Origin of the sequence: Bacillus sp. HNG (genome assembly GCF_003400205.1) — a bacterium.
Classification (GTDB): Bacteria; Bacillota; Bacilli; order Bacillales; family Bacillaceae_L; genus Ferdinandcohnia.
The window spans coordinates 115,344-173,014 of the sequence record NZ_QUQV01000007.1 but is presented as its reverse complement, the minus strand read 5'-3'; the positions used below and the strand labels follow the sequence as shown (position 1 = coordinate 173,014).

The 57,671-nt window shown below is 36.6% G+C and carries 55 protein-coding genes, 3 pseudogenes and 3 riboswitches (2 of these 61 cut by a window edge); of the genes and pseudogenes, 9 read left to right on the top strand and 49 right to left on the bottom strand.

The features are described from left to right. Positions 1-398, top strand: the 3' end of a protein-coding gene (locus DZB84_RS14450; protein WP_116352974.1) for an NAD(P)/FAD-dependent oxidoreductase. It extends 670 nt beyond the left edge of the window; the window shows 398 of its 1,068 coding nt (coding positions 671-1,068); its start codon lies off the left edge, out of view; its stop codon occupies positions 396-398. Positions 399-1,022: 624 nt separating this feature from the next. On the opposite strand, the gene DZB84_RS14445 is transcribed toward DZB84_RS14450, so the two are convergent. Further along, a complete protein-coding gene (locus DZB84_RS14445) occupies positions 1,023-1,352 on the bottom strand; it encodes a YuzD family protein (protein WP_116352973.1) in 330 nt (109 codons plus the stop codon). Between the two features lie 216 nt (positions 1,353-1,568). Between DZB84_RS14445 and DZB84_RS14440 the strand changes: the two are divergent. Next, positions 1,569-1,790 (top strand): annotated as a pseudogene (locus DZB84_RS14440) (NifU family protein); the annotation flags it as partial. A 107-nt stretch (positions 1,791-1,897) separates the two neighbouring features. Here the strand turns inward: DZB84_RS14440 and thrB are convergent. The 5 genes from thrB to yutH form a co-directional block, all read right to left on the bottom strand. Further along, entirely contained in the window at positions 1,898-2,815 is a 918-nt protein-coding gene (thrB, locus tag DZB84_RS14435) for a homoserine kinase (protein WP_116352971.1), read from the bottom strand. Beyond that, positions 2,805-3,872 carry a threonine synthase gene (gene thrC, locus DZB84_RS14430; RefSeq protein WP_116352970.1) on the bottom strand — a complete coding sequence of 356 codons (1,068 nt, stop codon included), beginning with the start codon at positions 3,870-3,872 and terminating at the stop codon, positions 2,805-2,807. Before thrC ends, thrB begins: the two co-directional genes overlap by 11 nt. Further along, entirely contained in the window at positions 3,869-5,167 is a 1,299-nt protein-coding gene (locus DZB84_RS14425; RefSeq protein WP_116352969.1) for a homoserine dehydrogenase, read from the bottom strand. The genes thrC and DZB84_RS14425 overlap by 4 nt, the downstream gene beginning before the upstream one ends. Before the next feature lie 226 nt (positions 5,168-5,393). Further along, positions 5,394-6,383 carry a 2-hydroxyacid dehydrogenase gene (locus tag DZB84_RS14420; protein WP_116352968.1) on the bottom strand — a complete coding sequence of 330 codons (990 nt, stop codon included), beginning with the start codon at positions 6,381-6,383 and terminating at the stop codon, positions 5,394-5,396. 44 nt (positions 6,384-6,427) lie between these two features. Then, complete coding sequence (gene yutH, locus DZB84_RS14415; protein WP_116352967.1) at positions 6,428-7,441, bottom strand: spore coat putative kinase YutH; 1,014 nt, start codon at positions 7,439-7,441, stop codon at positions 6,428-6,430. A 140-nt stretch (positions 7,442-7,581) separates the two neighbouring features. Here yutH and DZB84_RS14410 point away from each other — a divergent pair, with 140 nt between their 5' ends. Beyond that, complete coding sequence (locus DZB84_RS14410) at positions 7,582-8,082, top strand: phosphatidylglycerophosphatase A family protein (RefSeq protein WP_116352966.1); 501 nt, start codon at positions 7,582-7,584, stop codon at positions 8,080-8,082. 94 nt (positions 8,083-8,176) lie between these two features. Continuing rightward, positions 8,177-8,386: a hypothetical protein gene (locus tag DZB84_RS14405; RefSeq protein ID WP_116352965.1), complete on the top strand. Its 210-nt coding sequence runs from the start codon at positions 8,177-8,179 to the stop codon at positions 8,384-8,386. A gap of 183 nt (positions 8,387-8,569) precedes the next feature. Here the strand turns inward: DZB84_RS14405 and DZB84_RS14400 are convergent, their stop codons facing one another. After that, on the bottom strand, positions 8,570-9,340 hold the full coding sequence (locus tag DZB84_RS14400) for a TIGR01457 family HAD-type hydrolase (protein ID WP_116352964.1): 771 nt from the start codon (positions 9,338-9,340) through the stop codon (positions 8,570-8,572). An 18-nt stretch (positions 9,341-9,358) separates the two neighbouring features. Further along, positions 9,359-9,796 carry a type VII toxin-antitoxin system HepT family RNase toxin gene (gene hepT / locus DZB84_RS14395; RefSeq protein WP_116352963.1) on the bottom strand — a complete coding sequence of 146 codons (438 nt, stop codon included), beginning with the start codon at positions 9,794-9,796 and terminating at the stop codon, positions 9,359-9,361. A gap of 157 nt (positions 9,797-9,953) precedes the next feature. On the opposite strand from hepT, the gene DZB84_RS14390 reads away from it, so the two are divergent. After that, positions 9,954-10,220, top strand: coding sequence for a DUF3055 domain-containing protein (locus DZB84_RS14390; RefSeq protein ID WP_116352962.1), 267 nt, complete (start codon positions 9,954-9,956; stop codon positions 10,218-10,220). A gap of 111 nt (positions 10,221-10,331) precedes the next feature. Then, positions 10,332-10,562 (top strand): cytosolic protein, encoded by a 231-nt coding sequence (locus DZB84_RS14385; RefSeq protein WP_116353042.1) that lies wholly within the window; start codon positions 10,332-10,334, stop codon positions 10,560-10,562. 25 nt (positions 10,563-10,587) lie between these two features. On the opposite strand, the gene DZB84_RS14380 is transcribed toward DZB84_RS14385, so the two are convergent. Beyond that, a complete protein-coding gene (locus tag DZB84_RS14380; protein WP_116352961.1) occupies positions 10,588-10,875 on the bottom strand; it encodes a YutD family protein in 288 nt (95 codons plus the stop codon). Between the two features lie 107 nt (positions 10,876-10,982). On the opposite strand from DZB84_RS14380, the pseudogene DZB84_RS14375 reads away from it, so the two are divergent. Next, positions 10,983-11,627: pseudogene (locus DZB84_RS14375) on the top strand (YhcN/YlaJ family sporulation lipoprotein); the annotation flags it as partial. A 228-nt stretch (positions 11,628-11,855) separates the two neighbouring features. On the opposite strand, the gene lipA reads toward DZB84_RS14375, so the two are convergent. Further along, complete coding sequence (lipA, locus tag DZB84_RS14370) at positions 11,856-12,758, bottom strand: lipoyl synthase (RefSeq protein ID WP_116352959.1); 903 nt, start codon at positions 12,756-12,758, stop codon at positions 11,856-11,858. A gap of 296 nt (positions 12,759-13,054) precedes the next feature. Between lipA and DZB84_RS14365 the strand changes: the two genes are divergently transcribed. Continuing rightward, positions 13,055-13,990 (top strand): M23 family metallopeptidase, encoded by a 936-nt coding sequence (locus DZB84_RS14365; RefSeq protein WP_116353041.1) that lies wholly within the window; start codon positions 13,055-13,057, stop codon positions 13,988-13,990. A gap of 181 nt (positions 13,991-14,171) precedes the next feature. Here DZB84_RS14365 and DZB84_RS14360 read toward each other — a convergent pair whose 3' ends face one another. The 17 genes and pseudogenes from DZB84_RS14360 to DZB84_RS14275 form a co-directional block, all read right to left on the bottom strand. After that, on the bottom strand, positions 14,172-14,288 hold the full coding sequence (locus DZB84_RS14360; RefSeq protein WP_116352958.1) for a MetS family NSS transporter small subunit: 117 nt from the start codon (positions 14,286-14,288) through the stop codon (positions 14,172-14,174). Next, on the bottom strand, positions 14,285-15,826 hold the full coding sequence (locus DZB84_RS14355) for a sodium-dependent transporter (RefSeq protein ID WP_116352957.1): 1,542 nt from the start codon (positions 15,824-15,826) through the stop codon (positions 14,285-14,287). Before DZB84_RS14355 ends, DZB84_RS14360 begins: the two co-directional genes overlap by 4 nt. A 249-nt stretch (positions 15,827-16,075) precedes the next feature. Then, positions 16,076-17,659, bottom strand: a complete 1,584-nt coding sequence (locus DZB84_RS14350; RefSeq protein WP_116352956.1) for a Na+/H+ antiporter NhaC family protein — start codon at positions 17,657-17,659, stop codon at positions 16,076-16,078. Positions 17,660-17,795: 136 nt separating this feature from the next. Continuing rightward, positions 17,796-17,979: riboswitch (Lysine riboswitch) on the bottom strand. Positions 17,980-18,071: 92 nt separating this feature from the next. After that, positions 18,072-18,830: a sporulation protein YunB gene (gene yunB / locus DZB84_RS14345; protein ID WP_116352955.1), complete on the bottom strand. Its 759-nt coding sequence runs from the start codon at positions 18,828-18,830 to the stop codon at positions 18,072-18,074. Between the two features lie 126 nt (positions 18,831-18,956). Then, positions 18,957-19,259 carry a YunC family protein gene (locus tag DZB84_RS14340; protein ID WP_116352954.1) on the bottom strand — a complete coding sequence of 101 codons (303 nt, stop codon included), beginning with the start codon at positions 19,257-19,259 and terminating at the stop codon, positions 18,957-18,959. Between the two features lie 110 nt (positions 19,260-19,369). Further along, the gene (locus DZB84_RS14335; protein WP_116352953.1) at positions 19,370-20,773 is read right to left on the bottom strand and encodes a bifunctional metallophosphatase/5'-nucleotidase; all 1,404 of its coding nucleotides are present in this window, start codon (positions 20,771-20,773) and stop codon (positions 19,370-19,372) included. Positions 20,774-20,806: 33 nt separating this feature from the next. Further along, on the bottom strand, positions 20,807-21,583 hold the full coding sequence (locus DZB84_RS14330; RefSeq protein ID WP_116352952.1) for a DUF72 domain-containing protein: 777 nt from the start codon (positions 21,581-21,583) through the stop codon (positions 20,807-20,809). Between the two features lie 201 nt (positions 21,584-21,784). Continuing rightward, a complete protein-coding gene (locus DZB84_RS14325; RefSeq protein WP_116352951.1) occupies positions 21,785-24,217 on the bottom strand; it encodes a hypothetical protein in 2,433 nt (810 codons plus the stop codon). A gap of 7 nt (positions 24,218-24,224) precedes the next feature. Then, complete coding sequence (locus DZB84_RS14320) at positions 24,225-24,890, bottom strand: ABC transporter ATP-binding protein (protein ID WP_116352950.1); 666 nt, start codon at positions 24,888-24,890, stop codon at positions 24,225-24,227. 254 nt (positions 24,891-25,144) lie between these two features. Next, positions 25,145-25,531 carry a hypothetical protein gene (locus tag DZB84_RS14315; RefSeq protein WP_116352949.1) on the bottom strand — a complete coding sequence of 129 codons (387 nt, stop codon included), beginning with the start codon at positions 25,529-25,531 and terminating at the stop codon, positions 25,145-25,147. 853 nt (positions 25,532-26,384) lie between these two features. After that, positions 26,385-27,143: a hypothetical protein gene (locus DZB84_RS14305; RefSeq protein ID WP_116352947.1), complete on the bottom strand. Its 759-nt coding sequence runs from the start codon at positions 27,141-27,143 to the stop codon at positions 26,385-26,387. Then, entirely contained in the window at positions 27,136-28,881 is a 1,746-nt protein-coding gene (locus DZB84_RS14300; RefSeq protein ID WP_116352946.1) for a site-specific integrase, read from the bottom strand. The genes DZB84_RS14305 and DZB84_RS14300 overlap by 8 nt, the downstream gene beginning before the upstream one ends. A gap of 12 nt (positions 28,882-28,893) precedes the next feature. Then, entirely contained in the window at positions 28,894-31,662 is a 2,769-nt protein-coding gene (locus DZB84_RS14295; RefSeq protein WP_116352945.1) for a hypothetical protein, read from the bottom strand. Continuing rightward, positions 31,659-32,957 carry a hypothetical protein gene (locus DZB84_RS14290; RefSeq protein ID WP_116352944.1) on the bottom strand — a complete coding sequence of 433 codons (1,299 nt, stop codon included), beginning with the start codon at positions 32,955-32,957 and terminating at the stop codon, positions 31,659-31,661. The genes DZB84_RS14295 and DZB84_RS14290 overlap by 4 nt, the downstream gene beginning before the upstream one ends. A 322-nt stretch (positions 32,958-33,279) precedes the next feature. Beyond that, a pseudogene (locus DZB84_RS14285) lies at positions 33,280-33,414 on the bottom strand (DUF72 domain-containing protein); the annotation flags it as partial. Between the two features lie 295 nt (positions 33,415-33,709). Then, the gene (locus DZB84_RS14280; RefSeq protein ID WP_116352943.1) at positions 33,710-34,726 is read right to left on the bottom strand and encodes an amidohydrolase family protein; all 1,017 of its coding nucleotides are present in this window, start codon (positions 34,724-34,726) and stop codon (positions 33,710-33,712) included. A 42-nt stretch (positions 34,727-34,768) separates the two neighbouring features. Further along, a complete protein-coding gene (locus DZB84_RS14275; RefSeq protein ID WP_116352942.1) occupies positions 34,769-35,767 on the bottom strand; it encodes a VOC family protein in 999 nt (332 codons plus the stop codon). Positions 35,768-36,297: 530 nt separating this feature from the next. Between DZB84_RS14275 and DZB84_RS14270 the strand changes: the two genes are divergently transcribed. After that, positions 36,298-37,092 (top strand): IclR family transcriptional regulator, encoded by a 795-nt coding sequence (locus DZB84_RS14270; protein WP_116352941.1) that lies wholly within the window; start codon positions 36,298-36,300, stop codon positions 37,090-37,092. 265 nt (positions 37,093-37,357) lie between these two features. On the opposite strand, the gene DZB84_RS14265 is transcribed toward DZB84_RS14270, so the two are convergent. From DZB84_RS14265 to DZB84_RS14165, 22 genes are all read right to left on the bottom strand, one after another. Next, the gene (locus DZB84_RS14265; protein WP_116352940.1) at positions 37,358-38,068 is read right to left on the bottom strand and encodes an ABC transporter ATP-binding protein; all 711 of its coding nucleotides are present in this window, start codon (positions 38,066-38,068) and stop codon (positions 37,358-37,360) included. Then, positions 38,061-38,816, bottom strand: a complete 756-nt coding sequence (locus DZB84_RS14260) for an ABC transporter ATP-binding protein (RefSeq protein ID WP_116352939.1) — start codon at positions 38,814-38,816, stop codon at positions 38,061-38,063. Before DZB84_RS14260 ends, DZB84_RS14265 begins: the two co-directional genes overlap by 8 nt. Further along, positions 38,813-39,805, bottom strand: a complete 993-nt coding sequence (locus DZB84_RS14255) for a branched-chain amino acid ABC transporter permease (protein ID WP_116352938.1) — start codon at positions 39,803-39,805, stop codon at positions 38,813-38,815. Before DZB84_RS14255 ends, DZB84_RS14260 begins: the two co-directional genes overlap by 4 nt. Further along, entirely contained in the window at positions 39,806-40,666 is an 861-nt protein-coding gene (locus tag DZB84_RS14250) for a branched-chain amino acid ABC transporter permease (RefSeq protein WP_116352937.1), read from the bottom strand. A gap of 119 nt (positions 40,667-40,785) precedes the next feature. After that, complete coding sequence (locus DZB84_RS14245) at positions 40,786-42,021, bottom strand: ABC transporter substrate-binding protein (protein WP_116352936.1); 1,236 nt, start codon at positions 42,019-42,021, stop codon at positions 40,786-40,788. A 587-nt stretch (positions 42,022-42,608) separates the two neighbouring features. Next, complete coding sequence (gene sufB / locus DZB84_RS14240) at positions 42,609-44,006, bottom strand: Fe-S cluster assembly protein SufB (RefSeq protein WP_116352935.1); 1,398 nt, start codon at positions 44,004-44,006, stop codon at positions 42,609-42,611. 57 nt (positions 44,007-44,063) lie between these two features. Next, positions 44,064-44,510 (bottom strand): Fe-S cluster assembly sulfur transfer protein SufU, encoded by a 447-nt coding sequence (sufU, locus tag DZB84_RS14235; protein WP_116352934.1) that lies wholly within the window; start codon positions 44,508-44,510, stop codon positions 44,064-44,066. Then, the gene (locus tag DZB84_RS14230; RefSeq protein WP_116352933.1) at positions 44,500-45,720 is read right to left on the bottom strand and encodes a cysteine desulfurase; all 1,221 of its coding nucleotides are present in this window, start codon (positions 45,718-45,720) and stop codon (positions 44,500-44,502) included. Before DZB84_RS14230 ends, sufU begins: the two co-directional genes overlap by 11 nt. Further along, complete coding sequence (gene sufD, locus DZB84_RS14225) at positions 45,720-47,027, bottom strand: Fe-S cluster assembly protein SufD (RefSeq protein WP_116352932.1); 1,308 nt, start codon at positions 47,025-47,027, stop codon at positions 45,720-45,722. The genes DZB84_RS14230 and sufD overlap by 1 nt, the downstream gene beginning before the upstream one ends. 17 nt (positions 47,028-47,044) lie before the next feature. Further along, entirely contained in the window at positions 47,045-47,830 is a 786-nt protein-coding gene (gene sufC / locus DZB84_RS14220; protein WP_116352931.1) for a Fe-S cluster assembly ATPase SufC, read from the bottom strand. Between the two features lie 396 nt (positions 47,831-48,226). After that, positions 48,227-48,379 (bottom strand): YuzK family famiily protein, encoded by a 153-nt coding sequence (locus DZB84_RS24945; RefSeq protein WP_189655252.1) that lies wholly within the window; start codon positions 48,377-48,379, stop codon positions 48,227-48,229. A gap of 267 nt (positions 48,380-48,646) precedes the next feature. Further along, positions 48,647-49,486, bottom strand: a complete 840-nt coding sequence (locus DZB84_RS14215) for a MetQ/NlpA family ABC transporter substrate-binding protein (RefSeq protein WP_116352930.1) — start codon at positions 49,484-49,486, stop codon at positions 48,647-48,649. Between the two features lie 14 nt (positions 49,487-49,500). Then, positions 49,501-50,205 (bottom strand): methionine ABC transporter permease, encoded by a 705-nt coding sequence (locus DZB84_RS14210; RefSeq protein ID WP_116352929.1) that lies wholly within the window; start codon positions 50,203-50,205, stop codon positions 49,501-49,503. Further along, on the bottom strand, positions 50,198-51,223 hold the full coding sequence (locus DZB84_RS14205; RefSeq protein WP_116352928.1) for a methionine ABC transporter ATP-binding protein: 1,026 nt from the start codon (positions 51,221-51,223) through the stop codon (positions 50,198-50,200). Before DZB84_RS14205 ends, DZB84_RS14210 begins: the two co-directional genes overlap by 8 nt. Before the next feature lie 126 nt (positions 51,224-51,349). Beyond that, a riboswitch (SAM riboswitch) is annotated at positions 51,350-51,456 on the bottom strand. A gap of 109 nt (positions 51,457-51,565) precedes the next feature. After that, complete coding sequence (locus DZB84_RS14200; RefSeq protein WP_116352927.1) at positions 51,566-52,888, bottom strand: O-acetylhomoserine aminocarboxypropyltransferase/cysteine synthase family protein; 1,323 nt, start codon at positions 52,886-52,888, stop codon at positions 51,566-51,568. A gap of 292 nt (positions 52,889-53,180) precedes the next feature. Further along, positions 53,181-53,282: riboswitch (SAM riboswitch) on the bottom strand. Positions 53,283-53,467: 185 nt separating this feature from the next. Beyond that, positions 53,468-54,745 (bottom strand): MFS transporter, encoded by a 1,278-nt coding sequence (locus DZB84_RS14195; RefSeq protein WP_116352926.1) that lies wholly within the window; start codon positions 54,743-54,745, stop codon positions 53,468-53,470. 95 nt (positions 54,746-54,840) lie between these two features. Beyond that, positions 54,841-55,146 (bottom strand): thioredoxin family protein, encoded by a 306-nt coding sequence (locus DZB84_RS14190; RefSeq protein WP_116352925.1) that lies wholly within the window; start codon positions 55,144-55,146, stop codon positions 54,841-54,843. Positions 55,147-55,230: 84 nt separating this feature from the next. Then, the gene (locus DZB84_RS14185) at positions 55,231-55,584 is read right to left on the bottom strand and encodes a toprim domain-containing protein (protein WP_223254457.1); all 354 of its coding nucleotides are present in this window, start codon (positions 55,582-55,584) and stop codon (positions 55,231-55,233) included. A 150-nt stretch (positions 55,585-55,734) separates the two neighbouring features. Then, a complete protein-coding gene (locus tag DZB84_RS14180) occupies positions 55,735-55,983 on the bottom strand; it encodes a YusG family protein (RefSeq protein WP_189655251.1) in 249 nt (82 codons plus the stop codon). Positions 55,984-56,125: 142 nt separating this feature from the next. Beyond that, on the bottom strand, positions 56,126-56,509 hold the full coding sequence (gcvH, locus tag DZB84_RS14175; RefSeq protein WP_116352922.1) for a glycine cleavage system protein GcvH: 384 nt from the start codon (positions 56,507-56,509) through the stop codon (positions 56,126-56,128). A gap of 107 nt (positions 56,510-56,616) precedes the next feature. Further along, on the bottom strand, positions 56,617-56,976 hold the full coding sequence (locus DZB84_RS14170) for an arsenate reductase family protein (protein WP_116352921.1): 360 nt from the start codon (positions 56,974-56,976) through the stop codon (positions 56,617-56,619). Positions 56,977-57,153: 177 nt separating this feature from the next. After that, a protein-coding gene (locus tag DZB84_RS14165) for an acyl-CoA dehydrogenase family protein (RefSeq protein WP_116352920.1) crosses the window boundary here: on the bottom strand, positions 57,154-57,671 show its end. 1,267 nt of this gene lie beyond the right edge of the window; 518 of the gene's 1,785 nt are visible here — the last part of the coding sequence; its start codon lies beyond the right edge, outside the window; it ends in the stop codon at positions 57,154-57,156.

Here is a 57,671-nt window from a genome sequence, read left to right as displayed (position 1 = left end):
GTGATGTTGTTGTTTGGACCGCTGGTATTCAGCCAAATAAAGTTGTTCGTGACTTAGATGTTGAAAAAGACGGCAGTGGTCGTGTGGTTTTAACTCCACAACATAACCTGCCGAATGATGAACATGTCTATGTCGTTGGGGACTGTGCAAGTCTACCTCACGCACCAAGTGCCCAGCTTGCTGAAGGCCAGGCAGAGCAAATTGTTCAGGTTCTTTTAAAGCTCTGGAAAGGGGAGGCCCCACCAACGGAGTTTCCTAGAATCAAGCTAAAAGGTGTACTAGGTTCCTTAGGTAAAAAAGAAGGATTCGGTTTAGTAGCAGAACGTGCACTCACAGGACGTGTGCCACGTATGTTGAAATCCGGAGTATTATGGATGTATAAGTATCATAATGGATAATTAATTGTAAAATCGCGGTACCAAATGGTACCGCGATTTTTTGTTTTATTAAACAAAATGTGGTTCTGGGGGTATTTTTTCATTTGAGTTTTGTCTTCGAGAGTACACCTCTGAAACATCTGGGTGTTTTCTTTTCTGTGTTTTGTCTTCGAGAGTACGCTTCAGAGACATTTCAGTACTTTCACTTCAGTATTTTGTCTTCGAGAGTACGCCTCAGAGACATATCAGGTCTTTCGCTTCAATGTTTTGTCTTTGAGAGTACGCCTCAGAGACATTTCAGGTCTTTTGGTTCTGTGTTTTGTCTTCGAGAGTTCGCTTCAGAGACATTTCAGGTCTTTTGCTTCAGTGATTTGTCTTCGAGAGTACACCTCAGAGACATTTCAGGTCTTTTGTTTCAGTGATTTGACTTTAAGAAATCGCCTCAAAGACATTTAGGTGTTTTTGCTTCAATGTTTTGTCTTTGACTACCTGCTTCAGAGACATTTTGGCACTTTCACATCAGTTTTTTGTCTTTGACACCCCGCCTCGGAACAAGTTCTACTCATTGAGCAGTAATTTGTTCTTCAATCATTTTCTACCCTACAAAAAAAGCAAGGAAGATCACTCTCCCTTCCTTTCATTCATCTATTCAGCTGCTTTATACCCGTATTTCTCCATCTCAGCATAAATCGTTTTTAGTTTGGGACTGCCTTCTCCGACAATAGCACCTTCTAAGACAACGACAGGATAAAACATATCCTCCTCAATCACTCGAGTGGCAAATGTTTTTTTCTCTTCGTCCCCTGGTGGATCAAAAATATCTATATGTGTAATGTCGAAGGGTTGGTTTGGAAACTTTCTACTCAATGCTGCTTCGAGCCATTCATACGTCTCCTTCGAAGAAGGAAGATTTACACAGCTAGGGCAAAGTACTTCTGCACCATATACACAGATTTCGACTTTTTGCTTTTCCATCACTTTCACCCTTTCCCGAATCGTATCTTTTTTCATTGTACTAAAAATCTGGTAAAATGGACATAGAAAGTAATTAAGAATTCATCATGGATTTTCTCAATATACGTATGTAATTAAATATTGGAAAAAAAGCATTACTTGGTTTTAATAGATTTTTTCCAGTAAACAGATTATAATAATTATAAAGGTATGAGGAAAGGAGTCAATCAAATGGATATCAAAGAGCAAGTACAAGAAGTATTAGATAAACTTCGTCCTTTTTTACTTCGTGATGGCGGAGACTGCGATTTAGTTGATGTAGAAGACGGTGTTGTTAAGCTTCGTTTATTAGGTGCTTGTGGAAGCTGCCCAAGCTCTACAATTACACTAAAAGCTGGAATTGAACGTGCCTTATTAGAAGAAGTTCCAGGTGTAGTCGAAGTTGAACAAGTTTTTTAATAAATAATTCAATGCGATGCCTCAAATTTTTGAGGCGTTTTTTTATGCTATTAAAGGTTAGCGGTAATAATAATTAAAGAAGCGAAAACCTAGTTAGTTTCGCTTCTTTATTCATGTAGCGACAGTGAAGTTAATTTACTGCCGTTTTTCTCAATCGATACTTCCTCTACCTGATATCCTTCAAATACAAGCGATAGGTCTGCTTTCAACTGCTTTCCTCGTCCACTTTCGGTAAAACAAATCACAGTTGGTCCTGCTCCACTAATGGCAACACCAAATGCCCCTGCTCTCTTAGCAACTCGATGAATGCTGTTGAATTCGGGAATCAGCTTTGCCCGATATGCTTGATGGAATAAATCCAGATCCATCATTTTCCCTATTAACTCAAGGTTCTTTGTTAAAAGGGCTGCGACCATCACATTGCTGATAGAGCTAGCTTTTACGGCATCTTGATAAGATAATTCTGTTGGTAGCACACTACGAGCATCCTTCGTTTTCAACTCATATGGAGGAATGACAACGACCATATCAAAAGATAGATCACTCACATGAATAAGATCGGTGTCCTCGCTTCCACGATGACTTCCAATGACTAATCCCCCATATAGGGAAGCCCCTACATTATCAGGATGTCCTTCAAAATCACAAGCTAATTCAAGCTTTTGTTGATTGGTTAATTGAAGTTGACCAAGCTCATTTACAAGCTCAATTGCCGCGATAATGGCAGCTGCGCTACTCCCAAGGCCTCTTGCTAACGGAATATTGCTGTGTACATGAACCTTGCAGGGAGGTAGCTCACATGAGAAAATGGTAGCCACCTTCGCTGCTATTTGATAAATAAAATTTTCTTTATTTATTGGTGTGTCAGCAATTTCTTCTGTTTGCGGAACAAACTCCCACTGATTGCTTGGTTCGACCTGAAGAGTTAAATAACGATTGACCGCCAATCCTAATGAATCAAATCCAGGTCCGAGATTTGCTGTGCTTGCTGGTACTTTAATTTGAAAGGCTTGATCAAACTTCATGTAAAACGGCTCCTCGTATATGATCATAAACAGCCTTTTCATCATTAGGTAATACAACAGGCTTGATTGAAGTTGCTTCAATGGCGATATTTGGATCCTTTAATCCATTACCTGTTAAGATAGCAACTACCCGGCTACCTTTTTTAATTTCACCACTGCGAACCTGCTTGATGACGCCTGCAATGGATGCACAAGAGCCTGGTTCTGCAAACACGCCTTCTTTTCGTGCTAATAATTGGTAGGCTTCCAGGATTTCTGCATCTGACACTTCATCAATTTTTCCATTCGACTCACTTGCAGCTACAACGGCTTTATCCCAGCTTGCAGGGTTTCCTATTCGAATCGCAGTTGCAACTGTCTCAGGCTCTTCAATGACTTTATTTTTTACAATTGCTGCTGCACCTTCTGCTTCAAAACCTCGCATCTCAGGAAGTCCTGTATTATGACGCTCATGGTATTCTTTAAACCCTTTCCAGTATGCTGTAATATTCCCAGCGTTTCCAACCGGTATTGCCAATACGTCAGGAGCTCCGTCCAACTGTACACAAATTTCAAACGCAGCTGTTTTTTGACCTTCAATTCGATATGGGTTTACAGAGTTTACAAGAGTAATAGGTGCAGTTTCACTGATATTACGAACCATCTTTAAGGCATGGTCGAAATTTCCTTCGATTGAAATAATCTCTGCACCATACATAACTGCCTGGGCTAATTTCCCCATTGCAATTTTCCCTTCAGGAATAACAACGATACAGCGAAGACCAGCACGTGCTGCATATGCCGCCGCTGCTGCCGATGTATTTCCAGTTGATGCACAGATAATGGTATCACTGCCTTCTTCAATCGCTTTTGCAACAGCCATAACCATTCCACGGTCCTTAAAAGAGCCAGTCGGGTTAGCCCCTTCTACTTTTACATATAATTCAACACCAAGCTCTTCTGAAATAGAATGAAGTGGAATTAATGGTGTATTTCCTTCATTTAATGAAAGCATTGGAGTATTTGTATTTACCGGTAAATATTCACGAAATTGTTGTAATAGCCCCTGCCATCTCATGCCTGGTTTCCTCCCTCAACTCGATAAGAGCTTTTCACTTCTTGGATAATTTGTAAATCTCTAAGCTGTACTAAAATTTCCTCGTAGTCTCTTAATGATGCTTCATGAGTAACAAGAACAATTTCAGCTACATTTTTATTCTTTAACGGTAATTGAAGAATTTTCTCAAAGCTTACCCCACGTTCAGAGAATAGGGATGTAATTTTTGCAAATGCTCCAACTTGATCCTTTACGTGAATACGTAAGAAATATTTAGAGAAAATCTCAGAGTCCTCTTTTAATTTTTTCTCATATTGAGGTGATACAGCACTGCGACCATTTACCCCAAGTCGCATATTTTTCATAACCCCTACTAAATCAGAAACAATGGATGTTGCAGTTGGTAAACTACCTGCTCCTGGTCCATAGAACATTGTTTCACCGACTGCTTCTCCATACACATATACCGCATTATATTCATCATTCACTCCAGCAAGTGGGTGTGATTCTGGAAGTAGTGTTGGTTGTACACTTACCTCAACCTTCTCTCCCTTACGATGGGCCGTACCAATTAACTTAAGCACATAGCCTAAACGTTTACTATATTCAATATCCTCGCTTGTTACAGACGAAATTCCTTGAACGCGGACATCTTTAAGTTCAATATTCATTGAGTATCCTAAGGACGCCAGAATTGCCATCTTTCTTGCTGCATCAAGTCCTTCCACATCTGATGTTGGGTCGGCTTCCGCATAGCCAAGTTCCTGTGCTTCTTTCAATACCTCTTCATAGGCACTGCCAAACTTGCTCATCTTTGTTAATATGAAGTTCGTTGTTCCGTTCACGATTCCCATCATTTTAATAATTCGATCAGACGCAAAGCCATCAACTAAACCTCGGAGGATTGGAATCCCACCTGCAACACTAGCTTCATAGAACAAGTCACAACCATTTTCAGTTGCAACCTTTAAAAGTTCTGGGCCATATAACGCCATTAGGTCCTTATTAGCCGTAACAACATGTTTTTTATTACGTAGCGATTGAAGCACTAATTGTCTTGTGTCCTCCACTCCACCCATTACCTCTATAACTACATCAATTTCAGGATCTTCAATCACGTCATTTGGATTTGTAGTCAAAAATGATGGATCAATTTCTACTGATCGGTGTTTATGAAGATCTTGAACTAATACCTTCTTTACTTCTATTGGGCAACCAACTTGGTGCATTAATTTATCTTGATGATTTTTTAAAATCGTTACAACCCCACTACCAACCGTACCTAATCCTAATAGTCCAACCGAAATACTTTTCATTTACTTACCGCCTCACTTGTATTTCCCAGAAATACATTTGTCTTCCTATAAAAGACATTATAGTAGTGATACTTTGTTTTTACAAGTACTTTTTTTCAAGTATTCATTATGAAAACGCTTAACAGACTGATATAAAAGGATATTTTTTTATAATAAAGATTCTTTTCAAAACATTCCATCTATAAAAAAGAACACCTTCATCGCGAAGGTGCCCTTGAAAATCTTTTCATTTTACAGACAGTCCCCACTCTTTGTTAACAAGAGTCTTTGGTTGTTTATTGGATAGAACAAGTTCAATATTCTTACAGCAGAGCACCATCATGGCTACTCGAGTTTCCGTACTTGAAGAGCCAATATGAGGCAATGCTACGACATTTGGTAAAGTCAATAATGGATGACAAGCATCCACAGGTTCCTTTGCGAACACATCTAAACCAGCTGCTGCAATCTCACCATCAACCAATGCTTGATACAGTGCTTCTTCATCAACGACTGGTCCTCTTGAAACGTTTATGAACACAGCAGACTTTTTCATTTTCTTAAAGCTTTCTTGATTAAATAGGCCTCTAGTTTCCTCCGTGAGTGGTGTTAAACATACGATAAAATCCGAGTTCTCAATCACCTCATCAAAGGTTGCATAGGAACAACCAATACGTTCCTCCGCCATTACATTCCTAGAACGATTATGATAAAGTATATCCATCTCAAAACCAGTCGCCCGCTTTGCTACTGCCTCGCCTATTTTGCCCATTCCAACAATCCCAATTGTTTTATGGTGAACATCATGACCAGCAAGTAATAATGGACTCCAGCTTTTCCACTCACCATTTTTTACAAACTCTGCTGCTTCAACGATTCTTCTTGCAGTTGCGAGCAACAAAGCAAAGGTTAAATCAGCTGTTGTGTCGGTTAAAACATCTGGAGTGTTGCATACAGCGATACCCTTTTGATTCGCATATTCTACGTCAATATTGTCAAAACCAACAGCAAGATTTGCAATTACTTTTAACTTTGGTGCTGCATCTAGAAGTTCTTTGTCGATTTTTTCTGATAACATGGTTAACAGAGCATCAGCCTTTTTTACTTCTTCAAGAAGTACCTCTCTTGGAACGGCCTTTTCTTCCTCGTTCCACATATGTACTTCAGCTATGTCCATGAGTGGTTGAATGGCTTCATTGGATAGTTTTCTTGTAATAAAAACATATGGCTTCATCATTTTATACCTCTTATATAGATTATTCGTGTGCTGTTTCTATAGTATCATATATTTTTATTTTGAAGCCAACTGATGTTCGGAATTGTTAGTCTTTTTCGTTCTGCTCCTACACTTGATAAAAAGGTGGCTAAAAAGCGTTCATGATCACTTGAATGCTTTAGCATTGAATCTAATCTTTGTAATTGGATTTCCTTTTTGTTCTCCGATTCTGTCATATAATATCCTTCGATACATTCGAAAAAATGGAGTGGAAACAATAGTCTGGCATATAAAAGTCTCCACGAAAAGGGAGAAAGCGGACTGACTCGCTCATACTCTTTCATAAAATGGAGGATTTGCCCATTTTGTCTTGTTTCACCACTGGCATATTGATCACGGATAAATTCAGCCAAGTCCCTTGTGCAATGATCAAACACCCAGTCTGTTGGGAGCTTCGTAAATGACTCTTTATCCCATGACATTTCTGAAAAACGATGATGACAAATCGTCGCTGAATCAATTGCTGAAGGTGTTTCGTCCATTTCCGTATCAACGAGGTATTGAATTGCATTTTCCGTTAACCCTATATAATATGGGAATGCTTCAACAAATAAGGATTCAAAACGGTTCTGTGGATGTTGTTTCACTTTTTCCTTCCAGAACAACTCCATTTGATCCAATCTTCTCTCCCAAAGGAATTTCCATTGCCCAATTCGATTTACCTTATTGACCCGATATGGGAAGCTCCTGCCCCGTTTATGAAAACGCGCTAATTCATACCCGACTGTATTCGTATTCCGATGGCTATAAACAGGTATTCTGATAAGCACAACCTCTTCATCATGAATGGTTGTGCTTAAATTCCCATCTGTTGTGGGTAAAATGGAGCCTACACGTATATCGCCTTTTTGAATCATATAATCGCTAAGATGTTTGATTTCATACAGTTCTTCTTGTTCCACATATGGTATTGGCACAATACAATATATTATATTTCGATAGATGATCGCATCATAACCAAATGCTTTTATGAACCGGTCCACCTTTATTTTGTATCGTTCATTAAGTATATCCTTCATAAATCATCACCCCTCGCACATACTATGTAACTACGTATTAGTCTTTAAAACATCTATATGAAACAAATCGTTATTACTTGTGGTAAACTAGTAAATATTAGCAAATTATTTTGAAATTCTTAGAAATTAGGTGAATTCAGATGAGCGAAGAAAATAAAATAAACGAAATCGAACGAACTGCTAGAAAATGGTTAGAGGAAAGAGGCGTTACCATTCAGGATATTGCCGAACTCGTATACTTTTTACAAAGCAAATATCACCCAAACTTAAAAATGGAGGAATGTGTGCATAATGTTGATCGCGTTTTAACGAAACGTGAAATTCAAAATGCAATCTTAACAGGAATCCAATTAGATAAACTTGCTGAAAAAGGTTTACTTGAGGAACCTCTACTTTCCACTATTAAGGTTGATGAGGGACTCTACGGTGTTGATGAAATCCTGGCCTTTTCAATTGTAAATGTATATGGCTCAATTGGTTTTACAAATTACGGATACATTGATAAGAAGAAACCAGGTATTTTGGAGCGGCTAAATGACAAATCAACTGGCGAATGTCACACATTTTTAGATGATATTGTGGGAGCAATCGCAGCTGCTGCATCAAGTCGATTAGCACATAGAGCAGCAAATACAAATTAAAGGAAAAGACCAAATTGTAACGATTTGGTCTTTTTATATTGGATAATAATGGTATACTGAATTTACAAATTGTTTTGTTAGAATGAGGTGTGATATGGACCTATTTTTAAAAATTCTAGGCCTTATTTTTATAGCAATTGCGCTAATGATCACCTTTTCATTAAAAAAAGAAGCAAAAAATCTTGAAAGCCAAGTACTACATAGAAGTATAGTGAACCGCTGGACGAGACGCTACAAAACATCAACAATTCTGATGGGGATTGGATGCATTTGTGTCATAACAGGGCTTATTCTTTCCATGTAAAATGCGCTCAACCTGAGTGCTTCAGACTGTTGACAAACGCTCGCATACTTCGTTTCGCGCCTTGTCTGACAAGCGTTTTCAAGACCGTCTTGGGAACGTAATTTATAACTAAATATCCTGTAAAAAATAGAGTAGACAAAGTCAGTACTGACTTTGTCTACTCTTGCTCAACCTGAGCGCTTTTTATATTCGTTCCATCCATTCTTTTAAGCTGTTAATTGCGTAAGTCGGTTGACGGTCATATCCTTTTAAAAGTTCAGCAGTTGTCACACCTGTATGGACAAGAAGTGTATCAATTCCTGCATTCATCCCTGCCATGATGTCAGTGTCATAATAATCACCAATCATCAATGTATCTTCTTTAGCAATTCCTAATTTCTTTTGGGCTTGCTCCATAATCACTTTTTCCGGTTTTCCGATAAATATCGGTTGAACGGTTGTTGAAACAGCAACAACTGAAGTCAAGGAACCGTTGCCTGGTAAAAGTCCTCTTTCAGTTGGAATTGCAATATCACCATTTGTTGATATAAAGGTTGCTCCATTGCGAACCGCTAAACAAGCAAGAGTAAATTTCTCATAAGTAATTGAACGGTCGATTCCGACAACAACAAAGTCTGGATTCTCTTCTTGAATTGTGAATCCTTTTTCCTGTAGTGCTTGGCGAATTCCTTCCTCCCCAATCACATACACCGTTCCACCCTGCTTTAGATCGTACATATAGTTTGCAGTTGCTTGGCTTGTTGTGAATACCTGTTCCTCTGTACAGGCAATATCAAAATCACGAAGCTTTGCTGCAACCTGTTCTGGTGTTCTTGATGAATTATTGGTGACGAATAAATATGGAATTTGTTTTTCATTTAGCGCATTTACAAAATCACATGCTTCTTGAATCCGCTCAGTTCCACGGTACATTGTACCATCTAGGTCGAATAAATATCCTTTGTAAGTTTTCACTACTTCTATCACCTTTTGTTAGTTTTTAAATGCCGAAACAGGCCCTAGTTCATTTTCTAGATAGGATCTAACAGCTTCCGGAAAGCTGTTTAGACTTTGTTTATGGTTTTGGAAACTTGAAATGATCTCTTCATGATTGATTTCAAGGTAGTCTTGAACAATTACTTTGCGGAAACGAATGATTGCTTTTAGATCATTTGCAACCTGAGTTGTAACCACCTTTTCATCTTCAAGGATGTCAATAATATCTTCATAGCTACCAGGGTCACGCATAATGAAACCATCAATCATTGAATTCCCAACATCTAAAATTGCTTCAATTAAAAGCTGGGAAATCCGCTCTAATGCCTTCTTTTCAATTGTGCTTGTCCAATTTGTTTTCGATTCTAATAAATCTACATTTTCTTCGTAAAAAAGAAGGGTCTTCTCAATCTTTTCCCGGTCAACAAAATACACAGTATCACCTTCTATTTATAATCCTTTATTACACCACATATTATTTTACCATAAAGTTCATCATCAAACATGGTATACCAGATTTAATAATTCGTTTTCTAATTGCTATACCTTTGTTATGATAATGTAAACGACTGTTTTTAAAGGAGAATCCATTATGTCTGAACGTTTTTTCTTATATGATGACACGGTTGACACCCAAACACGATTTATAAGCTTTATGGGAGAAAACCAACGTTATGATTTAGCGATTATTCAGTCTGATCGTTATTATGGTAAGCATATTGTATTAAATATTTTAAGTAATCGCTTTGCCATTATCGGCAGAGATGATCTAGATGAACCTGGTTATATTGAACACGCTTTCCAACTCTCAGAGGAAGAAGCGGAGGAATTACGCTCTTTTCTGTATGAAATTGTCTAACATATTTGTGGAATCCCTGAAAACACTATAGATAAAAAGTGAGGTGTTTTACAGGTGGCTGAAAAAGATAAGGAAGAAATAAGGTATACGGACTTTTCGAATGTGGAGACGATGAGAGACTTTCTCACTTCTGAGGAATTTCCTGAAGGTCCTACTGGTGCTCCAGGCGGTGAGGAAGCACCTGTTGAAAACAAAAGTACACCTTGGAAAAAGGGCCAACGATATTATACACCGTTTAATTACGAATTTAAGTCTCTTCACCAAGACTTACCACGCCAATTTCCAGGTGCTCATCCTCCACATGATGACAAGGATGAAAATGCCGAACCCCCTTATGATTAATAAATGCATGAAAAAAGTACAGGTACTATGCCTGTACTTTATTTTTTACCTTTTTTAGAACAAAATAGGCACAACCGAAATTACAATACTCGTATAAATACTCGGAAAGGGTACTGATTTTTGTATCAAAGGATGCTTTTTGGTTTTTATCATCAAAAAATCCTTTTAAACGAAGCTGTTCATAACCCCAGTCTCCGACTATATAATCATATTTCGCAAGGATGTCGCTATATCTTGCCCGGAAGGCCTCTTCATCAAATCCGTTTTTTAGCTCATCCACAAGCTCATATGTACTGTTATTGATACTAATCACTTTTGTTCACACCCCTTATTATATATCCATTATAGCCAATCAACCCATCAATTACTATGCGAAATTTTCGTTGAATTGGTCAACCTACAATTGAGGGGGTGTCAAGATTGAAAAAGTATACAATCATCTCAGGCTTAATTGCCTTATCAGCACTAACAGGCTGTGGTGCTTCTGACGATAATGCAGGAGTGTTCCATGAAAGTGGAAATACCATCAATCGTATTGACCAAAATGAGCTTTATAATAAAAACGGTGTTAAAAACAATGGCAAGGAAATGACGAACTTTGGCTACGTTCGTCACCAAAAAAATCCAGTCCCTGGCAAGGCAAATGTTTACACTAATATGCCAGCAATGGATCGCGAAAAAGTAGCGGATTTGATTAGTAAAATCTGTACCTACATCCCGGATGTTAATGACGTAGCGACACTAGTTACGGATGAAGAGGTTCTTGTTGTGTATGATACCGATTCAAAGGACCGTAACTTAACGGCAGACCAAGTAAAACGTTCTGCTCTTTCCGTTGTCCCACGGTTTTATCATGTATACGTCTCTGATGATCCGGACATGATGAGTCAAATTGAAAGATTCGGAAGACTAGATTCTGACAGTCGTAATGTCGATCAGATTATAACATCTACAATCCAACAAATGATAAAATCTCCACAAGGTTACAAGGTAAGTGATGGAGAAAATGAAAATGGTGAAATGGAAGGTGGATTAAACCCTGAATATGAGCGTAAGGCTAGGGAAAATCAAGACTTCCTAAAAAACCCAAGCACCGGTACTGAAGGTGGAGATATCCACGACACCGGAAATAGAGGGACAACTGGAAATAAAGGAAATGAAGATCAAAAGAGGGATGATGCAAAAGACCTTTTAAGAAAAGGATCCCAGTAGTTTGAAAAATTGATGAAGGACTCGAAGGTTGTACTTCACCAATTTATGACAGACAACAAAAAAAGGGGGGCTCCCCCTTTTTTATGCTTGTTGTTTAAGTTGTTGATTTGCTTTTGCCGCATTTACTTGTTCGTCTGCGTGGTAAGAAGAACGTACAAGTGGACCAGCTTCACAATGGCTGAAGCCTTTACTTAAGGCAATCTCTTTTAATTCAGCAAACTCATCAGGATGGTAGTATTTTTGAACTTTTAAATGTTTCTTTGTTGGTTGTAGGTATTGACCAATTGTCATAATATCTACGTTATTTGCACGAAGGTCGTCCATTGTCTCAATAATTTCTTCCTTCGTTTCACCTAAACCAATCATAATACTTGATTTAGTTGGGATATCTGGATACATTTCTTTTCCACGACGTAAAAATTCGAGTGAACGCTCATATTTTGCTCTTGCTCTAACGCGGTCAGATAAACGTCGAACAGTTTCGATATTATGATTTAGAATGTCCGGCTTTGCATCCATTAATGTTTTTAAGTTATCGTACACCCCACCCAAATCAGATGGCAATACTTCGATTGAAGTAAATGGACTCTTTTTACGAATCGCACGAACGGTTTCAGCAAATACCGCTGCTCCCCCGTCCTTCAAGTCATCACGTGCAACCATTGTAATTACGACATGCTTTAATCCCATTGTAGCGACAGAATCAGCAACGCGCTCAGGTTCTTTCCAGTCCAATTCATTAGGAAGCCCAGTCTTAACCGCACAAAAGCGGCAAGCACGAGTACAAGTATCACCTAAAATCATAAATGTAGCCGTCTTACGAACAGCCCAACATTCATGAATATTTGGACATCTTGCTTCCTCACAAACGGTATGTAATTGCTTTTCTCTCATCATTTTCTTTAAGCCAGTGTAGCTTTCATTCGTATTCAGTTTTATTTTTAGCCATTCAGGCTTTCGAAGATATTCCTCTTTGTTAGACATACTTTATCACTCCATTGCAAAGGCTATCCCTATTATACTCCTAAAGTAATGAAGAATCCAAGGATTAGCATAATTCGTAAAATGTCAAGCTTCCAACAATTAGTTATTATGAAAATAAAATGTTTTACCAAACTAACAAGGAAGAGTTCTTTTGAAAAAATATATTGTCTTAATCGTGAACATAGATGTCTTTAACAATAATATATCCTTGCAATTTTTGAGAAAGGAGATTTGTCTGCGTGAAAAAAGTATTTGGAATAGTTGTTGTTATTTGTTTGTTTTTCACGGGAATCCCGATGGTTGCAAATGCAGCAGAGGGTAATCAAAACGTTTTTCAGGAACGAATGTATCTTTATTCTAAGATGGAAGCTTTAACCCAGATTCCTTGGTATTATTATGCGGCTATTGATCAATATGAACGAAGTATTCGCCGTGCCCGTAAAGATATACCGAAGGAAACAGGTTTGATTGGTATCTATATTAAACCTGAAGTTTGGGCAGGTGCTTTAAATCCAAATTTAAATGATACGAACCCACTCAGTATTCAGCTTTTTGGAGGAATTGGTTTAGATGGAAACGGAGATGGATTTGCGGACCAGACAAATGACGAAGATATCCTCTTCACGATATCAGAGCAAATTTTAGCCTATGGATCAGACCCTGATAATTTTAAAATTGGCTTATGGAATTATTACAAGCGTGATAAATCTGTTTCCCTTATCATGGGAATCGCCAAAATCTTTTCAACATATGGAACCTTAGATTTAGATAAGCATGCTTTTCCGGTTCCGCTCGGCTATAATCACAGCTATAAAAACACGTGGGGAGATGCCCGTGGCTGGGGCGGTCGAAGAATGCATGAAGGTACGGATATTTTCGCAAGCTACGGTACACCGGTTCGTGCAACCTCATATGGTGTGATTGAAATGAAAGGTTGGAACCGCTTCGGCGGGTGGCGGATTGGAATTCGAGATGTCAATAATACGTATCACTACTTTGCACACTTAAACGGATTTGCAAAAGATATTGCAATTGGCCAAGTTGTAGAGCCAGGTCAAATTATCGGTTCAGTTGGTAGCTCTGGATACGGACCACCAGGAACAGCCGGAAAATTCCCACCCCATCTACATTACGGTATGTATAAGGACAATGGTTTTACAGAATGGTCTTTTGACCCCTACCCGCATTTACGTGCATGGGAAAGAGCAGAACGTAAAGCAAGAAAAAGATGAAGTACAAAAGCGCAAGCGCCTTGAATTTGAACGTCGACTAACTGGAGCTGGGCTTGATACCCCCAATAAAAGTTATTCACAATGAAAAGTTTTATAATTTCCTAAACCAAAAGGTAAAGGCTGCGGTACAAATAATACCACAGCCTTTTTTCCGTTCTTATTTTGACCCTCTTTTTATAATCTATTCTGCTTGCTTTGCTTGTTTCGCCTTTATTCCAGCATATGCGATACTTGCTGCAAGACCTCCCCAAAGAATAACCATTCCAATAATCATCATTGCAATTGCTCCACCGGTCATAGTCCTACCCCCTTGTCGCTACTAGAAGAATAATTCTCCTCTAATGTGGCACGACTCCATTTTTTGAGCGATACGATTATTCCGAGTACAATGACTCCAACAGCAATAAATACACCCGGGAAGAGGATGAATGAAGTTACATACCCTTCATAGTTTCCAGAGTCAGTTTCGAATTGTTGAAGAATATTTTGCTTGAATAAGTCAAACATCATATATCCTAATACGACTGGTGTTACAATTCCCAGACAGAACTTCCACCATCCGCCAGCACGCATATCTGAAACGGCATTCGCATGTGCTTGCAATGGATTCATTTGCTTGAAGACCCATGCAATCAGAATAACTTCAACTAATCCTGCGACTGCAATACCGAATTGGTTGATAAAGTAGTCAACAACATCTAGGAAGTATAAGCCCCCATTTGTTGAATACAGGATCGAAATAAGGGATGCTAAACCAGCACCGTATATCACAGATTTATTACGACTAATTTTAAATTTGTCTTGAACTGCGGCAATGAATACCTCACAGATTGAAATAAGGGATGTTAATCCGGCAAATACTAAAGATAAAAAGAATAAAGCTCCGAAAAACTCCCCAAATGGCATTTGGTTAATAATTTGTGGGAAAACTGCAAATGCTAAACCAACACCTGCGGTTGCCACTTTATCTACAGGTACCCCTGACTGTGCTGCCATGAAACCTAGAGCTGCAAATACACCAATACCCGCTAATAATTCAAATCCTGAGTTTGCAAAACCAGTAATAAATGCGTTGTTCACTACATCGGACTTCTTAGGTAAATAACTTGCATAAGTAATCATAATTGCAAAACCAATTGATAAACTAAAGAAAATATGCCCGTATGCGGCAACCCAAACTTTCCCATCCATGATGGCATCCCAGTTAGGTTGGAAGAATGCATTTAAACCTGCACTTGCTCCTTCTAGTGTTACAGCACGGATTACGATGATTGTAAAGATCACCAATAATGTTGGAATAAAGATTTTATTCGCCTTTTCAATTCCTTTTTTAACACCTTTAAATAGAATAAATAGAGTAATTGCCCAAACAACAACCAATGGTCCAAAAACTCCAAGAACTGGAGCACCGACATCTCCAGGTGTTTCCGCTAAATGCAAGTATTTAGAGAATAGGAATCCTCCTGTATCCTCACCCCATGCTTTATTAAAAGAGAAGAATGTATAGGATATTGCCCATGCGATAATGACAGCATAATAGGTTGCAATGACAAAGGATATGAATACTTGCCACCAACCGAGCCATTCCATCTTCTTATTTAAACGGAAAAATGACAAAGGGGCTGATCCTCTAAATTTTTGTCCAATTGTAAATTCGAGAATTAGGATTGGTATTCCTGCTGTTAAAATGGCAAATAAGTATGGTAGAAAGAAAGCACCTCCTCCATTTTCATAAGCAACATATGGAAATCTCCATATATTACCCAGGCCAATCGCAGAACCGATAGCGGCTAATACGAAGCCTGCCCGCGTCCCCCATTGTGGACGATTATCCATAAAACAAACCTCCCCTTTTCCACTTTAGTCCATTACCGTGGTAGCCCTTTAGCACTAGACCGAAGTTGGAAATTTTAATATATTCAGATTATTGTCTATAATCTATCTATTAGTATAGCCAGTCTTTATTCCCGTGTCAAAAGTTATTTTAAAATTCGATTTATTTTTTATAAAAAAGAGACAAAGGTTCTATTTCCCTTGTCTCATACATATTATTTACATTCACTAAGTAAAAATCGAATAGTATTTTTATGCCTTTTTCATGTTTATTATTGTAATTACAAAGATAACAAATAATACGACAGTCGTAAGCAATCCTAACAAGGTATTGCCAGTTAGACCTAATACGACATAACCAATTGCTGCGAAAACAGCAGAAATGATGGCGTATGGAAGTTGCGTTATCACATGATCAATAAGATGACTGCCTGCACCTGTTGATGAAAGAATGGTTGTATCCGAAATTGGTGAACAGTGATCACCAAATACAGAACCAGCTAATACTGCAGCAAGAGCAGGAAGCATTAAATTGAGGTCTGACGCGGCTACGATATCCCCTGCGATTGGGAGCATCATTCCGAAAGTTCCCCAAGATGTTCCTGTAGCAAATGCCATGATACCTGCTACAACAAATAGGATAACAGGTAAAAAGGCAATATTTATATTAGATTTTTCAACAAGACCAGCCAAATATTTTCCTGTTTCAATCTGCCCAATTAAATCAACAATCACCCATGCAAATAATAAAATGTAGACAGCAGGAAGCATTGATTTAATTCCCTCAATGATCCCCTTAGGGAGAAGACTTATACTAACTGCATTTTTTGCATAGACTTGGACAAGGAATAATAGTACGGTGATGATAATTCCAAACAAGCCACCATATAATAGAGATCCAGTTACATCTGTGTTTTCCAAAATTGAAAAAATCGTTACATGACCTTCTGAAGCTTTATAGCCTGTCCAAAATAAGGAACCGACAGTACCAATAACTAATGCCATGATTGGCCATACTAAATCTCCTACAGTGCCTTTTTCACTTTGAGGCAATTCTTGTTTTAATTCTCCAAGTACTGGCTTTTGGGGATCCATAACCTCTCCAGTAGTCATTGCTCGATTTTCATGAACCCTCATACTTCCGATATTAATATTAAATACTGCAACCGCAATGACCATTAACATCGCTGATACTACATATAAATTCATGGGAATGATTTGTATAAAAGCTGATAATGGTGAAACTTCAGATATCCCATGTGTTACTAGAATTGGTGCAATGATTGCAATAATATAAGCACCCCAGCTTGAAATCGGTGAGACCACACATATTGGTGCAGATGTTGAATCAATAATATAGGCTAGTTTTGCACGTGAAACCTTGTTCCGATCTGTAATAGGCCTGCTCACTTGTCCAACAGCCAACGCATTAAAGTAATCATCAATAAAGATAATAATGCCTAAAACAGCAGCTAACAGCTGTGCACCTGTTCTTGTTTTAACCTTTGTTTGAGCCCATTCACCAAAGGCGCGGCTTCCTCCTGAGATTGAAATGAAGGCCGTGATAATTCCTAGTAGGAATAAAAATAAGATAATATATACATTCCATGTATTTAGTGCACCTTCTGAAACAAAGACCGCTTTAAAGCTATTCCAAATGGTGAGAATAATGTTTTGCAGCCACGCACCGATTCCATCATTTAGTAAAATTTTTCCGTGTAGAACGAAGGCAGCCGACACAATTCCGACTCCAAGGGAAAGTAGTACTTTCCGAGTTAAGACAACCATAAGAAGAGCAATGATTGGTGGGATAATTGAATAAATAGTTCCAGACATAATATGATCCTCCAAACTTGATAATTCACAGAGGGCTGTTTGTACGTGGTGATAGAGATATTTTATACAAATAAAAAGAGAGTAATGATAGAAAATAACTATCATTACTCCCAGTAATGTTATGTTATCCTCCATCACGATCAGTAGCCCTCCATTATAGATTCGACTCTATAATGACAGTGTTACCCTTTTTCAAGGCAACCCCAACAAAAATAACATTGACAAGTTTATTTTTGCTTCGGCGAAAAACCCTTTCAACTATGATCCTCGTTGTCATCCTCACATAGTTTACTCATAAATTCCGCACCTCTACCTCATCGATCCGATAAGGTGGTTTATTCATTTTTAATTTCCTTTAGTAGTATAATTCATTACACTCTATAAATCAATTATTCTAATATAGTATTTTTTGTTAATCTGTTGGAATTTCAATAGAAGGTGAAGAATCACTACCATTGTTATAGAATTCAGGTACATCGTGCAAGATATTTTGGTTAATCACAGGAACAATGGTTTCGATTTCAACCTCGCCTGTTGAAAATGGTAAAATAACCTGCATGGTCACAGTGGCTAATACATTGTATTGAAACCATCCATTATTAATTCCCCACTCATCAATTCTTCCTTGTGGCGTTGTTTCTCCAAAACCGACCATATGAAATCGAATTGGAATTTCCGGACCTAAATTACCTAAGATAGCATTGTTTGATGCTTCTCCTAGTGGTACTTTAAAAACAAATCCTGTTTGACCTGTTGCATCATCTTTTTCAAGTTCTAAATTAGGGTACTCAAGTTTTTGAATGTCTCCCTCATTTACATACTTTAAGTATTTTTCAATGTTTCCTAGGGTCTCTGTCGCCATTTTATTAACGATCTGTGTGTTGTAACTAATGACTTTTCCCGTTTCATCTGTCTGGACAATACTTAATTCCTCTTGAACTAATGCTTCCTCATTTATTTGTTGGTTTATCGCATTTTTGATAACAGTAGCAGCAACCTTCTTTGTTTCATTTTCAGCATATGCCATGAGCGCAGGCTCAATTGCTTTATTAATAATAAATAATCCGAGTAACGTCGAGAAGATAAAAAAGACAATGGTTATTAAAAAGACGTAACGAAAAGGCAAGGGCCCTTTCCTTCTTGGTTGTAGGCGACGTCTGTATTTTGCCAAAAGAAAATCCCCCCTTACATGCTATATGTATGCAAGTAAGGGGGGATGTACGATAATTATTTTTTCGACAATATTCTGTTTGTAATTGCTTCTTATTTATATTGAATACCTTCTCAGGTGTTTGGTTTAGATCATTTTTAATAAGGCGTCTTTGCCTTTCATTCCTATTGAAATGCCTCTTTTCTCTGCTTCGTATGTGATTGATTCAAGGGGGGCATCCAGTAATTGCTCGATTGTACGAACACCAACTGCCCTACCAGCAATAATGCCTCGATCTTTAAGTTTTTCATTTAATAGTGCAACGTCGAGAGCACCACACATAATGTAGCCATTTTCATTTGTGACTGCCATAAAATTTGTCTTAGGCAGTTTAACGGTAATGGCTGTAAATTGATGATTATCAATTATGATTGGTGTCATTGAGACCATTCCTAGCACACTCCTTTCCTTACTAATTTATGTATAGAGAAAGGAATTGTGTTAGAAATAGGTACTTGTCATAGACCTATCTTTAACGTACTTCTTTTGGCTAGGATTCTTTAGACCTTTTTACCAATTGATTTTATTTTTTCCGCTAAAAGATCCCTCAAAAATTCTGGCATATAATATTTTTTCTCCTTTGCATCCCTGATGACTGGAAAAAGTAATCCGAATGTAAACATATCAATGGTTGCGATGGAATATGTTTTTTCAGGATTTATCTCTTCACCATTAATTTTTATATTCGTGATATGGTCTACTCCATCTGAGAGCTTTTTAGTTTCGAGTTGAACCCCGTCATACACCATTTTGCCCATTACCTTTCCACGAAAGCCTAGACCTTTAATTCTAAGGTTTTCCATTTCATCTGTATTGGCCTGCAAAATGATTTCCTTCAGTTCATCACCTTTTACCCATACCTTACAAGGATTGATTGGATGTGGGCAGATTCGATGTAGGTCTTCTCTTGTTACTTTTCCGACTGGAAGCGAATCAAGCAATAGGCCCGCATTAACCATTGATAAATCTCCATCACACCATTCACGGAGCACTTCGGCTAATAGTTTAGAAAATGACGTTTCAGCAAACCAATTGCTAAGTAATGGTTCGTCAATGACCGCGATAACATCATCTTTTAAAAGTTGAGTACTTTCCAATAAATAGTCTGAAAGGATTTCATTCGTTTTTTTGCTGTCTGGAAGCGATTTTGTTGGGATTACATTAGCTGTACTTTCAATAAGCTTTTTTTGTTCTGTATCAATTTTAAGTGTGACATGACCGATGTAATTTCCATATTTTTGTGCACAGCATAGTAATGTATTGTTAATTCGTTTTCCGTTTTCTAAAAGGTGATGGGTATGCCCACCAAGTAGAACGTCAACTTCTGGGAAGCGGCTTGCGATTTGTTCATCTTCATTAATCCCTAAATGAGACAATAACAGAATCATATCTGTTTGATCTTTTAGTTCATCAAGTGTTTCCCTTAAAACTACAAGTGCGTCTTTAATATTCCAGCCAAGTAGCTTATATAAACCAATATAATGAACCGTTAAACCAATCATTCCAATTTTAAAACCGCTTGGTAAGACGTAGATATCATAGGGACGAGCCCAATTTGGGAGTCTTCCGTTTTGGTCAAAAAGATTTGCAAGCAATACCTTAAATTCAGCTTTTTCATATAAAGAATCAAGATGTTCATAGGACATTGTAATTCCCTCATTGTTGCCGATGGTTGCATAATCGTATTGTAGCTGGTTTAAAAGCTTAACATTCGTTTTTCCATAGGAAGCCTCTGAAATCGGGTGAAAGCGATCGATATGGTCTCCGATATCCATTAATAACATTTCTTCATTGTTTTGTTGGTGAAGCTGTCTCATTTCTGTTATATATTTTGTGATTTTCGGCCACCGATCAAAATGGCTATGGAGATCGTTTGTATGATAAATATGTACTGTTTCAATCAATCCTCTCACCTCCTTTAAAAACCTGGTTATGTATTAACTAAAAAAGTCTAATTGCCGTGGGGCAAGACCTCGGTATTCGATTCCGAGCATATCAATAAACTGTTTGGCATTGTCAGCTGCATCTCCACCTGAGTTATTATTAAATAACACATAGATGGTTTCACTTTCTTTGTTAAGTTGTTGTATGTGATCAACCCATTCTTCTAGCTCTTTCTTATTATACTTGTATAAGTACCTGACATCACGCCAATTGCCTTCGTTCGGCTTAGTCCATCCGTGAACATTACGACCATGGAAACGCACAAGCGTTTTCTGTTGATTTGTTGGGTGAAGGACCAGTGGAATTGAACCAGAGCCAGCCTGTGGTTCATCACAGATACTATGAATCCAGCCTTCTTGTTCCATAAATAATAAGGTTTGATCTTTTAGTTGTGGCGAAAACCATGATTGATGACGAAATTCAAGGGCAACTGGGATATCTCCCATTTGTTGCTTACACCACCGTAGGTAGTCCACATTTTCACGTTTACAATCATACCATGGTGGAAATTGAAATAAAACCATAGCGAGCTTGTCCGCTTGCTGATACGGTTCAAGTGACAAATGAAAGGCATCAAACATGTCGTTTCTTGATTCAAATGGAATTTCACCACGCTGATGGCCTGTCATTCCCTGATAGGCCTTTACAATAAATTGAAAGGAATCTGGTGTCTCTTTTACCCATTTTTCTATGTTCCGTTTAGGCTGTATAAAGAATTGTACATCTAAATTTTTCGGGATAAAACCATTAAATACTTTATTATCTACAATTGTACATAATTTATCCCAATTTGTTTGGGATAAATATTCTAAAGTAGACTTTAAATCACAAGCTTTTTTGTCATATGATAAAAAAACTTGCGCAGCACAACTAACAAAGTGGATTAGTTGTGCTGCGCAAGAAAAAAGAGCTTAATAGATTTCATAGAATATAAATATTCATCCTTATTAAAATGAGTATCGTTTTTTAGATTAAAAAGAAATCTTTTTTCGAATAATGATAGTAAATAAAATAAATAGGATTACATTAATGCTTACAAAACTATACAAAAAGGTTATGAGTGGCATCTTTGTTAATACAATAATGACTAAGCTGATAAATCCTCCGAATAACAATGAAACTCCACCCCATTGAATAACCTCTTTTGAAAAATGCCTTCTAATCGTTTTTTGATTCCATCCTATGACAAAATACATTTGGAATTCATCTTTTCGTTCTTGAAGTATCGAATGAATGGCATCACTTATACTCATCATCGTCAATCCAATGCTAGCGATAAGGATTCCAACTTGAAAGATTAGTGTAACATTAGCTGCAAATGCTCCTAATGTTGTTTCATTCGATTTACTGAACGTTTCAATAATATTAACCATTTGAGTAACCATAACGATACTTGAAACAATCAAAACGATTCCTGTTGGAATTATTAATGACCAATAATGGTAGATTGCCGAAAATCTTTTATAAGCTTTGATGCGTTTCTTTTTCGTTTTGTCTTTTCTAAAGATAATGAATACAATTACAATAGCAAATAGATAGAGAATCAGTTCAAATAAATAGACGAACGATGAAAAACCAATACCTGTTAATCTAAGAACCACTAAACTACATAAAATCGAAAAGGTAAGGATGATGATTTGCTCTGTGCAATTGCGTATATAAATATTTGATTTGTCCCAACCTAATTTATATAAAATTTCATTCTCTAAAAACAACGCATTCCGCTCATATACCAATCGGGAACTTAACCAAATAAGGCCAAAAAGTGTGAATAATATTGTAGTTATTAACGTCATTTTATTCCATCCCGCTTGTAAGGACTGCGCTATTCCTAATGTGGTCCAGGGGCTAGTAACTAAACCATAACCCTCGACGTCCATGTTAAGTTTTTTAAATGATGATCCCGCTACAATATCTACTTCAAACCCTTGTTTGAATAAATCGGTCGCAACATTCTCAATTTTTTCTTGGGCTTCCTTGTTATAAGAATCAATTCCCGCTACACGAATTCGAATCGCATCAATTGGTTTGTCCCCTTTTATTAATTGTGCAGCTTCTAATGTCGTAACACCAGCGGCCGGAGTAGCGATGAAACTTCCCGGGACGGTAGTAGGGGTAATTTTTGTACCGTCTTGTGTATGTACTTCTTCGGTTGAATAAATTCCAAGTGGACTAGATGCCAAGTTCGTTTCGTTTGATACCGGAGTATACGTTCCCATCTGCCAAAGCATAAATGGTGCCTTTAGGTCTGGATTCTGTAAGTAGCTTTCTCCTTTTTGGTAAACATCTTTATATAAAGGAGGTTGCCCATCTTTCACTTTTTTTACAGTGATTTGATTTTGATCCAACTGATAATTAATCTTCGAAGCTGTGTAAAATAAAGCAGTGTCATTAAATAGATGACCTTCTCCATCTTTTCCTTTTTCCACTTGATAATCTTTAGTAATTTGCACAAAGGTTCCATCAAATGGGCTTTGGTAGGAGCTCAAATCGATTAAAACTGTTTGACTATCTATAATTGGTTCTTGATTTAGCTGTTCTTCCAGCTCAAATATTTTGTCCGGCTCGATAATGAAAATAGGCTCCTCAACAGGTATTCCATACATTTGCTTAAATTCTTCTAAACTATGAGTTAGATTAAGCCTGTCCACTTTTAATTCAAGATTGAGCGGTATATGTAGGTCATTTCTTTTCAAGACGGGGACTAACTCAGCATCTCCTTTAAGTTTTAATAAATCTTCTACAATCATTTGGTCGCTACTATTCTTATCTAATTCTATATATATATTTGAAAAATCAATCCCCGTTAATTTCCCTTCACTTTCTGGGTCTATCCCTGTTAATAAGTAATAGTTTAAAGGCATTTTAATACCCATAAATCCTGTCATATTCGGACTAGTTGAAATTAACTCCCTATAATTTAAAGGTTCACCCTCAAAATAAGTAAGATTTTCTTGATCGGTTAATGGGTACTTATTTAAACCATCAGATGTGTAAAACTGCCAAGTTATTCTGGCTGGATATTCGAGAAGAGGAAGTTCAATCGATGTACGGTTTCCTGAAAAATATCCAATTGAAGCTACGGGAGCTGCTACCTCAATATCGTTTCGATTTTTAATTTCCTCCCATTGTTTCAACGATATTCCGCCAGAACCATCACCAATATAGTTTTCCTCTACAATACCAACTGATTTTTCAATATACGTCCGGGAGTCCTTGGGACGAACAAGGATATCATAGGATCCACGACCATACTGTTCAATTGTTTCATTGAGAGTAACGGTAGATTCTTGGGTGAAATTTATTCCTAGCGGTACAAAGGTAAACATACAAAGCATGGCTAAAAAGATAAATATGGAATTGAGTTTTCTATTCCATAACCTTTTCCAAGCAAATCCCATCATTGAAAAATCACTTCTCCCTTAAAATTCCGGCTTTTAGTTCATATACTTGATCACCTTTTTTAGCCACTTCCAAATCATGGGTAACGACGATAATGGTAATCCCTTGTTTTTTTAACATTGAAAATAATTCTGTGATTTGATCACGATTTTCAATGTCTAGATTTCCGGTCGGTTCATCACATAATAGAAGTTTTGGGTCAGCAATTAAGGCCCTGGCAATAGCCACCCTTTGTCTTTCACCACCAGATAAACTGGAAGGAAGGCGGTCAAATAATTCTTCTTTTATTCCTACATCTAAAAGTAACTGTTTAGCTTTTTTTCTTAACATGATTTTGTCTTGATCGTATAGAAGTGGAAGCATTACATTATCAATTACTGAGTAATGGGGAAGAAGTTTAAAGTCTTGAAAAACAAAACCGATATTTTTTCGACGAAAGTTGCTTAATTCCTTTTCACTAAGTTTATTAAGTTGGATTTCGTCTATTAGAACTTCACCTTGGTCTGCTCTAATTATACCTGAAATACAATTTAGAAATGTTGATTTTCCTGAACCGGAAGGACCAATGATACTACACCATGATTCCTTTTGAATTTCTAGATTTATATTTACTAGTATATTATTTAGACCTTCACCAATTCTGTATTGCTTTGACAAGTTTTTTATTGCCAGCATGTATTGCCTCCTATGAATAATTTACTATTAATATCATATAATATAAAAAGTCAACTTCTCAATAAAAAAATGACAAATAGCAGGTGCTTGGTTGCCTTCCACGGTTCATCCACCGGGCCTCCTCTGGAATAGATTTGCAGGGTTTCGGCCCTAGTTGGTTCTCCCGTTAGGGTCTCCAAACACACTTGCTATTTGCATTTTATTTTTACAATAAATAGTTCATTTCAGACATTCCAATAAAAATTATTAATGATTTATCTTGTTAATTTTATACTTCCGTTCATAGAAAATGTATTGTAAAGTCCACTAACTGTAAAGGAATCAGTCCAAGTAAGTGTTGTTCTAGTCCCTAGGTTATAGTTGGATCCAAGAGTATAAGTTGAATAACTAGTAAAGGCTTGACCTCTAAAATCGTATTCCCCATTACCGTCTCTATACGTTACATAATAACGTGTTGAATCTGAGTCATACCAAGTGAGTTTTTTCTTAAAATTAGTAAGTGATATAGCTTTAACTGAATGGTGTTGTGGAGTCATACCACCCTCAACTGGTAAATACGCTGCTGAGGTATTGGATGCAAAAAAAGTAAATGCTAATCCTGCAACCAATACTCCCGCTGAAAGTTTTTTTAGTAATTTCATTTAAACATACTCCCTTCCTTAAAAGATATGAAAATTTGAAAAAACAGAACAGATACCCCCGCCTAATTTCAATATACAATATTTTACTAGGAAATAAAAGTAAAATATGTCAAAATATAATAAAATTTTGAGAATTTGGTAATTTTATAGAGAAAATCAGAAAAATTTGTAAAGATAGAACAAAATTATATTCGTCCAAATGGTTTAATTGCTCCTAGCAATTCAACTTTTGAAAGTCTAACAGAGTTCCATCCAAATCAAAATCGGCTGCTTTTATCATTTTTTATTCAAATCCTCTATTATCGTTTATATGCTTTGATAATCATTGTTGTGGGAAATCGTCTTGCTTTAGCTATCCGAACTTACTAAATGTAATTAATCCCTCGATTTGGAAGACCCATTTAGAAAATCGACCATTTTTACTTTTAAGGGTAGGTACTAAATCTAGACTTCGACATAATAATTGCAACCTATTTTCAATTGTGATAAAATTTATAGCAAGAAGAGCAGTGGCTCTATAAGTAGAGTTATTGTAAGATCCACTCGGTAGATCCAAACATTGATCTCCTGGGTGGATTTTATTTTGTTCCGAATCTAATCGTTTAGTACAAAGGAACTAACTCAGCAATTCGGCCCTACTACTAGACTAGGGTACTTCAGACCCTCAAGAAAAGTTTTCATCGGTTCTTCTTTAATTTATTAGAAATGTCGTAAAATAATATCCTTCATAATAATCTTTAAAGCTGCTTGTGTTTATGTTTTATTTTTCTTACACTTTATAAATCAATATTTTCACATAATTCTATTGGATATTCCAGAAAACAGTACTGAAATTTTTTATTTCATACATATTCTAAAACCTTCCCTTAAAATCATCTGCTAAAGTTTTCTTTTGTTTATTTCTCCCATCAGTTAGCGACACAACATTCTCCTTTTTAGTTACTTCATTTGTTGATTGTTGCCGGAAAACTTCAAGTTCTGTATAAAAATCCTGTGGATTCCTAAATGCCTCTTCTAAAGCCCTATTAATACGTTTATTTGCATTGTTCATATCAAGTAAGTTCTTTAGTGGAGTTCCATCCTTATCACTGTAATGAAACAATTTAAAAACGCATTCTTTCAAATGTTTAACTCGTTTTCTTAACTCACTATTACCTTCTTTTTCTTGCTTTATTTGTTGTTTCAAAGATTCATTTTTCTGCATTAATTCTCTCTCTTTTTGTATACTTCTTCTTACTTCATTTTCAAGAGGTAGTAAATGTTTAATTAACCTCTCTGGATTATTCGCGTATTTATAAGCTACATCAACCACATTTGGAATGTCTTTTTTATTTTCATTTCCGTCCACAAGAGTTACCGTTCTAATTTCGTTGGCAGTATCAATAGCCTTACGTCCAGGCTGATCTTTTTTTCTCCAAAAATCTTCCGAATAAGTTCTGCTACAAATGTCCGGGCGTTCATTATGTAGCTCTAAATGGTATTTATATAACTGTAAATACTTAATATCTCCTTGTGACTTAACATTTTCTCTATAATGACTTATGATTGCATATAATTCTTCCTCTTCAAATTTTGTTGAGGGTCTACCTCTTCCTTTTTTTCCATCACTCATCGTCATCATCTCCCTTTAATAATGTAAGACGAGCTATCTCTTCTAAATGTTCCTGAATATTTGCAGCATCAGTCTTCATTTTAGTAAAAATATTGGGATGTACTTCGTTTTGTTTTATCATTTCTGTGGTGAGACTTTCATTTAGGTTTTTTAAAAAGTTTCCCATTTCAATTATTTTTTGTTTTCTTTCAAGGATTTTCTTTTCAAATAACGGCTTTACTTCAAGTAATTCTTCAGGATGAATCCACCAATGCTTACATAACATGCACTCTTCACTTTCACACCTTTGTAATTCATCAATGCAAAAACCAATTTCCATTGCTAATCTCGTTTTATTATCTTTAGTGGGAAACTGTATACTTCTTCTTTCTATATCCTCTAATGTAATTTCGTTACCTTCAAAAGTGGTTCCTCTTAGCTCTCCATCCTTTCTTTTGAAACCATCAATCAGTTTTTTAACCTCGATATCTATAAAATATTCCGTATGGTTCGAATAATGATACTGAGCCTCAATTGTTGAATGTCCACCTAATCTAGCTATTTCAATGGGGGATATTCCTTGCATCAATAGGGAACAAAACGCAAAATGTCTAGTATCGTTAGGTCTTACTTCTCTTTCAATAGATTCATTGTAAATTCCATAAACGATATCTCTGTAAAATCTTTTTATTAAGCGCGCAAAGATTGCACTATTAAAATAGTCCATATTCCTCTTTTTCCTAGGAGCATTTTTTTCTTCCAATGTTAAAACTGTTCTATAAGAAATCAAAGTATTGCTTTCCCCATATGGAATAGTTAGCTTGATATAACCATCAATTAAATCAAATATATCTTTAGTGATTTCCAATGTATCAACCACTTGAACTCTACGGTGAGAAGCAGGTTTTTTCTTGCGTGGCAAAGTAATATAATATCTTCCATCAATTTCAGAAATACATTCTCTTCTAATCGTACAAAACTCACTTATACGTATTGGTATTACATTTGTTATCCTCCACCATAGTAAAATTGGTGCGAAAAATAATCTGTCAGGTGAAAACAATCCATTTTCAAAATATTGCTTAATACAATAATCTAATTTTATAACATCTTTTCCTTTGGGTAATCGCCTAATAATAGGTTCAATCTGTAAACCTTTCTTCATGTCTATCAGAGGTTTGTGATAAGTGTGAAAGGAATTCAATTCAGAAAATGTCAAAAAGTTTAAAGAAGTGAGTATTATATTGTAAACTGTTGTTAGCCCTTTCTTATCCTTATTGAGTTCATCCCCGAGATCAGTGCCCTTATTTAATTCATTACTTTCCATGTAATTTATAATTGTCGGTGTATAATTTCGTAAGGATTCTATAAAACCCATTAATTTATTAGGACTAAAAAAGTGGGTCTGTTCAAGTATCCTGATTAACAATCCGAATTTCCCCCTTACTGATTGAGGATAAAACTCGCTCAAAAGTTCGGCAACCCAACATTTAACCAAAATAACATAAGAAAAATCCCCATCGCCACGAAAAATAGTAGCATTTTTGACCATAGAGAAATCAAAAATAGTTGTGGTTCCTTTTGCAGAATGCACCTCAAAAGTCCATATATCTTCGTCAAATTCCCCATGAAAGATTTCTTCCTCATCTTTTAGAAATTCAAGGATTTCTTTTGATTTTTTAATACTATTTTCAATAGAAAATGTTTCTCCTGACAATTCATCCAATTCTATTAACTCTTCCAAATGGTCTAAATACATATTATCCACCTCCTAAGTTAACTGATATCGTTCTTCCAACGAATCTATCTTAGTTTGTTTAGCTTTAAATTCTTCACGAGAATCTGTAATAAACTCATATACATCCATTCCGAACCTCTGAATTGCTTGGGCAAACATTTCTAATTGTATATAAAATAACCTCGCCCGTTTTCTTTGTTCGTAGTATGTAATATTCGCTTCACTTTTTTGAGATTCTACAAAACTGTCCAATCTATCTTGTAGACTTACTCCAAGAGCTGAGAGGGCATAGTAATTTGGTATGGAGTATGCACAATCGAAACAATCAACACCTTGACCTTTCTTCACGCAAGCACTTTCTGCAACCAAACATTGGACATTATCTCGCTTACTGGGTAATTGATTTGTTCCAATCTTATTAACAAAATCTAATGCTTCATCTAATCCCATTGAAAGAATACGGTCTAAGATTGCTTTTCTATCACTTTGTATGACATTTAAGAAATTAGAAATCTCTTCGATTTTATCGACTCCTCCAAAGTAATTGTCTAAGAACTGAATTTCGGTGGTTCTTTTTTCTCTGTCGATTTCAATTCCTTGCAAAACATCCAGAAATGTATCGTATATAAAGCCAAACGAACCTCGTGCAAATAATTGTCGTGTGAGAAAATTTAATTCCTCTGCTGGAATTTCCACATATATATTAGTAGTTTCTTTCTCTAAGTGTCCTCTCATTTTCTGGATTGTCTTTAATCCTGCGTTCCCATTTTTCATCTTACTCAACAATACATAAATATAAGAGAGTAATGATCTATTCATCTTCCTTGAAGAAAAATGAAATTCTTTATCCTCATATAATTCAAAAAAATTTCTACGTCGGGAATTAGAAAACCTTTGATTCTTATTACCAAAATCGATTATTGATTCACGTAAGGGATAAAGTGCGTTAATTCTTAATTGGCAAATTGCAATTGCTGTAGCAAAGGGTTTTTTTAGTTCCTCAGAACAGAAGAAATAATTTTTAACCTGGGTTTTGGAAATAATAAATTCAGCTCTGTATACTTGTTTAATAATGTAATCTGCATCTTCATCACTCAACTCATTTTTCAGCATCCATTTCAAATCGGTAATTTGCGTTCCACTTAAATTCACTTGTGGGAATGTAATAACATCTGAATGCCTCCAAGCATTATTTAAATGCAAAAGAACATATAACCAACTTGTTGCATAATATTTTGAACTACTTCTCTTACCTACTGTAGTAATTTCTTTCAATACATCTTTTATAGATCTGTCTTTATGGAGAGGTATATCTTTTGAGTAGTTATAAATCTTTTTGTACACTTCGTATTCGTATATTGATTTATCCCGATGTTTAGTATCAAACTTGTGGGGGTCATTAATCCTATTAAAATCATAAGCTTTTACTTTCTTAAGATCCAATTGACCATGCACTGCTTTTAAATATAAATATATTATTATACGATATCTTTTTGGAATTTTATTGAATAAAAGATTTATATCATTTGCTTTTAGTGAATATATTTCTTGTTTTTTTGTTGAACTTACCAGAGTAATCAACGTTTCAGTACAATAAACATATTGATTAATGTCTATATCCTTTGTTTGCGGATTTGCTTTAGACTTTCTAAGCTTACTTGAAATATATTGAAACCATGTTTCAGTTGTAAATGGGCCTAATTTATTTATGTCTATCTCTTTAATTTTCAACCGATGTAGAAACGTTTGAAAATCTGATTCCATTGATACAGAAAAAAACTCAATACTAGTTCTTCTTTCTTCTAACCAGTTATTGAAAGTTTCTTTCAAATACATCCTACTCCTCCCTTTAAAAAAAGGACGAACCAAACTATCCACTTGTTCACTTTTAATATAATCTGAGTAAAAGTTAATACCTTCTGAATTAGCTTGTTCTCTTGCATCAGAGAGTGATATATATTTTTCTCTCAAATCTGTTTGAAGGTGTTTTAATTTATCTATATCTTCTTTTTTAAAGTATTTCCGACCATCTTTTGTCATAAAAGATTGGAGTTTGTAATCTTTTATAATCTTGCTGAAATGAATTACACGTTTAACAGATAAAATTTGTTTACTCTCATCGAGAGTATAATATTCAGAAAGATGCTTTCCTAATTTAGAATTACCGGATTGTGATTTTCCATTAGCACTCGCATCATGTGAAGTTATCTTATTGTTGTTGTTGTTGTTAATAAATATTTTTGTTGACTCAAGGAAGTTCACTAATAGTTCATATTCAAGATTTGTTATAAAGCTTTTGTCATATCCTAAAGAGAGGGGATTGATGCCTAATTTTCTAAAATTATCGTACCATCCTTGGTAAGTATAATCATACCTACTCTTTAATTTTTCTAATGGTGTATAATTTTTGAAGAATTTCACTACTGATAATTTACCTATGAAAAAGGTTTGATATTGATTAGCGTATTCCATACATATACATTCAAAAGGTGAGTTTCTTTCCAACTTATTCAATTTCCTTTTCACTTGCCTTATTGAATCCTTGGTAGTTTTGATCCCTAGTAAACTCACAAACTCTCTAATAGAAATATAATTTTCGAAGATATTGGATTCGTATTCTAGATAATCTTTTAACGATTTAATGTCAACTTGGTTTGCATCCCCAATTACCAAACCAAGTTTAATCAATCTTTTAATTTTATATCTTGCTGCTACAACTGTTAAGTCAAGTTCTTGATCAGGAAGGTTCCCGTTCTCTCTCAAATATTTATAAGCTGAGCCGATTTTTATCATTAATGTCACTTCGTAAAAACCTCCCAATTCCATTTGTTACCCAAAACATTCCCCATATCCAAGGTCTCAGTATTCGAGAAAGCATTCATTGCCTCTTGGAAATTAGATAACGAGTTCCTATAGTCGATATATTCTTTTGCTGATAAGGTACTTTTATCTCCTCGAGCAATAGCCATTTGTCTGTCATCTAGCCCCATACTGTATAAATAGTTAGTAAAAACCCCTCGCCCAATATGAGTTCCCCAAATAGCTTCATCAAGCATTCTAAAATCTGAATATCTACCAGAAGTGTTTGCTAATTTATAAATATAAGCATATTTAACTTTTGCAAATTTCTTTTCATATGACCCACCAGAAATAGTTCTACCTTTTTCATCAACAAAGAAAGCATAAGGATTATCTTGCCTAACTTTAGCATTCATTATCATATGGGCATCGTATAATTCTCTTAAGTAAGCACTTGGCAATACAGGTTGCAGACGTGGTCTTTTCACTTGTTCCTTTGTAGTATTCTTTAGATGTTTAAATAAACGGTATTGGTTGTCTAAGACAGCAATATAATTTGAACCATCTAAAAAGTCTGTCGGGATAGTTGCCTTAGTTTGATTCACAATCTCACCCCTGCGTAATCCCGCAAAAAATCCAAGAGCGATGCCAAAAGCGATGTCAGGGGATACCCTTCGTGCTTCTTCAATAAACTCGTAAACTAACTTGTTTCTTTTTACAGGATTGTCCCCAAAGTCTTTTAGTTTGTTCCTAACTGGATCATCGGTAGTTGGGTATTGTGTATTCAAACTTACATGGTCAAAAGGAGTAATAATTACTTCATCTCCCTGTCTATTTACATATGTATCAAATTCTATTTCTTCATCAAGTAATTTCATGTCAGCTAAGTATTCATAAAACCTTATGAGGTATCTTTCAATAGAATGTTTAACATATTTATATGATAGTTTTTTTTCGGCACAGTAAGTAATGTATCGTGCTCCATGAATAAGTTGTAATCCTCTAAAACCCTTTTCAGATATTATTTGAAACTCCGGTATCCCAAGAATTATTTGCTCGTTTAAAAAGTTTAAAAATTTCACTATTTCTCTAGCTGGATTCATTTGAGTACTTAAAGACTTTCCTTGATATTGATACTTTTGTCTAATAAAATGTGTAATAGGATGAGGAACTGGGAGACCTGTGTTCTTATCTTTTACCCCTATAGTAACTACTGTTTTTTCTTCTAACTGGTTGTTATTAAGTAAATGCTCTATTTTTGTTTCTGTTGCAAACCATCTGTAATTCTCTAATCTCATTACAAGTTAACACTCCTCACGATTCATATTCCTTACCACTATGCGACACTAGTATTTCTCCTACAAATTTATATTAATATTATGTGTGTATTTAAGTTAAAGGTCCTCGAACTTCGTTCTGCGGATACGCTATCCTCGCTACGAGGCTTTGTCCTCCTATAGACAATTAATATATCTTAATAAATTTATGTAATTCAGAATTGAATTTAAATCCCATCTTATTATAATGTGGGATAAAAGTAAAACCCTTATATACACTAATATATAAGGGCTTGTTTTATATAAATCTGTTTAATTTGGTTTTTCCCCATAATAAGATGTACAACGCGTAGAAGGACGCATCCACCTCGACGATCGGAAAATGACCAGCATATTCCTTTAGTTTATCCCTTGGCGAGGTCCCTGTAGCATATAGGCTATCATGGTCTCCCCATCCAGTTACACCAATGTAGATCATGGGTTCACCTCCATTATTCTTTTTATAATCAGCAACTATATCATATATTTTAACACTTAGAGGAAGTTTGTTAATACATCTCAGATCGCTTTTGGGGACCATGAGCAACTCTACCAAAATATAAAATGCACCATACGGTTTCGTCCGCATGGTGCATATCAGGCTAATACTTTCATTATATAAAAACCTTAGATTTCATGTAAGAAAAACTAGCGTTGTGTTAAATCAATAGCATTTCCGCTTACTATTAACAGCACAAGTCCTGCTAGTACATGATCTTCCCCACGTTTTACAATCAATTTTTTACCAATTCGTTTAATCCAAGAAAATCCAATGCGTTTTGTCCAAGCATTAATTTTGCATCCGCTTCTGAAATATCCTCAAGGCTGTCAATAACCTTTCCAACCGGCTTTTCACGTAGTAGGAATGGATAATCAGATCCTGCAATAATTTGCTTTGTCCCAAATCGATCAATCATAAGTTTCAAATTATCCGAATCGTAAACGAGTGAATCATAATACAGTTTTTTCGCGTAAAAGCTCGGAGGCTTTTCTGTATTCCGGGTATTCGGCCAGACTTCCCAGCCTTTATCCATTCTTGGAAGGATATAAGGAAGGGAGCCCCCACCATGCGCAAAGCAAATTTTAAGATTTGGAAGCTTATCTAACATCCCACTCATAATAATGCTTCCTGCCGCTAGAGCTGTCTCTGATGGCATTCCTACTGTATACATGGAATTGAAACGTTGCAGCCTTTCTTTCCCTAGCGTTGCCCATGGGTGGACAAAAAGTGGAACATTCAATTCTGCTGCTGCTTCAAAAAAAGGATACAGGGAATTGTCATCTAGATTCTGTCCGTTGACATTCGATCCTATCTGAATTCCTTTCAGTCCTAGTTCATTAATAGCCCTCTCCATCTCGGCTATCGCCTGTTGTACATCTTGTAGTGGGACTGTCCCCATTCCAATAAATCGATCCGGGTATTTCTTTACCACTGAAGCGATGAAATCATTTTGTGACTGGGCAAGCTCTAATCCGGCTTGTGAATCTGACCAGTAGGCGAAGGTAACAGGAATCGGTGACAGTACCTGAATATCCACACCTTCCTTATCCATGTCTTCAATCCGTTTTTCAGGATCCCATGTCTGGTCGGTTATCTTTCTAAACGTTTTACCCTGTATCTTAATTTCAGCACCACAGCTGCAGCTATTGTGTAAAACCGGAAACCGTTCATCTGCATATTTTGCTGCCATGTCAGGGAAATCTTCCGAAATGATGTGGGTATGAAAATCAACTCGTAATTTTTTTTTCAAAGCTACAAAACCTCCTTTCTTAAAATTAAACAAATAATCTTTCTATTTCTTAATTTCCGTACCATAAGTTAAATAGCTTTTCGGTGGTGTGCTTCCCCACATATCAAGTCCAAACTGCCCCGTTCCTGATTGCCATTCAATCGGCTCCCAGTCTGGTGCAAAAATAAGCATTCCACCTGTCCACAGTTCCACTCGATTCCCAGAAGGTTCAAAGGCATAAAGGAATTGTGCTCCACTTGTACCGTGCTTTCCAGGTCCCCACTCGATTTTGATGTCATTTTCAGCCATGATATTCAGTGCACGCAGCAATTCATCTGGGGAATCCAAGAAATAAGCTACGTGATGAAGAAGTGCACCTGTTTGATTACTGTTACGCATGAGTGCAATTTCATGTGCAATATTTGTTTTGCTTAACCATGAGCCTAGGCGAACATCGACTTCATTTTGGATATAGTAACGATGATGGATTCCTAGGAAATTTGTCCACCATTCCTGTTCATTTGCAACATCATTCACCATTACATTCACATGGTCAAAGCGGCGAGGCGCTGCACCTTTTCCAGTGTATTTCATTGGGTGACTTGGCAATTTAGAAGCTGTTAGTGGGTTAGAGTACTTTTCCATTTCCCAGTATAGCTCAACAGGAATACCAGCTGGGCTGTAGAATTTGATAGCATCCCCCTGTCCTAGTTCTGTTCCACCTTCAATCCACTCGTAGTCTGTACCTGATTCTTTTAACGATTTTTCGAATGCATAAAGCGACTTTTCTGAGTTAACTCGCCAACCAAAGTGATCCAACCCTGATTTTTCAGACTTATTAAGAACCAATGTGTGATGATCCCAGTCTTGCCATGCTCGAAGATAAACCTTGTCTTTTTCTTCTGCGGATACATGCAGCCCGAGAACCTCAGTGAAAAACCATGTAGATCTTTCAAGGTTAGTCACATTGATCGATGCATGACCAATGTGTGCAACATTCGATAATTTCAAATCGAGTTCAGTAAGTTCTACCTCTTTTTGTTTTGCATTTGATAAAGTCATAATTTTATACCTCCCATTTTTCTTTTAGATTTTGGATAAATTATCAAAATGGAAATGCTTACATTTTTTCTACCATTATTTAAATAATTTATCAGACAAAAATATGGATTCTTCGGCTTGCAGGATTTTGTTCCTGTTCTAGTTCCTATTATATGACCGTGAAAATGCAAACAAAAGCGCTAGATTCCTCTATGTGGAACAATAGTTAAAAAATTAAAATAACTCAAAAAATTATTACCTTGGTTTAATCATTTGTCTCTCTTTCATATAAAAAGAACAAGTTTCGGTATAAAGCCACCACCGTACCCGTTTCCGTATTTACAAAGTGCTAAATCCCTTTATGTGGAAACAGGGGAGATTTTTTAAAAAAAAGAAAGAAAATTCCATAAAAAAGATGAATGTTACCGTTTTCATGTACACAATCAGATATAAATGATAGAATATTTAGAACATAAACAATTTTTATCTTAGCTAAATTACTCACTTAAAACTTCCACTATATGGAACTACTCACGAAAGGGGAATAGAAAATGTCTAAGGAAAGAAATAATCCACAAATTCTCTCATCCGTCAGTAATGCACTACGTATTCTCAAAAGCTTTTCTACTTTTGAACCAACACAAAAGGTGAGTGATCTTTCAGAATCTCTCGGTCTAGCGAAAAGCACAGTAAGTCGTTTGCTTACTACACTAGCCCATGAAGGTTTTGTAGTAAAAGAAAAAAGCACTGGAAAGTACAAACTTGGATTATCCGTATTAACTTTAGGTGGGATTGTTACGAATCACTTGGAAATTCATAAAGAAGCAGCCCCCCTGCTACATAAATTAGTGAACGATACCGGGGAAACCGCACATTTATCAATTCTGGATGGTACGGATACAATCTATATTCATAAGGAGGAATGCAGTCATCCAGTTCGAATCCTTACCCATCTTGGAAGAAAAAACCCTGCTTACTGCACAAGCTCAGGGAAAGTCCTACTTGCTTATAATGAAAGTAATCTTGTCGAAAAGGTAATCGAACGTGGGCTGCATGCTTATACAAGCAAAAGTATTACAGATCCCGATGAGTTGCGGAAAGAAATGCAGGTAATCCGAGAAAGAGGATATGCAATCAGTACTGAGGAATTAACCGAAGGAACAAGATCCGTTTCAGCACCTATCCGTGATTATACAGGGAAAGTAGTCTCTGCTATAAATGTAGTTGGACCTCTTCAACGTATGCCAGACTATAAGGTACCTGATATTGCAAAAAAAGTTGTGAATGCAAGCAATGAAGCATCTGAACGATTAGGATATGATAAGCGGTTTCTGGAGATCAGGTAGATTTTTAGAACGTCTCTTATCTATATGGGTGCTTTATGGATTTGCTGTTAGTTGGTAATAAAGCGTCTATTCCAGGAGGCAGTGGAGGAATTGGTAAAGCCAGTACTCGCCAATTTTCTATAGAAGATGTTGATTGTAGTATCTATTTAAGTTTTTAGTCGACATTCTCTCCAATATATAAGGATCTATGATTATTTTCTTCAAAAAAATTAGGGATACATTATACAAAAGGTAGACTCAAGATTGAGTCTACCTTTTTTGGAAGCTACGAAACTCCCAAATATTTATGCTGAATGTCCTTATTTTCTAACAATTCATCTGGTGTACCATTCCAAACAATCGTACCCTTGTTCATGATTAAGATCTCATCCGCTACCTGGCAGGCAAGTGAAATATTTTGCTCAACCATTAATATCGAAAGTCCGGTCTCTTTTAGCCTACTCACAATCTCACCCACTTGATCAATAATAACCGGGGCGAGTCCTTCAGATGGCTCATCCATTAAAAGAAACTGCGGATTAGTCATCAATGCCCGTCCAATTGCCAGCATTTGCTGCTGTCCACCGGATAGCTGCGTACCCATATTATTTTCGCGTTCCTTAAGAATTGGGAATAGTTCATAAACCTTATCGATATCCCAGTTTACTGCTTTACTATTTCCTTTTCCTTTGCGAGCAGGCATCGTTAAATTTTCTTTAATGGTGAGGGAAGGAAATATTCTTCTTCCTTGTGGTACTAAGCCAATGCCATGACGAGTAATTTGGTGTGTTGGTAAAGCTTGTACTTGTTTATCTTTAAAAGTGATGGTACCGCGTTTTGATTTAACGAGACCAGATATAGTATGAATCGTTGTTGTTTTTCCTGCTCCATTTCGCCCCAAAAGTGCGACACATTTTCCCTCTGGCACGTTAAATGTAACCCCTTGAAGGATATGACTTGTTCCATAATAGGAATGAACATCTTGTAACTCAAGCATGTTTTTTCGCCCCTCCACCGAAGTAAATTTCCTTTACCATATCGCTATTTCTCACTTCTTCAGGAGCACCAGTTAAAATTGGCTCGCCATGATGAAGTACAGTAATTCGATCTGCAATTGCAAAGACTACGTCCATATCATGTTCAATTACTACTAACGCCATCGAGCGTGGCAGTCTTTGAATCATCTCAGAAGTTTGAGTTGTTTCTGCTGGAGACATTCCTGATGTTGGTTCATCTAATAAAAGAAGCTTTGGTTTACTAGCCATCGCCAATAGTACTTCTAGTAAACGTTGTTCCCCATAGGATAGATTGTTTATTTTCACATCACGGCGATGAGTTATCTTCCATTCTTCTAATATCTCATTTGTTTCTTTTTTTATATCAGAACGACTAGTTAGGGAAAACCATATATCATGACGATATTTTTTCCTGGCTGCCAAGGCAAGATGAATATTCTCTTCCACCGTTAAATCACCAAATAAATTATTCTTTTGAAATGTTCGTGACATCCCCAAATGAACTAATCTATGGGCAGGAAGATTTGTAATATCTTTCCCTTCAAAATGCACCGTTCCTGAAGTAATCGGAAGATGGTTTGTAATAGAATTAAAAAGAGTTGTTTTCCCAGCACCATTTGGACCAATGATAACATGGCGTTCGCCTGGCTCTACTTCCAATGATACATCATGTAGTACTTGTAGGGTTCCAAATGATTTATTGATTTTATCTACTTTTAGTAAGCTCAACTGATAACCTCCTCCTTTTCTGATTGATTAGTAGAGGAAACCTGATTATTTTTGGGTTTTCTTTTAAAAATCATATCGACACCTAATTTCAACCACTGGATGACTCCGCCTTTTCCAAGTAGGACAAGGAAGATGAGAATGGCACCCAAAATCAATGGCCATCTTTCCGTATAGGTACTGATAAAGTTTTGTAGAAAGATGAATACACCTGCTCCAATCGCTGGTCCAAGCAATGTTCCTACGCCCCCAATGATAACCATGATCATTACTTGACCAGAGAACAGCCAACCAGATAACTCTGGAGAAACGAAAACGTTATAGAAGGAATAAAGTGACCCAGCAAACCCTGCTAATGCTCCAGAAAGGGTATAGGCTAATAGTTTATAAACACGAACGTCATAGCCAAGTGCCCTCATACGTCCTTCATTTTCCATGACGCCTTTCGTGATTTTTCCTGCTGGAGATTCAACGAATAATCTTAGTAAAATAAAGACAGCGACAAAAATAATTCCCATCACATAATACATCGTTTGTGGATCAAATATGTCACCAAACCCCAGATTCATAATAGCGGAAACAGTCATCCCATCCGCTCCACCTGTTATATCCTTCATTTGCCAAAATAGAGTAAATATCAATTGGCTAAAGGCAAGCGTAATCATAAGAAAGTAGAATTGAGAAGTACGAATAAATACTGCCCCAGTAATCAATGCAAGCAATCCAGCAATTAGAACCGCGATAATAATGATTAAATACGTATTAGTCACAAACTGCCCGATTAATGCAACAGAATAGGCACCAATTCCAAAAAAGGCAGCATGCCCTAAGGAATCTAGACCAGCATAGCCCATAATTAGTCCTAAGCTCATGGCGAACATGGCCATAATAAAAATTTCAGTTGTTAAATTCGTTCCAAAATCAGAAAGTACTTGCGGCACTATGAAAACGACGAGGAGAAGTAATACAGCATAAAGAATATTTTTCTTCAATTATGCCACCTCTCTTCCAAATAGACCTTGAGGGCGAATGATTAATATAACCATCATGATTAAGAATACAATGAGCATGGATAAGGATGGGAACCAAACTTTTCCAAATATTTCTAATACCCCAATAATTAATGCACCAATAAACGATCCCTTCCATGAACCTAAACCACCTATAACAACAACTATTAAGGATGTGATAAGGATCTCAGCATCCATTCCTGTATACATACCTAAGAGTGGTCCACCTAAAACACCACTAAATCCAGCTAAGGCTGCTCCAAAGATAAATACACCTGTAAATACAACTCCTACATTAATACCAAGAGCACTAACCATTGCGCGGTCATCTACCCCTGCACGAATGACTGCGCCTACACGTGTCTTTGCTTCTAAATACCATAGTAAACCGGCTAATAAAATACCAACAAATACGACAAATAAACGAAATACCGGGAATGCCATATCCCCAATTGGGATGGACAAATTAAGAATTGCAGGTGCTGGAATTAATTGCATTTCTGTTCCCCAAATCCACTTAACTGAGTCTGCAATAACTAGCATTAAACCAAATGTCAGCAACACTTGCTGCAGCACTTTTCCATAAACACGTTTGATTAATACTTTTTCAAGGATATAACCAAATATCCCTACTGAAATAGCGGATAATAGTAGTGCAAACCAAAAGTTAATCCCATTGCTGATAAAGGTAAAGGCCAAATAGGATCCTAGCATAAATAGTGCTCCATGAGATAGATTGACAACATTCATAACGCCTAGAATAATCGTTAGCCCTGCTGCAATCATAAAGTACAGCATTCCATATGCAATACCCGTTATAAGTTGAACTAGAATTATATCCAAGGACTCTCCCCTCTCTTCCTTTAAAAATGTAGTAGAATAATCAGTTTTTTAATGAATAAATGGGGTTGTCTTTTTGGACAGCCCCATTTATTTAGTTTATCGGAATTTTTTAGTAACCATTATTCAAATGGTGATGTTTCCGGCATTGTTACTTTTTCTTTTGTTTCAATTACCTGAGGAACAAGTTTTCCATCTTTCATCACATTTTTCGTAATATAGATATTCTGAATAATGTTATGCGTTTTTTCATCAATTGTACTTGGTCCGCGTGGACTATCATAAGAAATACCTGGTAATTCTTTGATTAACTTTTCTGCTTCTACGCTGCCTGCTGCAGCTAGAGCTTTGTCAATAACTGTTGCTGAGTCATATCCATTAACAGAGAACGTATTTGGAAGCTTTCCGTATTTCTTTTCATAAGCTTCAACAAATTTTTTGTTTAAATCATTCTCCAACCAAGGTGAGTATACGGTTCCAGCAAGATATCCTTCCGAACCATCTCCAGTAGGCTCTAACATTAGTAAATCACCAAACTCTAATGTTCCAGACATTGGTATTTTATCTTTTAAACCAAATTCCTTGTATTGTTGAATATAACGAATACCGTCACTACCAGCAAAGAAGGAATAGATTACATCTGGCTCCAGACTAGATGCTTCCTGTAAATAAGTAGAAAAGTCATTTGTCCCTAATTTCGGATAAAGTTCTTTTATTACTTCACCGCCCGCTTCTTCATAGGCAGCCTTAAAGGATCTTAACACTTCAATACCAGCAGGGAAATCAGAACCCATAATAACCGCTTTTTTACCAACATTTTCTGCTACATACTCCCCAAGAGCGTATCCATTTTGCCAGTTAGACCAAGAAACACGGTATACATAATCACTCTTTTTACCCCAGTTAAGATCGTCTGCTGCTGCGTTTGGTATAATCATTGGAATTTGGTCTTTATTTACTTCATCACGTAATGCAAGAGCGATAGATGAGTTAGTTGTTCCAACTAGAAGGTCTACTTTTTCACTATGAACTAATTGACGATATTTTCTTAAACCAACTTGTGGATTTCCTTCGTCATCTTCAAATTTAAGCTCTACATTTTTACCGCCTAATTTTCCACCATGTTCCTCTAAATATAGTTCGAACCCTTCTTTAATACTGTCGGATAATGGTGCCAATGGACCCGTGAAGGAAAGGACAAAACCAATTTTAATTGTTTCTCCTTCTGCTGATTGAGGTTTCTCCCCAGTTGAGGTAGATTTTTGTTTTTCCCCTCCGCAGCCTGCAACAAAAAGCATCATTGTTACAAGAAGCAGGCAAATTAATTTCCATTTTGACTTCGTTTTCTTTTTCTCCATTTTCAATTCCCCCTTTTGTGATTAAAAATTGGTTACTATTTCAAAACTACCTTTTTAAACGCTTACATATTTGTTTTATGAAATATGACAATACCTCCTTTTCGCTTTCAACACCTTTCTCGAAATGTTCTGATTTTTCTATCTAACTCGATGTTAATCTGACTTTGTTCCTACTGCAACACCCTTGTTCCGCTATACGCAACTTATTAATTTTTTTATAAAAAAATAAAAAACCACCTTGATATAAAGGTGATTTTTCAAATTTCTTTAGCAATTTCCTTGTTCTATCAGTCCGCAACTCTAGCAAAGGCTGGGTAAAATAAAAAACAGGTCAGGTTTACTTACTAGAATAAATGAAACGATAATCCGCAAAAATCAAAAAAATACAATCAATGCGGTTCTTTAATATGTGGTACAAGATCACTCAACTGTAATACCGGATAATAAATCCATGCAGCAAATAAATTTTCCATTCCATAAAAAAATCCACAGTCCAAATGACCGTGGTAGACCCCAAACTTTATACTATCTTACAAAAAGGCAAGGGTTTCCCCTTGCCTTGTAGAACGACAATTTTAAGCTGTTTATTAACCGATAGAACCTTCCATTTCGAACTTGATCAAGCGGTTCATTTCAACTGCGTATTCCATTGGAAGCTCTTTTGTAAATGGCTCGATGAAGCCCATTACAATCATTTCAGTCGCTTCTTGTTCTGAAATACCACGGCTCATTAGATAGAATAATTGTTCTTCAGATACCTTTGATACCTTTGCTTCGTGCTCTAATGAAATATTATCATTTAAAATTTCATTATATGGAATTGTATCAGAAGTAGATTGATTATCCATAATTAATGTATCACATTCGATGTTTGAACGCGCACCTTCTGCTCTTCGACCAAAGTGGACAACACCACGGTAAGTTACTTTACCGCCATGTTTTGCAATTGATTTCGAGACAATCGATGATGTAGTATTTGGCGCAAGATGCAGCATTTTTGCACCAGCATCTTGGTGTTGGCCTTTACCAGCGATCGCGATAGAAAGTGTCATACCACGAGCTCCTTCACCTTTAAGGATACATGCTGGGTATTTCATAGTTAACCTAGAACCGATATTACCATCAATCCATTCCATTGTTCCATTTTCTTCAACAACAGTACGTTTTGTAACTAAGTTGTAAACATTATTTGCCCAGTTTTGAATGGTCGTATAACGGCAATACGCATCTTTTTTAACAATAATCTCAACTACCGCACTGTGAAGTGAGTTTGTTGTGTATACAGGTGCTGTACAACCTTCAACATAGTGTACGCTTGCACCTTCATCAACGATGATCAATGTACGCTCAAATTGACCCATGTTTTCAGAGTTGATACGGAAGTAAGCTTGAAGTGGTGTATCAACTTTGATACCAGGTGGTACGTAGATGAATGAGCCACCAGACCAAACAGCTGAGTTCAATGCAGCGAACTTGTTATCAGTTGGAGGAATTACAGTTGCCCAATGCTCACGGAAAATATCTTCATTTTCTTTAAGAGCTGAATCTGTATCCTTAAATACGATTCCAAGAGCTTCAAGGTCTTCCTTCATGTTATGGTAAACAACCTCTGATTCGTACTGAGCAGAAACACCAGCAAGGTATTTTTGTTCAGCTTCAGGAATACCTAATTTATCAAAAGTAGCTTTGATTTCTTCTGGTACTTCATCCCAAGACTTTTCAGATTTCTCAGATGGTTTTACGTAATACGTAATCTCATCAAAGTTTAAGCTATTTAAGTCTCCACCCCATTGTGGCATTGGTTTGCTGTAGAAATGCTCTAAGGATTTAAGACGGAAGTCTAACATCCATTGTGGCTCTTCCTTCATGCGGGAAATTTCTTCAACAATTTCTTTTGTTAAACCACGTTTTGAACGGAAGATGGAAACGTCTTTATCTGCAAAGCCATATTTATAATCGCCAATTTCAGGCATTTTCTTTGCCATTCTACTTCACTCCATTCTCTGTAAGGGTCTCTCGATATAAAATCTACGAGAGGTTACTTACGATTCATTTTGCTCGTTCTTAAATCCCTTTTCCATTGCTTTCCAAGCTAAGGTTGCACATTTTATACGTGCTGGGAATTTTGAAACGCCCTGAAGTGCTTCAATGTCTCCTAAATCAATGCTATCATCATATTCATTTCCAAGCATCATTTCTGAGAAGATTTGTGACATTTTTAATGCATCTTCAATTTTTTTACCTTTAATCGCTTGAGTCATCATGGATGCGGATGACATAGAGATCGAACAACCCTCACCATCGTATTTTGCGTCTTGAACAATCCCATCATCCACTTTTAAAGTAAGATGAATACGGTCTCCACAGGTTGGGTTGTTCATGTCGATTGTTAATGCACCCTCTTGAATAACTCCACGATTTCTCGGCTTTTTATAATGATCCATTATCACCTGTCGGTACAAGGTATCAAGATTTATGTTAGAATCCATTGCTGAAATACTCCTTTGTTTTTATGAGTCCTTCAACTAGTTTATCAATTTCTTGCTCTGTATTGTAGAGGTAAAAACTTGCACGAGCTGTAGCTGATACCTTCAACCATTTCATTAAAGGCTGCGCACAGTGATGTCCTGCTCTTACCGCGATTCCATCTGCATCTAAGACTGTTGCAACATCATGTGGATGAACATCATCAATATTGAAGGTGACAAGTCCTGCACGATGTTTAGGTCCATAAATCGTTAGACCCTCAACTTGAGACAATCGTTCCATTGCATAATTTGCTAGATTATGCTCATGCTCTAGGATTTGATCAAGACCAATATCCTCTAAAAAGTCAATTGCAGCACCTAATCCAATTGCTCCAGCGATGATTGGTGTTCCAGCTTCAAATTTCCAAGGAAGCTCTTTCCATGTCGATTCGTAAAGGTCAACGAAATCGATCATTTCACCGCCAGTTTCAACTGGCTCCATTTTTTCGAGCAAAGCTTTCTTTCCGTATAAAACACCGATGCCAGTTGGTCCACACATTTTATGACCTGAAAAAGCAAGAAAGTCACAACCCAGATCTCTCACGTCAATTTTCATATGTGGAGCAGCTTGTGCACCATCAACAACCATGATTGCTCCGTTTCGATGTGCAATTTCGGTAATTTCTTTAATAGGATTGATTGCTCCTAGAACGTTCGAAACCATTGTGACTGATACAATCTTCGTTTGATTTGTAACAGTGGCTTCAACATCCTTCAAATCAATTGAGCCATCCTCTTGTAAAGGAATGTATTTCAATTTTGCACCAGTGCGTTTTGCAATTTGCTGCCAAGGAATAATATTGGCATGGTGTTCCATGTAGGTGATGACAATTTCATCGCCCTCTTTAAGATTATCACGCCCATAGCTTTCTGCAATTGTATTCATTGCAGTTGTTGTTCCCCGGGTAAAAATAATCTCTTGAATAGAGGATGCATTGATGAATTTACGAACCTTTTCGCGCGCATTTTCATAAGCATCAGTTGCTTTTGTTCCAAGGGTATGAACCCCGCGGTGTACATTCGAATTATATTCTCGATAGTAGCGATCCATCGTTTCAATAACCTGAACCGGTTTTTGAGATGTAGCAGCACTGTCCAAATAGACAAGTGGCTTTCCATTTACTTCTTGCTCTAAGATAGGGAACATGGAACGAATATCATGGATATTCATTATCTTACTTTCCTTTCGATTACCTCAACTAGTTGTTTTTTAACACCTTCAATAGGAAGTTGATTTACAACTGGTGCAAGGAAACCATGGATAACTAAGCGCTCAGCTTCCTTCTGCGGAATACCACGGCTCATTAAATAATATAATTGTACTGGGTCAACCCTACCAACAGATGCAGCGTGACCTGCTGTTACATCATCTTCGTCAATAAGTAAAATTGGGTTTGCATCTCCACGAGCTTTTTCGCTAAGCATCAATACTCTTGATTCTTGTTCTGCATTTGATTTGGAAGCACCATGTTCAATATGCCCAATACCATTAAAGATCGAGCTGGCGCTGTCTTTCATAACACCATGTTTTAAAATATAACCTTCTGAATTTTTACCATAGTGTGTAATTCTTGTAGTGAAGTTTTGCTTTTGTTCACCACGTCCAACAACTACTGTCTTCGTATCTGCTAACGAACCATCACCAACTAAATTCGTAATGTTTTCTGAGATCGTATCACCATCATTCATGAGCCCAAGAGCCCATTCGATTTTACTATCACGACCGATTACTCCACGACGAGTAACATAAGTTGTATTTCCAGTAGCTAAAGCATCTACGGCACCGTAGGTTACCTTCGCATTTGCACCTGTAATTACCTCAGATACAATATTTACAACTGTATTAGCAGAGTTTGTTGTTGAAATATAGTTTTCGACATAAGTTACGGAACTATTATCTTCTGCCACAACAATTACATGGTTAAAAGTAGCTGCGTCACCATTTTCTTGAATAAATACAGCATGAATTGGAACGGATACTTCAACATTTTTAGGTACGTAAACGAATGCACCACCATTTACTAATGCAGCATGTAATGCAGTAAGGCGATGTTCGTCAACCTTAACAGCTTCTGTCATAAAGTATTTTTGAAGAAGTTCACCGTGTTCACGAGCAGCTGTATGAATATCTGTGAAAATAACGCCACTTGCTTTTACATCTTCAGTAAGAGATAAAAACGCTGGTGTATTGTTACGTTGAATATATATATTCTTTTCTTCTTCAACATGAATTAAAGATTTAATTTCTTCAGGTAATTCGTCAATTGATTGATATGGAGCACTTTCTACAACATGGTTTGCAAATTGAGTAAAGTTCCATTTATCAATTTTTGTTTTATCTGGTCTTGGCATTGGAAGGTCTTCTGCTTTTTCAAGAGCCTGTAAGCGAAGATCCTGTAGCCAACTTGGTTCACCAAGAGAAGACGAAAAACCTCTGACATAATCTTTATCAAATGGTAATTTCGTATCGATTGTCATAATAATCCTCCTAACGCTTACGCTTCTTGATCTACAGTTTCATCTTCAATTCCTAGTTCTTTCTTGATCCAATCATATCCTTCTGCTTCTAGACGTTGTGCAAGCTCTGGACCACCAGATTTTACAATGCGTCCTTGCATCATAACATGTACTTTATCTGGTGTAATATAGTTAAGTAAGCGTTGGTAGTGAGTGATGATTAAGCAACCAAACTCTTCTCCGCGCATTTCATTGATTCCTTTAGAAACAACCTTCAATGCATCAATGTCAAGCCCTGAATCAATCTCATCAAGGATTGCAATTTTAGGCTGTATCATCATTAATTGTAGGATTTCATTACGTTTCTTCTCTCCACCTGAGAAGCCTTCGTTTAGGTAACGTTGAGCCATATCAGGATCCATCTCTAAGAACTCCATGTTTTTATCCATCGTACGGATGAATTTCATTAGTGAGATTTCATCGCCTTCTTCGCGACGTGCATTAATTGCAGAACGAAGGAAGTCAGCATTTGTAACACCACTGATTTCACTTGGATATTGCATGGCTAAGAAAAGACCAGCGCGTGCACGCTCATCAACTTCCATTTCCAATACATCTTCTCCATCTAAAGTAACGCTACCACTTGTAACCTCATATTTAGGATGACCCATGATTGCAGATGATAATGTTGATTTACCTGTACCATTCGGTCCCATGATTGCGTGAATTTCTCCGCCTTTTATTTCAAGGTTTACTCCCTTTAAAATCTCCTTGCCTTCGATTTCGACATGAAGATCTTTTATTACTAAAGTAGATCCTGCCATAACTACTACCTCCATTAGACAAAAAATATTTTGTATAGAATTGACAAATAACGTCAAAACTCTATTCTCATTTTATTCTCATTACAATCTTATAACAAATTCAAAGTGTTATCAACCTTTACACATTGGGAATAAGATTACATTTTTGACAATGAGATGATTGATTATTGATTATGAATTTCAATCATTTTTTGAGAATGATAATAAGACCTTAAGTAAGATGTTTCTTCCTTAAAACTTGTCCATCATTAAGATAACATAAATTAATAAGATATGTAAGGAAGAAGGGGATTACCGCTTTCGCTTTTATCCCTTGGCTTATTTTTCACTCATTTAGTGAATTCATTCTATATAAAAACCCAGTGTTGGGCACTGGGTCTTCGTCCGATTATCTATTTAAAAATGAACTTTTCGGTCATGTTGAGCTACAATCATTCGACCTTGTTTATATTCTTGTTCACGGTTTTTCTCGACCCGTAAACGTTCCTTGAATTTTCGACAGTAGTCCTCATAGCCAATTCCATGTGCCTGATGCATTGCCTTTTCCATTTCGCCCGTATAATTTAAACGGATTCGATTGATAATGAACCAATCCCTTCTTTTTTATCGTGTTATGTTAACACGGTTATAATGGTAACACTACCAACTTTTTATCACAATGGTGAGAAAATGCAGTATTTTAAGCTACCCATTCTTATTTAGCTGTTTGGGATTATGATAAACACGAGATAAAGAATTAAGGCAGATTCCTTTGTATTCCTCCCGAATATTCAAGAATTGAAAAAAGCTTACCAATTGGCAAGCTTTTTTCAAAAATTATTTTACTGTAGTAACCGCACCAGCATATTTTTCTTCAATAAACTTCTGAATTTCATCTGATTTTAATACTTCAACTAATGCCTTAATTTCCTCACGGTCTTCGTCACCTTTGTTAACAACGACTAAGTTTGCAGGAACCACATCGTCCCCTTCAAAGGCAATCCCATCCTCAGCGATATTTACGCCACCCTCAAGTGCATAGTTTGTGTTAATTACAACTGCGTCGCCTTCACCATTTTCAAATGAAGTAGCAAGAAGCTTTGCTTCAATCAATGTTGAGAAATCTAGATTTTTTGGATTTTCGATGATATCTTCCACTCTTGCTTGGTCACCAACACCCTCTTTAAGTTTGATGACACCTTCTTTTTCAAAAATCGGTAAAATACGTCCATGGTCACTAAATGAGTTGCTCATGATGATTTTGGCTCCATCAGGAAGCTCTTTTAAACTACTGTATTTTTTAGAATAGATTCCAATTGGTTCTTTATGAATTTCTCCAACACTTACAAAATCAAAATCTGGATTTTCCTCTAATTGCAAATCTAAATAACCTGGTGTTTGAAAGTAGTTTGCATCAAGTTCTTTTTCATGAAGTGCTACGTTCGGCAAAATATAATCTGTAAACACTTCAATTTTAAGGTCAATTCCCTTTTCTTTTAATAAAGGTTTTGCTTGTTCAAGTACTTCGGCATGTGGAACTGCTGATGCACCAACGACTAATTCTTTATTGCCTTCTGCGTCTTTTGAGTCGCCCTTGTTTGACTCATCACTTGATCCACAAGCAGCTAATGTAAGGGTTAGTAGTCCAATTAATAATACAAAAAATAATTTTTTCATTTGTGTTCCTCCTGTTATCTCTTGTCTGTTTGTTTTGTAAAATAATCACCCACAAATTGAATAATAAATACTAAAATTAATATCGCAATTGTGGCAATAAATGTAATGACTGGTTTGTTACTTTGGAAACCATATAGATAAGCAAAATGACCTAATCCACCAGCACCAATAACACCGGCCATCGCAGTGAAGCCTACTAATGAAATCGCAGTAACTGTAATCCCTGATATTAAGGCTGGTAGGGATTCTGGAATTAACACTTTAAAAATAATAGTCGAGTTAGTTGCTCCCATAGAATGAGAAGCCTCAATTACACCTTTATCTATCTCGCGCAAAGCAATTTCAACCATTCTTGCGTAAAACGGTGCCGAACCTATAATTAAAGATGGTAATGCAGCATTAGGCCCTAGCATTGACCCCATTACAATTTTCGTAAAAGGTATTAATAATACAATAAGAATTATAAATGGTATGGATCGAAAAATATTAACTAGTGCGGATACAATTCGATTTACGACAGAATTTTCCCACGCATTTCCTTTATCTGTTAAAAAGAGAACCAAGCCCAGAAATAGACCTATTATAAAGGTTGCAAGAACTGAAATCCCGGTCATATATAAGGTCTCTTGGGTTGCTTCCCAAAGATTTCCCCAATTCAATGTTTGGTAATCTTTAACCTGTTTTTCCCACTTAAGAAGTTCTTGGAATTGTTCAAGCATTTTCAATCACCTCAGCTTCTACTCGTTGTTCCCGAATAAATTCAATGGCTGAAGTGACTTCGTTCAGTTCACCAGCAAGATGAATAAATAATGTACCATAAGAGCCATTTTGGGTTTGTGAAATCTTTCCTTGTAAAATATTCACTTCAATTTTAAAGTCTCGGATTAAAGAAGTAATCAATGGTTTTTCAGCATCTTCCCCAACAAAAGTGAGCTGAACCACTCTTCCATTTGGATAACGTTCAAGCAAATGCTCAATCATTTCTTTTGTTTCTTCAGGCTCTGTCACTTGTTGCACGAAACGTTTTGTTATAAGAGCTTGTGGCTTTTTAAATACATCCAGAACTCGGCCTTGCTCAACAATCGCTCCATTTTCCATCACGGCAACACGGTGACAGATTTTACGTATAACATGCATTTCATGTGTTATTAACACAATCGTTAATCCTAAACGTTCATTGATATCGACAAGCAAGTCCAATATCGAGTCAGTTGTTTGTGGGTCCAACGCAGATGTTGCTTCATCACAAAGCAAGACCTTAGGGTTGTTTGCAAGTGCTCGTGCGATTCCTACCCTTTGCTTTTGACCACCACTGAGCTGTGAAGGATATGCATCTTCTCTTCCTTCTAAACCTACCAGCTTAATAAGTTCTGTAACTCGTTCTTCCCGTTTGGCTTTTGGAACTTTTGCGATTTCAAGGGGAAATGAAATATTTTCCCTCACGGTTCGTGACCATAAAAGGTTAAAGTGTTGAAAGATCATACTTATTTCTTTACGCGCATCACGTAACGCTTTTCCTTTAACGGAAGTGATATTATGACCGGCAACTGAAACTGATCCCTCAGTTGGGGTTTCAAGTCCGTTCAGCAAACGGATAAGCGAGCTTTTTCCTGCTCCACTATAGCCGATAATACCAAAGATTTCGCCTTCATTAATTTCCAAATCAATATCGTTAACGGCTGTTACAGTATTTGCTTTTGTTTTATATATCTTTGTCACATTTTTTAGTGTTATCACGTAGTCACACCTTCTATCCCAAGAAAACTATGTTTAGTTTATGCGATATAGTAAATAATTAACGGAAATAATTGAAAAAGCCTTTCTGCAACAGCGAGCAGAAAGGCACAATTCAGTAATTCCTTCCTCTCATCTTCCAAAGCTTTTGCTTTGTGTGAATTGGCACCTTTTCAACAAATGTTGACGGTTGCTGGGTTTCATCGGGCACATCCCTCCACCGCTCTAAATAAGAGTCATCATATATTTACTTGTAATATCGTCCTAAATAACACGAAACTTATCTTATCATCTGTCATTTAAGGTGTCAATGAAAAAGTTGTGACTAATGTACCAAAGTAAAACTTAAGCAGTAGGCAATGGTGAAACTGAACTTGTTCCATTTGCTACTTTAATGGCTTGCTCTAAATCTTCTAAAATATCTTCAATATTTTCGATTCCAACAGATAAGCGAACTAAGTCTTCAGACACACCAGACAACTTTAAATCTTCCGGGCTTAATTGCTGGTGTGTTGTGCTTGCTGGATGAATAATTAAACTCTTAGCGTCACCTACGTTTGCAACATGTGACCAAAGCTCAACATTATTAATTAGCTTCTCACCAGCTTCTCTTCCACCTTTGATACCAAATACTACGACTGAACCTGCACCTTTTGGTAAGTATTTATCAGCTAATTGTTTATTCGGGTGATCGTCCTCACCAGGATACAGTACCCATTCAACCCCTGGATGGTTTTTAAGATATGAAACAACTTTTTTCGTATTTGCAATATGCTCTTTCATACGAACGTGTAATGTTTCAAGACCTAGGTTAAATTGGAATGAATTAAAAGGACTTAAAGCTGGACCTAAATCACGAAGAAGTTGGACTCTGGCTTTAATGATATAAGCTACAGGTCCTAAAGCATCAGCAAACACTAAATCATGATAGCTTGGATCTGGTGTTGTAAATCCAGGGAATTTTGGTGAATTCCAATCAAATTTACCACCGTCAACAATAATACCTCCCATTGTTGTTCCATTACCTAGTAACCACTTAGTAGCAGAATGAACAACAATATCAGCTCCATGCTCAATTGGACGACATAGATATGGTGTGGCGAATGTATTGTCAATAATTAATGGAATTCCTGCTTCATGAGCAATATTTGCTACTGCTTCAATATCAAGAATATCCAAGCTTGGATTTCCGATTGTTTCAGCAAAAATCGCCTTTGTATTTGGCGTTATGGCTTGACGGAAGTTTTCTGGATTTGTAGGTTCAACTAAATGCGTCTTAATTCCATATTTAGGTAGCGTATTTGCGAATAAGTTATACGTTCCACCATAAAGTGTAGAAGCAGATACAATCTCATCTCCTGCACCAGCAATATTTAGAATAGCTGTTGTTATCGCGGCCATCCCACTAGAAACAGCTAATGCACCAACTCCACCCTCTAATTGTGCTACTCTTTCTTCAAAAACAGTTGTTGTTGGGTTATGAATACGAGTATAAATATAGCCATTTTCCTTAAGCCCAAATAGATTTGCTGCATGTTCAGTTGTATTAAATTTAAATGCATTTGATTGATAAATTGGTACGGCTCTAGCCCCTGTTACTGGATCTGCTTCAAGACCTCCATGGACAGCGATTGTCTCTGGTCTATAGTTTTTTTGTTTCTCACTCATTTGAATCTCTCCCTCTGTTTTGTTTATAAAAAATATAGGCTTATTTCTAAAAGATTGTTGTTTTTAAAACATAGGGTGATTTCCGCTCCTGGTACTCGCTTTCCGCGGGAGATCCGCAAGCCTCCTCGCTTGGCTCGCTATTCCCGCTGGAGTCTCGTACCATCCGCTGAAATCACATGAAGGCCAATAGTTACTATTTCCCTTCGCACAATCATATCCAAAAACAACAATTTTACGAAAAAGCCAAAATAAAAAACCTCTTCGATAAGAAGAGGTGTATGTACGGTCTCTCTTCTTATCTTTCAGACAAAAAATGTCTGTTGGAATTAGCACCGTGTAAATTACCGGTTGCCGGGCTTCATAGGGCCATTCCCTCCACCACTCTAGATAAGATTTTAAATATGAAATTTATTACTTTAACAAGTTAATATCATGCTAACTCTTATTCTAAAATATGTCAATAAGAATTTTTAGAAAAAATGGGCAATTTGAAATTAGTGTTTTATTTCGACACATATTCGAAACAAATTTATACATACATCGTTCATATACTTCTTTTTTTCCGGGAAATATGACATATTACGATATTTTCGCTACTTGTTTCTCCTCATTACGAAAGGAGCTTCTACTGAAAACTAGTAGGAAATATAACGACCCTATTAAATACAAGACTGACGTAATTGTAAACACGTATGCATAGCCCCAATATGCTCCATGCATCATAACAATTGAAGTCGATACTGGTCCCATTAGTGCCCATCCTAATGAAAACACCATTTGATTCACTGAATTAGCAAGACCCTTCATCGAATCGTTCACTCGTCCCATTACAAGAGATGCTTGAATCGGGTTACCCGCATTCATTAATGCTTGCCTAAATAAAAAGGCAATAGCGGCTATGTAAAGATTTTCGGTATACCCTGTTAACAAAAGAAATGGAAGCGATGATAATTGCAAATACACCACTGCACGAACCTCTCCAACCTTACTTACAATGATAGGACCAATAATCATTGCAATAGCAGTTGCCGCTTGTCCCAATGAGAGAATCAATCCGATTATTGTATTACTTGCTAGAAAGCGATCTGCAAAATACAAATTCAGATAGGGTATGACCAATCCAGAACCGAAGCCAATGATCATTTGTGCGAAGGCAAACATAGCAATTAATTTGATTTGCGATTTATTTGCTTTTAACTTTTGGCCAAAGGATTCTTCTGTTTTCATTTCTGGTTGTTGTCTACGTTGTTCATTCATTTTAATGATTGGTAGAATTCCTGCAACATAGATGACCGTTGCAATTAAAAGCGTGATTCTTACACTCCAAAGTCCGCTCAGATGAAAAACAAATTGGAAGGTGTCGGACAATGCCCCACCTGCAATGTTACCAACAACCTGTGCAATCATCATGATTGCCGAATGAAAGCTAAAAAGATGTACTCTTTGTGAAGAAGATGAGTTTTCGGCTAACCAGGGGACACCGGAAACCTGGATAAAAGCCGTCGACAATCCCGTTAAAAATGCCGTCGCTATCAGTAGCTGTTCAGCATCTAATATACTTCTTGCAAAGAAAGCTATTGTTGAAACAGCAACACCCAGCACCATCACTTTTTTTCTGCCTAATTTATCACTCATTAGACCTGCCGGGACTAGAATAATTGCCGATGCCAAAGCTGTCATAGCGATAATAGTTCCATTTGTTTGCTCAGAATACCCCAGCTCACGCACATAAAAGTTATACATGATGGTGAACATACCCATGCCAAGCTGTGTAAAAATGGTCGCTAAAATAAATAGTTTAATATTTTGATTGTATGATTTGTATTGTGTTTTCCATTCTGTCACTATGTTGCTCATATGCGCTCCCATGTTTGAATATTTCGATTCCCTAAACATCATACAACTTTTCTAAAAAATTGCAATAAAAAACAACGCGGAAAATTACGCGTTGTTCAGTCTTTTGAAACTATTTCAAGCAAATAGGGAACCGAGTGGAATGCATAGTATTTTTCTAGCACTTTCCCATCTTTTATTTGCATTAAACAAGGGACACTCTCGATTTGCCATTCCATTGCTTTTTGAGGTAAATAATTGAGGTCACTTTTTCCGATGGTTACGAGTGGAAGTAATTCATCAACTACCTTTATCATCTTTGATGCCACTTGGCAGGTTCCACACATAGGTGTGTATAAATAAAGCCAAAACTCATCCTTATTGGTGAATTTGAAGTCGATTTCGTGTTCTTGCCATTCTTTCATGTCTACTACAACCTTTATTTTTCTTAATTGTTTCTTATTGTACCATGATCTTTGAAAAGACATATGATGAAAAGCTTTAACTACTTATAATAAGAATTCTGCGTGAACATCAATATTTGCTGAAAGAAGTACGGTTGCAATATGATGTTCGGGTGCTGTCGCAACCTCTCGATACGTTTTATCGATAAACAAATGCCGTGCTTCAGGGAATTCCCGTTTAAACTGTTTCCTTAGCTTATCCCCAGCACTGTCGGCATCCACTAAAATATAAACATCTTTATTAAATAAATGTTCAATCAACTCATCAAGTTTTGAAATACTTATCGTTCCATTTGTACAAATGATTTCAACTGGTTCATTTACAACCGTTTCAATCTTCTTTTTGTCTGTTCTCCCCTCGACAATGATTACTTTTTCTAAATCGTCAAAAGCCACCATTTCATCACCTTATTTCAAGTGTACATTTTTCTGCCTATTACTTCTATTCGATGTATATAACTGCTTTTCCTTCATTTTATCGTGAAGATTCATTTTGGTGATAAATACTGAAAAAGTTGTGGAAAAAAAGACAGTGGGTATCCACTGTCTTCAACACCATCCATTTTCATCGTCACAATCAACATATTTCATATCTGGGGAAGTAGGAACATCTGCATAAGTGAAAATTTTACTCTCTTCTTGCTCATATCCCTGGTTTAACTCAAATTGAGCTCCTTCGTTCGTAAACCAAATTTTACCTATAGGTTCTTTTTCAACAAATAGATTCATTCCGTTATTTCCAAGCTTTCCAATTACTCGATCTGTCACATCAATTCGAGTATGTTTCAATACCATCATAAACACCCTTCCCTTGGTATTTAATTTTAGAATGTCCATTAAGAAGAACTTCATTCGGCTTGGAATTATTCTCAATAAGTTCGTTTCAAAATGAAAAAGAGCCAGGTTAGGAATACTCCTTTACTGGCTCTCTCGTTTTGAATTAGTCTTCTTTTATCATTTCTTCGTACTGCTCAGCTGTCATTAGGTTCTCTACATCTCCAGCATTTGCAGGTTCAATAACAATCATCCATGCTTTCTCATATGGAGATTCGTTTACGAATTCTGGACTATCATCAAGGTCTTCGTTGATTTCAACAACTTTCCCACTAATTGGTGCATAAAGCTCAGATACCGTTTTAACTGACTCAACACTACCGAACGGCTCGTCTGCTTGGATTTCGTCGCCAACCTCTGGTAGTTCAACGAATACGATATCTCCTAATTCAGACTGTGCAAAATCTGTAATTCCGATACGTACTTTATCCCCTTCAACCTTCACCCATTCATGTTCCTCAGAATAACGCAAATCTTTAGGTGTGCTCATTTTGTACCCTCCATTAAATTCGATTTTATGAAATATGTTTTACTCTTTTGTTGAGAATGCTCAACAAAGTGTTTATGTAAAAGTCCTTAAAAAGGCTTTCATCCGATTTAATTTGTCCAATTCGCTTCAAAATTCGTTTCATTAAATCCAACTGTTACCTTATTTCCATCCGTAGTAAGTGGGCGTTTTATAAGCATTCCATCTGATGCAAGCAGGTTTAGCAACTCATCCTCTGATGCAGAACTGATTTTATCCTTCAACCCAAGTTCGCGGTATTTTTGACCACTTGTATTAAAGAATTTCTTTAATTCTAATCCACTGTTTTGGTACATTTCTTTTAATTGCTCTTTTGAAGGTGGATTCTCAACAATATGTATTTCCTCAAAGGCAACCTGATGTTCCTCTAACCATTTTTTTGCTTTACGACAGGTTCCACATTTCGGATACCAATAAAATGTCAATGCCATATTCTCACCACCTTATCCATCCAGAAATATTTTACCATATTAAAATTTGAATTTAAAACCTTTCATTGTTCCATTGATTAATTTCGACTTAATTCCAGTTTATCCTTCAAAAAAAGAAAAACATTCATTATTTAAAAGAAAAAGCCCCTTATGAAAGGAGCTTCTTGGTAATTATTATTACACCGTGTATTTTTCAGCCTCGATTAACGTTGCTGCAATTTCACGTTTCTTTGTAATCACATTTACAGGGGTAAAGCGAGTTAATTTACGCAAAGCAGATGTCATCATGCGTAATACATCACCTTCTTCTGTCGCAACAAGAGTTTCTTTTGCATGTGCTTCAATTTCATTGAATGCTTCTTGTACAAACACTTGTGTATAAAGGATCTTTTGCTGATTCTTATCTTCACCTGATTTATTGATTGCTTTTTCTGTGCGAAGAACGACTGATTCCATCGCATAAACATTTGCTGCGATATCTGCAATATTTGCTAGGATTTCCTGTTCTTTTTCAAGCTTTGGACCGAATTTTTGTGCAGCAAGTCCGGCAATCATTAGGCCTACCTTCTTCGCATTACGAACTAGGTACTTCTCTTGTTCTAGAACGCCTTCGCCCACTTCTTCAGGCATTAACATCATAAGCTCTTCTTGAAGCTGTGTTGCTTTTTCAAGTAATGGTAATTCTCCTTTTAATG

Excerpts from the sequence above, each read along its gene's own strand:
- DZB84_RS14445 (WP_116352973.1), bottom strand. The coding sequence starts at position 1,352 with ATGGAAAAGCAAAAAGTCGAAATCTGTGTATATGGTGCAGAAGTACTT.
- thrB (WP_116352971.1), bottom strand. The coding sequence starts at position 2,815 with ATGAAGTTTGATCAAGCCTTTCAAATTAAAGTACCAGCAAGCACAGCA.
- thrC (WP_116352970.1), bottom strand. The coding sequence starts at position 3,872 with ATGAGATGGCAGGGGCTATTACAACAATTTCGTGAATATTTACCGGTA.
- DZB84_RS14425 (WP_116352969.1), bottom strand. The coding sequence starts at position 5,167 with ATGAAAAGTATTTCGGTTGGACTATTAGGATTAGGTACGGTTGGTAGT.
- DZB84_RS14420 (WP_116352968.1), bottom strand. The coding sequence starts at position 6,383 with ATGATGAAGCCATATGTTTTTATTACAAGAAAACTATCCAATGAAGCC.
- yutH (WP_116352967.1), bottom strand. The coding sequence starts at position 7,441 with ATGAAGGATATACTTAATGAACGATACAAAATAAAGGTGGACCGGTTC.
- DZB84_RS14410 (WP_116352966.1), top strand. The coding sequence starts at position 7,582 with ATGAGCGAAGAAAATAAAATAAACGAAATCGAACGAACTGCTAGAAAA.
- DZB84_RS14405 (WP_116352965.1), top strand. The coding sequence starts at position 8,177 with ATGGACCTATTTTTAAAAATTCTAGGCCTTATTTTTATAGCAATTGCG.
- DZB84_RS14390 (WP_116352962.1), top strand. The coding sequence starts at position 9,954 with ATGTCTGAACGTTTTTTCTTATATGATGACACGGTTGACACCCAAACA.
- DZB84_RS14385 (WP_116353042.1), top strand. The coding sequence starts at position 10,332 with ATGAGAGACTTTCTCACTTCTGAGGAATTTCCTGAAGGTCCTACTGGT.
- lipA (WP_116352959.1), bottom strand. The coding sequence starts at position 12,758 with ATGTCTAACAAAGAGGAATATCTTCGAAAGCCTGAATGGCTAAAAATA.
- DZB84_RS14365 (WP_116353041.1), top strand. The coding sequence starts at position 13,055 with ATGGTTGCAAATGCAGCAGAGGGTAATCAAAACGTTTTTCAGGAACGA.
- DZB84_RS14360 (WP_116352958.1), bottom strand. The coding sequence starts at position 14,288 with ATGACCGGTGGAGCAATTGCAATGATGATTATTGGAATGGTTATTCTT.
- DZB84_RS14355 (WP_116352957.1), bottom strand. The coding sequence starts at position 15,826 with ATGGATAATCGTCCACAATGGGGGACGCGGGCAGGCTTCGTATTAGCC.
- DZB84_RS14350 (WP_116352956.1), bottom strand. The coding sequence starts at position 17,659 with ATGTCTGGAACTATTTATTCAATTATCCCACCAATCATTGCTCTTCTT.
- DZB84_RS14340 (WP_116352954.1), bottom strand. The coding sequence starts at position 19,259 with ATGGTCTCAATGACACCAATCATAATTGATAATCATCAATTTACAGCC.
- DZB84_RS14325 (WP_116352951.1), bottom strand. The coding sequence starts at position 24,217 with ATGATGGGATTTGCTTGGAAAAGGTTATGGAATAGAAAACTCAATTCC.
- DZB84_RS14320 (WP_116352950.1), bottom strand. The coding sequence starts at position 24,890 with ATGCTGGCAATAAAAAACTTGTCAAAGCAATACAGAATTGGTGAAGGT.
- DZB84_RS14315 (WP_116352949.1), bottom strand. The coding sequence starts at position 25,531 with ATGAAATTACTAAAAAAACTTTCAGCGGGAGTATTGGTTGCAGGATTA.
- DZB84_RS14305 (WP_116352947.1), bottom strand. The coding sequence starts at position 27,143 with ATGAGTGATGGAAAAAAAGGAAGAGGTAGACCCTCAACAAAATTTGAA.
- DZB84_RS14300 (WP_116352946.1), bottom strand. The coding sequence starts at position 28,881 with ATGTATTTAGACCATTTGGAAGAGTTAATAGAATTGGATGAATTGTCA.
- DZB84_RS14290 (WP_116352944.1), bottom strand. The coding sequence starts at position 32,957 with ATGAGATTAGAGAATTACAGATGGTTTGCAACAGAAACAAAAATAGAG.
- DZB84_RS14275 (WP_116352942.1), bottom strand. The coding sequence starts at position 35,767 with ATGACTTTATCAAATGCAAAACAAAAAGAGGTAGAACTTACTGAACTC.
- DZB84_RS14270 (WP_116352941.1), top strand. The coding sequence starts at position 36,298 with ATGTCTAAGGAAAGAAATAATCCACAAATTCTCTCATCCGTCAGTAAT.
- DZB84_RS14265 (WP_116352940.1), bottom strand. The coding sequence starts at position 38,068 with ATGCTTGAGTTACAAGATGTTCATTCCTATTATGGAACAAGTCATATC.
- DZB84_RS14245 (WP_116352936.1), bottom strand. The coding sequence starts at position 42,021 with ATGGAGAAAAAGAAAACGAAGTCAAAATGGAAATTAATTTGCCTGCTT.
- sufB (WP_116352935.1), bottom strand. The coding sequence starts at position 44,006 with ATGGCAAAGAAAATGCCTGAAATTGGCGATTATAAATATGGCTTTGCA.
- sufU (WP_116352934.1), bottom strand. The coding sequence starts at position 44,510 with ATGGATTCTAACATAAATCTTGATACCTTGTACCGACAGGTGATAATG.
- DZB84_RS14230 (WP_116352933.1), bottom strand. The coding sequence starts at position 45,720 with ATGAATATCCATGATATTCGTTCCATGTTCCCTATCTTAGAGCAAGAA.
- sufD (WP_116352932.1), bottom strand. The coding sequence starts at position 47,027 with ATGACAATCGATACGAAATTACCATTTGATAAAGATTATGTCAGAGGT.
- sufC (WP_116352931.1), bottom strand. The coding sequence starts at position 47,830 with ATGGCAGGATCTACTTTAGTAATAAAAGATCTTCATGTCGAAATCGAA.
- DZB84_RS24945 (WP_189655252.1), bottom strand. The coding sequence starts at position 48,379 with ATGGAAAAGGCAATGCATCAGGCACATGGAATTGGCTATGAGGACTAC.
- DZB84_RS14215 (WP_116352930.1), bottom strand. The coding sequence starts at position 49,486 with ATGAAAAAATTATTTTTTGTATTATTAATTGGACTACTAACCCTTACA.
- DZB84_RS14210 (WP_116352929.1), bottom strand. The coding sequence starts at position 50,205 with ATGCTTGAACAATTCCAAGAACTTCTTAAGTGGGAAAAACAGGTTAAA.
- DZB84_RS14200 (WP_116352927.1), bottom strand. The coding sequence starts at position 52,888 with ATGAGTGAGAAACAAAAAAACTATAGACCAGAGACAATCGCTGTCCAT.
- DZB84_RS14195 (WP_116352926.1), bottom strand. The coding sequence starts at position 54,745 with ATGAGCAACATAGTGACAGAATGGAAAACACAATACAAATCATACAAT.
- DZB84_RS14190 (WP_116352925.1), bottom strand. The coding sequence starts at position 55,146 with ATGAAAGAATGGCAAGAACACGAAATCGACTTCAAATTCACCAATAAG.
- DZB84_RS14185 (WP_223254457.1), bottom strand. The coding sequence starts at position 55,584 with ATGGTGGCTTTTGACGATTTAGAAAAAGTAATCATTGTCGAGGGGAGA.
- DZB84_RS14180 (WP_189655251.1), bottom strand. The coding sequence starts at position 55,983 with ATGATGGTATTGAAACATACTCGAATTGATGTGACAGATCGAGTAATT.
- gcvH (WP_116352922.1), bottom strand. The coding sequence starts at position 56,509 with ATGAGCACACCTAAAGATTTGCGTTATTCTGAGGAACATGAATGGGTG.
- DZB84_RS14170 (WP_116352921.1), bottom strand. The coding sequence starts at position 56,976 with ATGGCATTGACATTTTATTGGTATCCGAAATGTGGAACCTGTCGTAAA.